Below are 55,591 nucleotides of genomic sequence, written 5' to 3'. Positions count from 1 at the left end.
AACTGCCCGCGGCGATGATCGCCGTGGCGACGTTGGCCGCCGTGGGCTCCAGCCCGACGGTTCTGTGCATGGCCTCTCGCACCACAAGGATAATCGGCAAGTGGCACAGGTAGATCGAGTAGGACCGCTCGCCAAGCCAGATCAGCGGCTTGGCAGCAGCCGACCTCGAGAACGCGTCGCCGCGCAGCGACGCGAGCAGGCAGAGCAACGCGCCGATAGCAATGGCCGGAAGGACAAACGGCTGAGGAAGGTTAACCGGTGCGGTGATGCAGATGAGAACGCCTGCTGCAAGTCCACTGAGTGCAACCCACCGGGGTATGGATAGACGGGGCAACGACCCGGACCTCGGTGCGAATGCGAGATACACCAACGCCCCGAGCGCAAAGGCTTGTACTCGAAACGCCCAAGGGTATGAGAAGCTGGGGGCATCAAAGAACGACATCGCCACACCAGCGGAAAGCATCAGAACGACGGCGCCACGCTTCCCGATGATGAGGATTGATGTCGTCAGTGCTGCGTAGAGTTGCCACTCGAGCGACAGTGACCACGTGACCCCGTTGAAGTCGGCGCTTCCGCAGGCCGCCGCGCCGGCCTGCACGCAATTGACCCAGTACAGGTTGGACAGGCCGATCATTGCCATTCCGGCGCTGACAGCAACTTTCATGGGCTCCGCGCCGGGGTAGGAACTGACCAGCGCAGCTGCGCCGATTGACAGTGCGGCCCAAAAGGCGACGGCAGGAAACAGCCTAGCGACCCGCCGGCACCAGAAGGAAGTTACGGCCTCGCGGCGTGTCGGCGACCGGTCGAGGTCCCGCAAGAATGTCTGGCAGATCAGCAGGCCAGAAATAGCGAAGAACACGTCCACGCCAGACCAGAATCCGAGGTACTCGAACACGCGGTAGTAGGCGTCCGGAGTTGGCAGGCGGCTGCGGTAATGCTGCAGGAGCACCATCAGAATGGCGATCGCGCGCAGGCACTGGATGTCGTTGTTCTTCGTTTGAGCCATTGCAAGCACATGCCTAACAATTGAGCTGGTGATTCTAGCAGCCGCCTCTCGGTGGCTTTTTCCATGCCCGCCTCGCGCGGGCATTTTTCATTTGTGGAGCCCGCAATGCCATTCACCCATCCCGACCAACTGGTCGGCGGCCGGAACATGGCCGCCTTCCTCGACATGCTGGCGTACAGCGAAGGCACGTCGACGGTGGCCGGCAGCGACGACGGCTACAACGTGAACGTCGGCGGCAAGCTCTTCACCGGCTACGACCGGCACCCGCGCATCGTGGTGCTGACGCGCTGGGGCCTGAGCGACGCGGCCGGCCGCTACCAGATCATGGCCGCGGTGCCGGGGAAGATCCGGACCGACACGTGGGACTGGGCGAGCCGCGCTTGCGGCGTGACCGACTTCAGCCCGCGATCGCAGGACATCGTCGCCGCCTACCTGATCAAGCGCCGCGGCGCGCTGCCGGACCTGCTGGCCGGACGCTTTGCCGACGCCGTGCGGAAGTGCCGGCAGGAGTGGGCCAGCCTGCCCGGCGCGGGCTACGGCCAGCGTGAGCACCGGCTGGAGACGTTGCGGGACGTCTACCTGGCGCACGGCGGTACCGATATCGAGGCGTAAGCCCAATGGGAAAGACGATGGATCTGAACGAACTGGGGGGCGTGCCGGGCGGCCCGAGCGGGGCACTGGGCGCGATCGTGGCGGCCATCGGCGGGGCGATCTGGCTGGTGCGCAAGGTCTGGCGGTCCGACCGCGTGGAAGGGGCGCAGAGCCAGGCCGAGATCGACATCATCGCGCGCTTGTCCGAGCAGCTCGACAAGGCCAACGCGCGCGCCGACCTGGCCGAGCAGCGCGCTGACACCGCCTACAAGGAGCGGAACGAGCTGCTGCGCGAGATCGGCGAGTTGAAGGGCACGATCGCCGCGCTGACAGCTGAAGTGCGGCTGCTGAAGGAGAGACTCGATGGGCAAGCTACGTGACTGGGCCGGCCGGCACCGGGCGACGTTTCGCCGGGTGGCACACGCGACCGAGGCAGTGACTCTGGTGCTGGTCATCGCGACGGGCGGTGCAGTCGGCGGCTATGCGCTGGCGCAATGGCAGGCGCGGGACGTGATCGTGCAGATGCGGACCGACCACGCAGCGGAGATTGAGCGACTGCAGGGCACGTTCTCGTCGACGCTGCAGGCCTTGGCGCCGCAGCTCGGCGACATCGCGGAGACGGCGTCGGCGGCGGCCGGCGCGGCCGCTCAGGCGGCGGAGACATCAGCGGAGGCCGCGCGGACCGTAAAGCAGGCCGCCCGCGCGGCGCCGGCTCCGCTGTCCGAGGCGGAGCGATCGCGCGTGAACGGCGCCATCGAAGCGGCGAATCGGAAGCTGAAGGAGGGCGGCCGATGAAGGCATTCGTGTTCTGTCTGCTGCTGGCCGGCTGCGCTGCGCCGATTGATCCGGCGGTGCCCGAGGCGTCGACGCCGGCCGCGCGCGCGAGCTGCCCGCCATTGCCGACGCTCCAACGAGGGGCAGGGCGCCAGGCGCTGCTCGCTCACATCGACACGACGGCGAGGATGTACGCCGACTGCGCGACGAGGGAACGATGATCCAGATGGCTGCCATTCGGGCTGCTGCGGCCGCTGTGCCGTGGCGCGCGGTCGCTGTCGTGGCGCTGGCCGGCGTCGCATTCGGTGCCGGTTGGGCCGCGCAAGGCTGGCGCAAGGACGCCGAACTCGACCGGCTGCGCCGCGGCTACGCCGAGGAACGACTCGTCCAGGAAGCGGCCAAGGTGGGTGCAATAGGGAATGCCCGTCGTGAGGAGCAGCGCCGCTTATTCGAACAATCGGAGATTGCCAATGCTGCGAAACACGAAGCCGACCGGGCGCGCGCTGATGCTCGCGCCGCTGATGCTGTTGCTGGCCGGCTGCGCCAGCGCGTTGCCGACCTGGTCGCCGCCAGTCGAGCCGGCAGCAATCCCGCCCCTACCAGCGGAGGCGCGCCAGCCGGCGATCCCCTCGGAGTGCTGGCCGACATGCTCGAAAGGGCTGACCGTCGAGCGGGAATCCTGGCTGAATATGCTGACGCCGCCCGGATCGCAGGGCAAGCATGCGAGCGGGCCTATGGCGCGCTAGTTGAAGATCCTTGAACGCCGTCTGAGGGGCTGGTGTGCTTAGTGTTGCCGCAAGCGGCTAATTGCCACCATATTGGCTAACTTTTGCCATGTATAGACGAATCAGATCCTCTCTCCTGGCCAAGTCTATTAGTTGGCCCGCCGCGATAAGACCGAGGCTTCCAGCGACGCTAAGGGCTCGCTTCAAGTCTTGTTCCGAGTAGTTGCTCTGGACGCGGCCACGCATATGCCTGCGAGAGACCTGGCGAATTCCCGTATGAGTGAAGTCGTTCATTTGTTTGTAGGTCGAGAGCTTGAACCCGGATAAAACTCCATTCGGTGTTCCGATCGCATTCTCGTACTCGCTTACAAAGTCTTCAAATTTCCTTCTCAGGGTCCCATTTTTGAATTTCGCCAGATCACCTTCGGATGCGCACGAGGAGAACCAAAGTCCGCGTACCAGCGACTCCGATAGGACGCGGAGCAGCGCAAGCATCGACCCATAGAGTTCGGCGCCGTGGAGTACTGCAATTGCCGCCTGATGCTCTATGGCTACGTCAAAGCATCCGATGGCTATCAGGGATCGATCGTCTGCTGGCAGCTCAAGTCCTCGGGTGTGCTGGTCTATCCAACTGATTACGTCCAAAAGTTCCGCGTGTTCTGGTGTTTCCTGCATTTCGGTCGACACGTTTCCCCGTACAAAGTCATACGTCCAGTTGCGCCGCATTGATGCCAAGCGCGGCCGCGATCTTCTCGCGCGACGACTTTCGGAGGCGACCGCTTTTTTCCTGTTCGGCATAGGCGGGCTGGCTCACGCCAAGCCGCGCGGCCACTTCCTTCTGCGTCAGGCCCAAGTGCTCGCGCCATGCGCGCACCGGCGTCATGTCATCAAGCAGAATGCGGCGTGCGACCGCGTCCGGAATTAAGTCCTTCTCCCGTTCCCGCTGCGCAATGTAGTCGGCGTAAGGGATGACCACGAAGGCCGGGTTGCCATTCTGATCATTGATGACCTGAACATTATGTCGTGCGTCCATCTTGCTACCTCAATAGTTGTCCGAAGGGGAGAGGGGCCGGTCTCCCGCCGGCCCTTCGTTCTCAGTAGGTGTCCTCGTTTCGGATTCGCACCTCTTGCACATCCACGACCCTGATTCCGCCATCCCAATCGAACAAGACCCTGTAGTTTCCGACTCGGAGGCGGTACCCGTACTTGTGATCCACCAGCGCTTTGACATTCCTTACGTTCGGCATCTCCTTCAGCTCTTGTACCGCTTCGTAGATTTTTCTTTGAGTCGGCCGGTCTAGCTTCCTCGCCTGCTTCAGCGCTTTGGGCGCCCACTGGATCGCGTTGTCCATGTGAAGCAGTATAGGATAAATATAGGTTTAAGGCAAGAGAAATCGGGAAAATATAGGCAGGCTTATGGCGCGCCCGAAGGGTAGCGCTGCGGTCTTGACTGCGGTGAGTGGAGTCCGGTTACCGTCGGCGCCGGCGCTTCCGGTCATTGATCCGAGCACGCGCCTCGCGGTGCATCGCTTCGAACTGCTGCAGCTCTCCGTCGGTTGGGATCTCGCCGCGCCATTTGCGGGAACCAGGCGTGCCGTCGCTGTAGTCCGCCTCGATGTCCTCGAGCACGCACGGCTCGGCGCCGAAGTTGGCCAGGTAGGTGTGCGCCATCATCTGGGCGCCGGGCTGGCCGGCCTCAACCAGCGCTATGAAGTAGTGTGCCGAGGCGACCCGCTGGCGCAGGCGCGCAATTTCCCACAGCAAGTCGCGCACGTCAGGCAGCCGATTCCGCTCCCAGATGTCGCGCAGCTCTTCGGCAGTCAGGGCCGGAAGGTCGGAGGGACAGTACCGCTTGGGCATGCGTCATGTCGCCGCGGCGCCTCAGAGAAGGGGGAACTGGGCAACATCCCGCTCCAGCACGATCGGCCGGCCCACTGGGAAGCGGTGGTGGCGGTCGTAGGCTTGGAAGGACAGGGCGTCGGGGATCCAGCAGATGGCGTTCAGGTGCCGAGCCTCGATGCCACGCACCAGGATCGTGTCCGGGTGGACAGTCACGGCATCGCAAGACAGGCGCAACTCCTCGTGATCGTAGGCGAAGAAATGTGCCTCAAGAAACACGGACGCGGTAGGGTAGGTGGCCGGCATGGTCTGCATCGATTACTGTACGAATATACAGTATAGCGCGCGGCCAACGGCATGGCGCGCATGGCGTTCGTAGGCACCGTAGTGTCGCGCCTTCCCTTTGGGATCACGCCACAATCCCGCCATGCGCAGGTAAGTCTTTGAAATATATGTGTCTAGGATTCCTGTCGGCGGGACCACTCCCCTTATTCGTTTTCGCATCGCCTGCGACTCGCAGCTGGGGACTCGCAGCTTCCAGTTCGCGGTTCGCGGTCCGCGGCGCCGGACGCCGCTCGCGCAGGGTCGAGCGCCCGCGTCCGGCACGACAGGAATGACCTGCGACGGTCAGGCGCCGTCGAGGAAAGGACTGCGCTGGCCCAGGCGCGTGCCGAGCGCATCGGGCGGCAGGCTCATGCTGGCCGGGTCGATCGACGGGTCGGTGCTGCGCACCAGGGTCGGATCGGCGGGCGCCATGCCCGCTTGCGCAACGGGCGCAGCGGCTTGCGCGTACGGATCGCCGGCGACCGGCGCGGCGGCCTGGGTCGGCGACGTTGCTGCGGGCATGGCCTGCATCGGCTGAGCCGACGGCATTGCCTGCGCGGAAGGCGCGGACTGGGTGGGTTGCATCGGCTGCATCGTCTGCGCGGCCGGCATCGGCTGAGTCGACTGCATCGGCTGGGACTGCTGCGCGAGCAGCGGGTACGACGCGATCATCGCGCCAGCCATCAACAGGGATTTCGCCAGATGTTGCTTCATTCGTGTACCTCCATAAAACGCCTACAGGCATGGGAAGGCTCACTGTAGCGGCGAGGCGTCTGACATTCTGTTCGATTTTGCAACGGTGATTAACGAGCCTTGTCAGCAAGGGCCCGGCGCGTTAACTGCGCGCGGACATCGTGCGAACAAGCAAGTTCATGCGCTGCGTGCGCTCGCGATTTGCGCTCGGGTACCATCGCTGCTTCCCGCATCCATCGATCGGCCTTTTCCTGGTTCGCAGCCCGTCGAATTGCCCATGCACACACGACTCGATCAAGCCCGCCGCCTGCTGGCGTTGGCGCAGACCGGCCTGCATTACAGCCGCGACCCGTTCGACGCCGAGCGCTACCGCGAGATCGCCGCCATCGCGCACGCGCAGATCGCTGCGCTGGCCGAAGGCGATGCGCAGGACGTCGCGCGGCTGTTCATGCCCGAGTCCGGCTATGCCAACCCCAAGCTCGACGTGCGCTGCGCGGTGTTCGATGAAGCCGGCCGCGTGCTGCTGGTGCGCGAGGCGGCCGAGGGCCTGTGGTCCCTGCCCGGCGGCTGGGCCGATGTCGGCGCCACGCCGGCGGAGAACGCGGCGCGCGAGGTCAGGGAGGAGAGCGGCTATACGGTCCGCATCGGCCGTCTGCTTGCGCTGTGGGACATGCGCAAGCACCCGCATCCCGCCTCGCCGTTCCATATCTGGAAGCTGGTGTTCGAAGGCGAGATTGTCGCGGCGGGTGCCCCTACCGATGGAGAAACCGATCAGGTCGGCTTCTTCGATCTCGATGCGCTGCCGCCGTTGTCGGTGGCCCGCATCCTGCCCGAGCAGCTGCGCCGACTGGCGCAACTGCATCGCGGCGGCGGCATGGATTTCGATTAGGGCGGATCGCCGCGCATGGAGCTCGGCGTTACTCGGCGTTAGCGCGCGTCCCGCGGCCGCAGCACCCACAACGCCACGATCCCGCCGACCACGCCCCAGAACGCCGAGCCGATGCCCACCAGCGTCATGCCGGACGCGGTGATCATGAAGGTCAGCAGCGCGGCCTCGCGCTCGCCGGGGTTCTGCATCGCCGTGGTCAGGCCGCTGGCGATCGAGCCCAGCAGCGCGAACGCCGCCACGGCGATCACCAGCGCCTGCGGAAAGGCGGCGAACAGCGCCGCGATGCTGGCGGCCAGCGTGCCGGCGACCAGGTAGCCGAGGCCGCAGACCACCGCCGCGGTGTAGCGGCGTGTCGGGTCCGGATGCGCCTCGGCGCCGGTGCAGATGGCTGCCGTGATCGCGGCCAGATTGATGCCGTGCGAGCCGAACGGCGCCAGCACCGCGGAGGCGAGGCCGGTCACGGTGATCAGCGGCGACGCCTTGACGTGATAGCCGTCGGCGCGCAGCACAGCCAGGCCCGGGATGTTCTGCGATGCCAGTGCGACGATGAACAGCGGAATCGCGATGCTGACGAAGGCCTGCAGCGAGAACGCCGGCGTCGTCCACACCGGCGCCGCCACCGCGAAATGGAATTGCTCGAAATGCAGCTGTCCGAGTACGCCGGCCAGCGCCACGCCGATCACCAGCACGCCCGGCACCGCATAGCGGGGCCACCAGCGCTTGCCCAGCAGATAGGCCGCGAACATCGGCAACAGCAGCAGCGTCTGGTGCTGCGCCTGCACGAACACGTCGATGCTGATGCGGAACAGGATGCCGGCGAGCAGTGCGGCGGCGATGCTGGCCGGCAACGCGCGCATCAGCCGGTCGAACCAGCCGGTCAGGCCCGCGGCGGTCATCAGCAGCGCCGCCAGCAGGAACGCGCCGATCGCTTCGGCGTACGGCACGCCCGGCAGGCTCGCGATCAGCAGCGCCGCGCCCGGCGTGGACCATGCGATCACGATCGGCACGCGCGTGAGCAGCGACAGCCCGATGGTGGTCACCCCCATGCCGATCGACAGCGCCCAGATCCACGAGGCGATCTGGGCATCGCTCAGGTGCGCGGCCTGTCCGGCCTGGATCATCAGCACCAGCGAACTGGTGTAGCCGGTCAGCATGGCGACCAGTCCGGCGACGATGGCCGAAATGGAAAAATCGGTGGCTTTGAGCGTGGCGGAGGGCATGGCGATTCGATTCGGTCGGTGCGCCTGGTCGCATACCGTCGTAGGGCGCCGGCATGCGCGCAATGGCAAGCGGCAATCGATACGGCGGGATCGACCAGGCGGGGCAGGGCAGACGGGCCGAACAGACGGGCCGGGATACGCAAGCCGGCGCGCATCCCGGCGCGGCGCTTCGCTGGACGGCCGCAGCCGACGGCTTGCAGTGCGTCGAAGGCGACATCTTCGCACGAGAGCGCGGCACCGTCGACGCGCCGCCTGCCATGCCGACGATGCCGCGGTCACGCTGCCGCTGCCCTACAGGCGTTTTCCCTTACGGATTTGTCCGACTGGAGCGGCCGCCGCGAGGCCGATACAGTGAGGTCGTGCCTTGGGAGCAGGGCACCGAGGAGAGACTCTTCAGCCCGCCTATGTCGCGGGCTGTTCTTTTTTGTGGGCCGGTCATCGCAGAACACGTCAGTCTCGACGCGCCGAACGCGATGGGGGACACAGGTCTCGGGTACCGCGGCAACGTCGCGGCGCCATGCTCTACAATGCCGGCTCGCCGCCGATCCGGCCGTGCGCGCGCCGTGCCACGCTCACGCCGTGTCCTTCGTGTCCGCCCCGGCGTTCGCGACCTTCATCCTGCGCATCCTTTCCTCGCTGTCATGGCCCTGTTCTCCATTTCCGACGCCCAGCTGGCCTTTGGCCACGTGGCGCTGCTCGACCACGCCGACTTTTCGCTGGAGGCCGGCGAACGGGTCGGCCTGATCGGCCGCAACGGCTCGGGCAAGTCCTCGCTGCTGAAGATCGTGGCCGGACTCGCTGCGCCCGATGACGGGCTGATCGCCCGGCAGCAGGGCATCACCACCGCCTATGTGCCGCAGGAACCGGAGTTCGCAGCGGAGATCACGGTATTCGATGCCGTCGCGCAGGGCATGGGCGCCGCGCACGATCTGCTGGTGGCCTACGAACATGCCGCCAACCGGCTCGCCGAGCATCACGACGAGGCGACGCTGGCCGAACTGCATCGGCTGCAGTCGGAGCTCGACGCGGCCGACGCCTGGCAGCTGCGCACGCGCGTGGAGACGACGCTGGCGCGTCTGGGGCTCGATCCGGCCGCACGCGTCGACGCGCTGTCCGGCGGCACGCGCAAACGCGTGGCGCTGGCGCAGGCGCTGGTGGCCGAGCCGGACATCCTGCTGCTCGACGAGCCGACCAACCACCTCGACGTCGAAGCGATCCGCTGGCTCGAGGATCTGCTGCTGGGCTTTCGCGGCAGCGTGCTGCTGATCACCCACGATCGCGCCTTCCTCGATCGCGTCGCCACGCGCATCGTCGAGCTCGACCGCGGCAAGCTGGTGTCCTTCCCCGGCAATTTCGCCGCCTACCAGACGCGCAAGGCCGAGATGCTGGCCGCTGAACAGGTCGAGCAGGCCAAGTTCGACAAGCTGCTGGCGCAGGAAGAGGTCTGGATTCGCAAGGGCGTCGAGGCGCGCCGCACGCGCAGCGTCGCGCGCATTCAGCGGCTGGTGGCGATGCGCAACGAGCGCGCCGCCCGGCGCGAGGTGCAGGGCAACGTCAAGCTGGAAGTCTCGCAGGCCGACCGCTCGGGCAAGATCGTCGCCGAGCTGATCGACGTGACCAAGTCCTTCGGCGAGCGCACCGTGGTGCGCGACTTTACCGCGACCATCATGCGCGGCGACAAGGTCGGCGTGATCGGCCCGAACGGCGCGGGCAAGACCACGCTGCTGCGGCTGATCCTCGGCGAACTGGCGCCTGACGCCGGCACGGTCAAGAACGGCAGCAATCTGCAGGTCGCGTATTTCGATCAGATGCGTACGCAGCTGGACCTGGAGACGTCGCTGGCCGACACCATCAGCCCGGGCAGCGACTGGGTCGAGGTCAACGGCCAGCGCAAGCACGTGATGAGCTATCTGGGCGATTTCCTGTTCGCGCCCGAGCGCGCGCGTTCGCCGGTCAAGTCGCTGTCGGGCGGCGAGCGCAACCGTCTGCTGCTGGCGCGGCTGTTCGCGCGCCCGGCCAATGTGCTGGTGCTGGACGAGCCGACCAACGATCTCGATATCGAAACGCTGGAACTGCTGGAGGAACTGCTGCAGGACTACGGCGGTACCGTGTTCCTGGTATCGCACGACCGCGCCTTCCTCGACAACGTGGTGACCTCGACGATCGCCTGGGAAGGAGAAGGACGCTGGCGCGAGTATGTCGGCGGGTATTCGGACTGGGTCCAGCAGTCGGAGCGCAGCGCGGCCGCGCAGGCGCAGAAGGGCGCGGAACGCAAGGCCACCGAGGCCGGCAAGCCCGCTGCCGCGGACGAAGCGGCCAAGGCGGCGGGGCGCGATGCGCGCGGCGCCAACCGGACCGTCAAGCTGTCGTACAAGGAGCAGCGCGAACTCGACGCACTGCCCGAGCGCATCGCCGCACTGGAGGCCGAGCAGAAGACCATCGGCGGCCAGCTCGAGGACGGCTCGCTGTACGCCAGCGATCCGCCGCGCGCCGCACAGCTGGCGGCACGCTTCGACGAGATCGAGATGGAACTGCTGGAGGCGCTGGAGCGCTGGGAAGTGCTGGAGGCGAAGCGCCGCGGGGAAGGCTAGGGCGCGGGCGCTTTCGGTACGCTGCCCTCTCCCCCGGCCCCTCTCCCGCCAGCGGGAGAGGGGAGTGTCGGCGCATCAAGCGCTACTGGTGTTCGGCCTCTCCCCAAGCGGGAGAGGCCGCGTCGGCTCATCAAATGCCGCCGGTTTTCTCCCCTCTCCCGCGCGCGGGAGAGGGGCGGGGGAGAGGGCATCCGGCGCCCAGATTCCCTACCCGCACCAGGCCAGCACCATATTGGTCAGATCGACCATGAACCCCGGCTGCAGATAGCCGATAAAGCCCAGCACGAGCGCCGCCGCCAGCGTGGCGAAGCCCATCACCCGCAGCACGCGCGTTGTCATGATCAGGCGGCCGCCGCCTGCGGGCGCACCAGCGCCTGCTCGCGGATCGGCAGATTGACCAGCGCCGCGACCACGCCGAGCGCGATCGCGATGCCCCACACGATGTCGTAGGCGCCGGTGCGGTCGTACAGATAGCCGCCCAGCCACGCCCCGAGGAAGCTGCCGATCTGGTGCGAGAAGAACACCACGCCCGACAGCATCGACAGATACTGCACGCCGAACACCTGCGCGATGATGCCGTTGGTCAACGGCACCGTCGACAGCCACAGCGCGCCCATCACCGCGGCGAACACCCAGGTGCTGAACGCCGACAGCGGCAGCAGCAGATAGGCGGCGATCACGATCGAGCGGCTCAGATAGATGAACGACAGCAGATAGCGCTTGGGCATGCGCTGCCCCAGCGCCCCGGCGGTATAGGTGCCGAACACATTGAACAGGCCGATCAGCGCCAGTGCCACCGTGGCGACCTTGGGATCGGTGAAGCCGCGGTCCTTCAAGTACGGCGCCAGGTGCACGCCGATAAAGACCACCTGGAAGCCGCAGACGAAATAGCCGAGCGTCAGCAGCTGGAAATTGCGGTTGCCGAACGCTTCCTTCACCGCCTGGCCGATGGTCTGGCGATGGCCGTGCACGACGCCGCTCTGGTCGGGCTCGCGCAGTGCGATCGCCAGCGGCAGCATCATGCAGGCCATCACCGCCAGCACGAACAGCGCGTTCTGCCAGCCCACGCCGGAGATCAGGCTCTGCTCGACCGGAATCATCAGGAACTGGCCGAACGAGCCGGCCGCGGCGGCGATGCCCATCGCCCAGACCCGCTTCTCGGGGCTGGCGACGCGGCCGATCACGCCATAGACCACGCTGTAGGTGGTGCCCGCCTGCGCGATGCCGATCATGATGCCGGCTCCCGACGCGAAGGCGGTGCCGCTGCTGGCCATCGCCATCACCACCAGCCCGGCCACGTACAGCGCCACGCCGACCAGCATCACCTTGAGCGCGCCGAACTTGTCGGCCAGCGCGCCGGCGAAGGGCTGCGCCGCGCCCCACATCAGGTTCTGCAGCGCCAGCGCGAAGGCGAAGGTTTCGCGGCTCCAGCCGTGCGCCTGCGTGATCGGCAGGTTGAACAGGCCGAAGCCGTGCCGGATGCCCATCGACAGCGTGACGAGCAGGCCGCCGCAGATCAGCACGGTGGTCAGGGAGAGTTCTTTTCTTGGCATGTGTGGCTCGATTCGGAGGGTCGTTGGCTGTTGTCGTTGTTGTATTGATTCTTGGGACTCGATCGTGCTGGCGAGTGTACTCCGCATCGAAAACGCGCGTGGGCGGCCCCTGAATTCACCCAGCCGGCCAGGGTTTTATGCCGGCGGCGCGCCGTCCGGGCGCCGACGAGGTGCCGCCGGGCACGCGCCGCCACGGCCTTTTGCGCCGGAAATGACGGGATTGGCGGCCCCGGCGTTCCATTACAATGCAGGCTGCCCGGCCTGGCCGGCCCTCCGAAGCGGATGTCCGGCGGCCGCGATTCCCACTTTCGTAACGACTCCATGGCGAGCAAACCCAGTCAGTACAGCGAATCTTCCATCCGCGTCCTGAAAGGACTGGAGCCGGTCAAACAACGACCCGGCATGTACACCCGCACCGATAACCCGCTGCATATCGTGCAGGAGGTCATCGACAACGCCTCGGACGAGGCGCTGGGCGGCTTCGGCAGCGAGATCGTCGTCACCCTGCATCGCGACGGCAGCGTCAGCGTCGAGGACGACGGCCGCGGCATTCCGGTCGGCATCCACCCCGAAGAAAAGGTGCCGGTGGTCGAGATCGTCTTCACCCGGTTGCACGCGGGCGGCAAGTTCGACAAGGGCAAGGGCGGTGCCTATGCGTTTTCCGGCGGCCTGCACGGCGTCGGCGTGTCGGTGACCAATGCGCTGTCGACCCGGCTCGACGTGTCGGTCTGGCGCGACGGCAATTTCTCCACGCTGACCTTCTCCGGCGGCGACGTGACCACGCCGCTGGCTACGCGCAAGATCGAGCGCGGCGAGAAGAAAAACGGCACCCGCGTCCAGGTCTGGCCGGACCCGAAGTATTTCGATTCGGCGACGATTCCGCTGGCCGAGCTGCAGCGCCTGCTGCGCAGCAAGGCGGTGCTGCTGCCCGGTGTCAAGGTCACGCTGATCATCGAGAAGAGCGGCGGCCAGGAGCCGACCGTGCAGACCTGGCAGTACGACCAGGGCCTGAAGGGCTATCTGGTCGAGGCGCTGGCGCAAGGCAGCGGCGCCGAGCTGGTGATCCCGATGTTCGAGGGCGAGCATTTCGCCGATCCCGATGCCAATGCCGGCGAGGAAGGCTTCGCCGAGGGCGAGGGCGCGTCGTGGGTGGTGGCCTGGACCGAGGAAGGCGCGCCGGTGCGCGAGTCCTATGTGAACCTGATCCCGACGCCGGCCGGCGGCACGCACGAGTCGGGCCTGCGCGAGGGGCTGTTCCAGGCGGTCAAGAGCTTTATCGAGATGCACGCGCTGCTGCCCAAGGGCGTCAAGCTGATGTCCGAGGACGTGTTCGCGCGCGCCTCCTTCGTGCTGTCGGCGAAGGTGCTGGACCCGCAGTTCCAGGGCCAGATCAAGGAACGGCTGAACAGCCGCGACGCGGTGCGGCTGGTCTCGACCTTCAGCCGCCCGGCGCTGGAGCTGTGGCTGAACCACCATGTCGACTACGGCAAGAAGCTGGCCGAACTGGTGATTCGCCAGGCCCAGGCGCGCACGCGCGCCGCGCAGAAGGTCGAGAAGAAGAAGGGCTCCGGCGTGGCCGTGCTGCCCGGCAAGCTGACCGATTGCGAATCGACCGACGTGTCGCGCAACGAGCTGTTCCTGGTCGAGGGCGACTCGGCCGGCGGCTCGGCCAAGATGGGCCGCGACAAGGAATTCCAGGCGATCCTGCCGCTGCGCGGCAAGGTGCTGAACACCTGGGAGACCGAGCGCGATCGCCTGTTCGCCAACAACGAGGTGCATGACATCGCGGTGGCGATCGGCGTGGACCCGCACGGCCCGGACGACGAGCCGGACCTGTCGAACCTGCGCTACGGCAAGATCTGCATCCTGTCCGATGCCGACGTCGACGGCGCGCATATCCAGGTGCTGCTGCTGACGCTGTTCTTCCGCCATTTCCCCAAGCTGATCGAGCAGGGCAACGTCTATGTCGCGCGCCCGCCGCTGTATCGCGTCGACGCGCCCGCGCGCGGCAAGAAGCCCGCGCAGAAGCTGTATGCGCTGGACGACGGCGAGCTGGTGGCGATCCAGGACAAGCTGATCAAGGACGGCGTCAAGGAAGGCGCGTGGCAGATCTCGCGCTTCAAGGGCCTGGGCGAGATGAGCGCCGAGCAGCTGTGGGAGACCACGATGAACCCCGACACGCGCCGGCTGCTGCCGGTGGCGCTGGGCGAATACGACCTGCCGAAGACGGTCGGCGTGATGAACATGCTGATGGGCAAGGGCGAGGCCGCGCAGCGGCGCAATTGGCTCGAGGAACGCGGCAACGAAGTCGTGGCCGACATCTGACGGCCGGTATTGAGCATCCATGGAACAACAAGACATTACGTTTCAACCCGACGAGCCGGCCGATTCGCTGACGCTGGCCCATTACGCCGAACGCGCCTATCTCGACTATGCGATCAGCGTGGTCAAGGGCCGCGCGCTGCCGGAAGTGGCCGACGGCCAGAAGCCGGTGCAGCGCCGCATCCTGTTCGCGATGCACGAGATGGGCCTGCGCGCCGACGCCAAGCCGGTCAAGTCGGCGCGCGTGGTCGGCGACGTGCTGGGCAAATTCCACCCGCACGGTGACCAGTCGGCCTACGACGCGCTGGTGCGGCTGGCGCAGGACTTCTCGCTGCGCTATCCGCTGATCGACGGCCAGGGCAACTTCGGCTCGCGCGACGGCGATGGCGCGGCGGCGATGCGCTACACCGAAGCGCGGCTGACGCCGATCGCGCGGCTGCTGCTCGACGAGATCGACCAGGGCACCGTCGACTTCACGCCGAACTACGACGGCTCGATGGAAGAGCCGAAGCTGCTGCCGGCGCGGCTGCCGTTCGTGCTGCTCAACGGCGCGTCGGGCATCGCGGTCGGCATGGCCACCGAAATCCCGCCGCACAATCTGCGCGAGGTCGCGGCCGCCACGGTGGCGATGATCCGCAATCCGAACATCACGCTGGCCGAGCTGCTGGCGCTGATGCCGGGGCCGGACTATCCCGGCGGCGGCCAGATCATCTCTTCGGCGGCGGAGATCGCGCAGATCTACGAGAACGGCCGCGGCAGCCTGAAGGTGCGCGCGCGCTGGGTGATCGAGGACATGGCGCGCGGCCAGTGGCAGCTGGTCGTCAACGAGCTGCCGCCCGGCACCTCGGCGCAGAAGGTGCTCGAGGAAATCGAGGAGCTGACCAATCCGAAGGTGCGCGCGGGCAAGAAGTCGCTGACGCCCGAGCAGCTGCAGCTGAAGCAGACCATGCTGGGCGTGCTCGACGCGGTGCGCGACGAGTCCGGCAAGGATGCGCCGGTGCGGCTGGTGTTCGAGCCCAAGAGCAAGAACATCGACCAGCAGGAATTTGCGCAGACGCTGCTCGCGCATACCAGCCTGGAGTCGGGCGCGCCGATCAACCTGGTGATGATCGGTACCGACGGCCGTCCGCGGCAGAAGGGCCTGATCGAAATCCTGCGCGAATGGATCGCCTTCCGCTTCGAGACGGTGACCCGCCGCAGCCGGCATCGGCTGGCCAAGGTCGAGGACCGCATCCATATCCTCGAAGGCCGGATGCTGGTGCTGCTCAATATCGACGAGGTGATCCGCATCATCCGCGAGGGCGACGAGCCCAAGCCGGCGCTGATGCAGGCCTTCGGCCTGTCCGAGCGCCAGGCCGAGGACATCCTCGAAATCCGGCTGCGCCAGTTGGCGCGGCTCGAATCGATCCGCATCGAGCAGGAGCTGAAGGACCTGCGCGAAGAGCAGGCCGACCTGGACGTGCTGCTCAAGTCCGAGACCATGATGCGCCGTCGCATCGTCAAGGAGATCGAGGCCGACGCCAGGCAGTACAGCCCCGCCGACAAGGACCCGCGCCGCACGCTGATCCAGGAAGAGCGCCGCGCCGCCGCCGAGGTGCGCGTGATCGACGAACCGGTCACCGTGGTGGTGTCGCAGAAGGGCTGGGTGCGCACGCGCCAGGGCCATGGTCACGAACCGCAGCAGTTCACGTTCAAGGCCGGCGACGCGCTGTACGGCACCTTCGAATGCCGCACCATCGACGTGCTGCTGGCCTTCGGCACCAATGGCCGCGTCTATTCGGTGCCGGTGGCAGGGCTGCCGGGCGGGCGCGGCGACGGCGTGCCGCTGACCACGCTGGTCGAGCTGCAGGCCGGCACGCAGATCGCGCACACCTTCGCCGGCACGGCCGACCAGCGCATGCTGATCGCCACGCGCAACGGCAACGGCTTCCAGAGCAAGATCGGCGACATGATCAGCCGGCAGAAGGGCGGCAAGTCGTTCCTGACGCTCGACGATGGCGACGCGCCGCTGGCGCCCGCGCCGATCGGCGACGAGGCGACGCACGCGGCCTGCCTGTCGGGCAACGGCCGTCTGCTGCTGATCGCGCTCGACGAGATCAAGGTGCTGTCCGGCGGCGGGCGCGGCGTGATCCTGATGGAGCTCGAGCCGAAGGAGACGCTGCAGCAGGTCGCCGCGGTAGGCGCGCCCGGACTGATGGTGTCCGGGCAGGGCCGCGGCGGCAAGGCGTCGTCGCAGAAGCTGGCCGGCGCCAATCTGCTGCCCTATGTCGGCAAGCGCGCGCGCAAGGGCAAGCCGGTCGAGCTCAAGCTCAAGGAGATGGCGATCGAGCCGATCAAGGCTGTCTGATCGCCGGCCGCGCGCCCATTCGCTGGGCGGGCGGCTGCTACGAGCCGGCGGCAGCCAATGCCGCCGGCAAGCGCGACGCCGGCCCCGGCGTGCGCAGCGTGACGTCGATGTCCGCGACGCGCGCCGCCCGCTGGAAGTCGGTCAGGGTTTCCTCGATATCGTGGTCGATGCGCTCGCAACGGGTCGCATCGATGATCAGCTTGCCGCCCGGTTCGACCTTCGCCAGATGGCGCCGCAACTGCGCCTTGTGGAAGAAGGACACGTCCTTGTGCAGGCGAAGCAGATAGCAGTCCTCGTAGCGCGTCAGCGAGATCGCGCTTTGTGCGTGATGGCGCAGCGTGAAGGCAATCCCCACCGCCATGCCGATGGCGATGCCGAACAGCAGATCGGTAGCGAGGATGGCCGCGATCGTCACGACAAACGGCAGCGCCTGTGCCGGGCCCTTGCGCCAGGCCTCGACGAACAGCGCGGGTTTGGCGAGCTTGTAGCCCACGTGCAGCAGGATGGCCGACAAGGCCGCGAGCGGAATCCAGCGCAGCAGATCGGACAGGAACAGCACGCTGGCCAGCAGCAGCACGCCATGCACGACCGCCGACACCTTGGTCCGGCCGCCCGCGCTGATATTGGCCGAGCTGCGCACGATCACCGCCGTCAACGGCAGCGCACCGAGCAGGCCGGCCATCATGTTGCCGACGCCCTGCGCGTAGAGCTCGCGATTGGGTGGCGCCACGCGGCGCATCGGGTCGAGCTTGTCCACCGCCTCCAGACTCAACAGCGTCTCCAGGCTGGCAACGATCGCGAGCGTCAGCGCGACCACGTACAGATCGGGATTGGCCAGCGCCGAAAAGTCCGGCCGCGCCAGTTCGGTCAGCAGCGAGGCGGGACCGTCGATCGCCGGCAGCTGCACCAGATGATCGGGCGCCAGCGCGGCATCCGGGCTCGCATGCATCGCGAAGCGCTGGTAGAGCACGCCCCACAGCACCGCCAGCAGCGGCGCGGGCAGCGCGCGCAGCGAGCGGCGCTGGCGCACGAAATCGGTATCCCATAGCACCAGGATCGCCAGCGCCACCGCGGCGACCGTCAGATTGCTGCCCGATACCATGCCGAGCGCCTGCTGTGCGGCCTCGGCCAGGCCCGCCTCGTCGACGAGCCGGCTGTCCAGCGGCGCGGACGAGGGCAGGCCCAGTGCGACCGGCAGTTGCTTGAGGATCAGCAGCAGGCCGATCGCGGCCAGCATGCCCTTGATCACGGCCGACGGCACCAGCGCGGCGATATCGCCGGCGCGCAGCCACGCGAAGACGATCTGCAGCGCGCCGGCCAGCATCACCGCGACCAGAAAGGCCGAGAAGCTGCCGAGCGTGGAGATTGCACCGACGACGATCACGACGAGGCCGGCCGCCGGGCCGCTGACGCTCAACTGCGAGCCGCTCAGCATGGCGACCACCACGCCGCCGATCACGCCGGCCAGCAGGCCGGACAACAACGGTGCGCCGGAGGCCAGCGCGATGCCCAGGCACAGCGGCAGGGCAACGAGGAAGACCACCACGCCGGCCGGGATGTCGCGGCCGAGGTGGCGGAGATAGGCGTCGCGCAAGGGCGCGTTGGAGACAGTCGGGGTAGGGGGCGCGGAGTTCATGGGCTCGATGCAATCGGTGGGTTCACGCGGTGGGCTCATGCGGTGGGCTCATACGGTGGGCTCATGCGGTGCCGGTTCAGGCGGCCAGCGGTTCGAGGCCGGCCATCGCCTCCGTGCCGTCCAGGCACAGCCGCTCCTCCAGCAGGCCGGTTTCCAGCGAGTAGATCCACGCATGCAGGCGCAGCGTTCGGCCGCTGTCCCACACCTGCCGTACCAGCGGCATCTCGGCCAGCTTGCGCACCTGCGCGATTGCATTCAGTTCGACCAGGCGGGCGGTGCGTGCGTCGTCGCCATCGAGGCCGTCGAGCTCGCGGCAATGCGTGCGATAGACCTGCCGGATCTCGTCGAGCCGCGCATCGACGTGGGGCAGCTCGGGCACGCGCGCCAGTGATGCGCGCACGCCGCCGCAGCCCTGATGCCCGCAGACGATGACGTTGCCCACGCGCAGCACCTCGAGCGCGTACTGCAGCACGCTCATCAGATTGGGATCGTCTTCGCACACCAGATTGGCGATGTTCCGGTGCACGAACAGATCGCCCGGCTCGGCATTGGTGATCAGCTCCGCCGGCACGCGGCTGTCCGAGCAGCCGATCCACAGCACGTCGGGAGTCTGTCGCACCGACAGCCGCTTGAAACGGTCGGGATCGCGTGACAACACTTCGGTGGCCCAGGCGCGGTTCTCGAGCATCAGGCGTTTGGCGACTTCCATGGTGGCTCCCTGCTATGCGGACGGTTGGGGACGACGGCCACAGGCACCACGTGCGCTGATGCGTTAGTGCACTGCATCAGTGCATCGTCGTAGCGGTGCCGTGCGGCGGAACAATTCTTCGGCCGGCCGCAGCGAAAGTCAGTTCCGTGTTACATCGCACAAATTTGTGCAATGCAGAATTCGGTCGCATTGAAGCCATCGTATTGAAGCCGTCTGCGATGCGTTGCTAGCGCAGCACCAGCGTCAGCGCCAGGCCGATCATCACCGCGGCGATGGCCCCATCGAGACAGCGCCATGCAAGCGGTCGCCGAAACAGCGGCGCGAGCAGGCCGGCCCCATACGCCAGCGCAAGAAACCACGACAGACTGGCCAGCGCCGCGCCGATGCCGAAGGTCCAGCGGCCATCGCTGCCGTGCTGACTGGCCAGCGCGCCGAGCAGCACCACGGTATCGAGATAGACGTGCGGGTTCAGGAAGGTGAAGGCGAGGCAGGTGACCAGCGCGGTCGCCAGCGGCAGCGGCGCCGAGGCCTGCAGTTCCACCTTGCCTGCATCGAACGCGCGCCGCGCGGCCATCAGACCATAGATCGCGAGGAACGCCGCGCCGCCATAGCGCGTCAGCGTCAGCCAGCCAGGATGCGCATGCAGCAGCGCGCCAAGCCCTGCGATGCCGACGCCGATCAGCAACGCATCGCAGGTCGCGCACAGCAGCGCCACCGGCAGGCGATGCTGACGCCGGATGCCGAGCCGCAGCACGAAGGCGTTCTGCGCGCCGATCGGCACGATCAGCGCAAGGCTGGAAAGGAAGCCGGCCATCAGGGGCATGTCGATCTTCATCGGGGCAGCAAGTCGTAGTCGGAAGGCCGTCAGCCTAGCTTTGCCGATGGAAAAAGAAAAACTAAACTTCCTTGTCCTGAATTAGGAAATCTAACGAGAGCTGACGATGAAGATCGACAACGGCCAACTGGCCGCCTTCGCCGCCGTGCTGCAGGAGGGAAGCTTCGAGGCCGCGGCCCGGAGGCTGCATGTCACGCCATCGGCGATCAGCCAGCGCATTCGCCAGCTCGAGGAGCGGCTCGGCCAGGTGCTGCTGCAACGGGGCAGTCCGTGCCTGCCGACCGCGGCGGGCCGCACGCTGGCGCGCTACACCGAGCAACTGGCGCTGCTCGAAGCGGAGACGCTGGCCGAGCTCGGCGATGCCGATGGCAACGGCTTGGGCGGACGGAGTGGAATGCCGCTGCGCGTGCCGCTGGCCGTCAACGCCGATTCGCTCGACAGCTGGTTTCCGGCCAGCTTCGATGCCTTGCCGGCCGAGCCCGCGATGTCGTTCGATCTGCGCGTCGAGGACCAGGACCATTCGGCGACGCTGCTGCGCGAGGGCGTGGTGATGGCGGCGGTCAGCGCCAGCGCGGAGCCGGTGCAGGGCTGCACGGTCGAACCGCTAGGCATCATGCGCTATCTGGGCGTGGCGTCGCCGGCGTTGATCGCCCTGGCGTTTGCCGACGGCGTCGACGGCGCCAGCCTGGCGCACACGCCAATGCTGGCCTTCAATCGCAAGGACGCGTTGCAGGCACGCTTTATCGGGCTGCTGATCGGCTTCGATGCCGAGCAGCCGCTGCCGCCGACGCACTATGTGCCGTCGACCGCCGGCTTTGTCGCCTTCGCGCAGCGCGGGCTTGGCTGGGGCATGATGCCCGAGCCCTTCGTGCGGGAGCCGCTGGCGCGCGGGACGCTGGCGGAATTCGCGCCGGGCCGCCATCTGGACGTGCCCTTGTACTGGCACCGGTGGCGGCTGCGCTCGCCGGCGCTGGACGCCGTCACGGACGCCGTGCGGCAGGCGGCGTCGAAGTCGTTGCTGCCGTTGCGCACCGGGACAGGGCGCTGAGCAGGGCGCCGGCGCTCAGACGATCGGCTTGGCGGAAACGGTCGACGACGAACGCACGAAATTGCCGCCGCCGAGATGATGGATCGTGTGCAGCGCCTCGTTGCCCGCATCGAACTTCCAGCGGCCATTGGCAAACACGCGCGGGTCCGCGGCGGCGGCCACTACCTCGCCGAAGCAGGTGTCGTAGGCATCCTCGGTATGCGGCTCGGAAATCAGCCGGCATTCCATCCAGGCGCTGCATCCCGCTTCGATCAGCGGCAGCCCGAGCTCGGGACCGCTGATCGCGTCGATGCCGAACTGCGCGAACTTGTCCACGTCGCGGCCGGTGGCGCTGCCGACCGCATAGGTCAGGTCGATCGCCGCGGCGCCGGGGATGCAGATGCCGAAGGTGCCGCTGGCCGCCACCAGTTCGCGCGTGAAGGTGCGCTTGTCGATCACGATCGCAATGCGCGGCGGCGTGAACTCGACCGGCATCGACCAGGCGGCCGCCATTACGTTGCGGCGAGCGCCGTCGCGGCTGGTGATCAGCACGGTCGGGCCATGGTTGATCAGGCGGCTGGCGTATTGCAGGGGGACGGGCTGGAAGGACGTCATGGGCATGCTCCGCAAGCAAACGTTGAAAAACGGGTTGCCGCGATGATGCCACCGGTCGAGCCAGGACGTTGGAGGCCCGCGCAATGCGTGGGTAACGTCCGCAACGAAAACGCCGCAAGACCTCGCTGGGACGAGGGCTTGCGGCCCAGGTGCGGGCGCACGGGGAAGGGGGATGTCCGACGGTGGCGTCGATCCGCCGATGCGGATTTCAGGTCGCGAATGCTGGCGGGCGCGGCTTACCGGGACTGGCTCCTGGCATACGAAGCCATCAGATTGCGATAGTCGGGGATGTGTTCGGAGAACAGCTGGCCCAGCCCTTCGATGTCGTTGCGCCAGTCGCGATGCAACTCGGCCGCAACGCCGAACCAGTTCATCAATTGCGCGCCGGCCGCCGACATGCGGTCCCAGGCGGCGTAGCGCGTCACCTCGTTGAAGGTGCCCGAGGCGTCGGTCACCACGAAGACATCGAAGCCTTCCTCCAGCGCCGACAGCACGGGAAAGGCGACGCAGACCTCGGTCACGACGCCGGCGACGATCAGCTGCTTTCTGCCGGTCGCCTTCACCGCCTTGACGAAGTCCTCGTTGTCCCAGGCGTTGATGTTGCCGGGGCGCGCGATATAGGGCGCGTCGGGGAATCGGTCCTTGAGCTCCTGCACCAGGGGGCCGTTCGGACCGTCCTCGAAACTGGTGGTCAGGATGGTGGGCAGCTTGAAGTAGTTCGCGAGGTCCGCCAGGGCCAGCACATTGTTCTTGAACTGGTCCGGCTGGAAATCCCGCACCAGCGACAGCAGACCGGTCTGATGGTCGACCAGCAGCACGGCTGCCTGGCTCTTGTCGAGGCGGGTGTACGGTTTCGTCATGGCAATCTCCTGGGTTGGGGGGCGTCGCAAGTCTTGTCGGAACCGGCGGCGGATGATCTCACCGGCGCGGATCATGGCGGCACCGTTTGGCATCCGCCCCGGATGAAGACAGAATATGGCGGATTCGGACGCGGTGGAAAGGGAAGTCGGTTGGGTGCCCGCGAACCTCGCGTTCGGTGCAAATGAACAATGTAGCGGGCCGCTCGCGCCCGCGCGCCGCTTTGGGGGAATGGGGATCGATGCCGTGGCGATACGATGATATGGAGACGTTCGTTCGCGTCATGCAGGCCGGCGGCATCACCGGCGCGGCGCGGCGGCTCAACGTGACGAAGTCCGTCGTCAGCAAGCGCATTCGCGACCTGGAGGTTGCGCTGGCCGTACAGCTCTTCCATCGCACGCCCGGACAGCTGCAGCCCACCGAGGCCGGCGAGGCCTTCTATGAGCGCATCGCGCCATTGCTCAACGAGATTCACGAAACCGCCGAAGGCATGGCGTCGCACACCGACGTCGCGCTGCGCGGCAGACTGCGGATCGCCACGCCGATGTCGTTCGGCATCCTGTACCTGGGGCCGGTGGTTGCCGCCTTCGCGCGGCAGCATCCCGATCTGGAGATCGCCGTCGACTACGACGACCGGCCGATGGCGCTGTCCCATGGCGGCTACGACGTCGCCATCCGGATCGGCTATCTGCAGGACTCCAGTCTCAGAATGCGTACGCTGGGCGAATGCCCGCGGGTGCTGTGTTGCAGCCCGGACTATGCGCAGCGCCGGGGCTTGCCCAGCCGCGCCGCCGAGCTGGCCGAGCACGATGCCATCGACTACGCGCTGGTCCACGCCAGGCGCTTCTGGCAGTTCGAGGACGAGCAGGGCGCACCGGTTTCCGTCGCCATGCGTTCGCGCATCGTCGCCAACAACGGCGAGGCGATCCGCGACATGGCGATCGCCGGATTGGGCATTGCTTCCCTGCCGATCTTCCTGGCCGCCGACGCGCTGAAGCGCGGCCAGCTGATGGCGATTCCGCTGGAGCTGACGCAGCGGCCCTATGTCATCTCGGCGCTATATCCGAACACCAGCCATGTGCCGGCAAAGGTGCGGACCTTTATCGACCATCTGGTGGGGATATTTTCGCCGTCGATGCCGTGGGAGCATTGATATCCGCCGGCGCAAAAACAAAAACCCGCGACGCTGGCGCTGTCGCGGGTTTCAGGACATCTACCGGATGTCGTCGGGTGGAATACTGGTGGAGCCGGCGGGAATCGAACCCGCGTCCGCAGATCCTCCACAGAGAGTTCTACATACTTAGTTCTGTCATTTGATTTAACCGCCGCATCGCGGACGAACACGCTCTACGACGGCGAGTCACTTGGTTTTCGTCCCTGAGGTCGTGACACCCGCAGGGCTTATCTGACGTAAATGACCTCGCTTGGTCTTGCGACCCTAGCCCGTCAGCGAGCCAGTGCGAGGACGGCGGCCCTTAGGCTGCCAGTGCGTAACGTTCGTCGTTAGCAGTTATTGCGTTCCCATTGATTTACGAGGTGACGGGTCCTCGGTATGCCCTCTACTGCTTTGCAACCCACGTCGAAACCAGGTCGGCCCCAGTAAGGAAAACGGATTGTACTCGCTTTCGACGCCGGGCGTGCGCGCCGGTTCCCTAGGGTGCGGCAACGCCGGCGGTGAGCAGCGGAATCAACTCGCCTGGATGCCGGACCAGATGGTCGCCGCCCCAGCGCTCGGGCGGTTCGCCCTCGCCGCAGTAGCCGTAGGCCGCCGTGATCGTGGCCATGCCGGCCGCCTTGCCGGCCTGAATGTCGCGCAGGTCGTCGCCCACGTAGGCGCAGCGTGACGGGTCGACGCCGCTGATCTGCGCCGCGTGCAGCAGCGGGGCGGGGTGGGGCTTCGGATACGGCGTGGTGTCGCCGCTGACCACTGCGGCGGCGCGCGGTGCCAGGCCGATGGCATCGACCAGCGGCGTGGTGAAGCGGGCGATCTTGTTGGTGACGATGCCCCACGGGATGCCGGCGGACTCGAGTGCAGCGAGAACCTCTTCCATGCCGTCGAACAGGCGGGTCTGCACCGCGATATCGGCTTCGTAGTAGTTCAGGAAGGCGTCGCGCAGTGCCGGAAAGTCGGGGTCGTCGGGCGTCTTGCCGAAGGCGGCGCCGATCAGCCCGCGGGCCCCGTGCGAGGCGACAGGGCGCAGCAGCGCGTAGTCGACCGGCGGGCGGCCATGCTCGACCACCAGGCGGTTCGCGGCGGCGGCCAGATCGGGCGCGGTGTCGGCCAGCGTGCCGTCCAGATCGAAGAAAACAGCGTCGAAGGTCGGCATGCTCAGGCGGCGCGGCGCAAGGCCATCAAGTAGTTGACGTCGGTATCGCTGCTCAGTTCGTAGACCTGCGACAGCGGCCGGTAGACCATGCCGCGCATCTCCACCAGATCGAGACCGGCCTGTCGCGCGTAGCGGGCCAGTTCGGCGGGTTTGATGAACTTGTCATAGTCGTGCGTGCCGCGCGGCAGCATATTCATCACGTACTCGGCGCCGATCACCGCGAGCAGATAGGCTTTCAGGTTTCGGTTGATGGTCGAGAAGAAGACATGGCCGCCGGGGCGGACCAGCGTGGCGCAGGCCCGTACGATTGACGCCGGGTCGGGCACGTGCTCCAGCATTTCCATGCAGGTGACCACATCGAAGCTGGCCGGCATCCGCGCCGCGAGCGCTTCCGCGGCGATCTCCTCGTAGGTCACCGCAACGCCGGACTCCAGGCTGTGCAGGTCGGCGACCTTCAGTGCCTTGGTCGACAGGTCGATGCCGCGCACGGTCGCGCCGGCGCGCGCCATACTTTCGGACAGGATGCCGCCGCCGCAGCCGATATCGACCACCTGCTTGCCGCGCAGGTCGGCGATGCTGTCGATCCAGCCCAGCCGCAGCGGGTTGATCTGGTGCAGCGGCTTGAATTCGCTGTTCGGATCCCACCAGCGGTGGGCCATTTCGCTGAACTTGTCGATTTCCTTCAGATCGGCATTACGCGCAATCTGGTGGGTCTCGACGGTGGGGTGAATCACGGGGGAAGTCGGCGTCATGAATCTGGCGCGCGCGTCGGAGCGCGGGACATTAGGAATTGGGGCAACTCTAACAAAATGCGCCCCGCGAGGCGAGCCGACGGCGGTGTGTCCAATGGACAGAGGGCGGAGCAAGGGCGCCAAACCCAAACGCAGGACGAAAAAAAGCCCAGCTTGCGCTGGGCTTTTTCGCCGTGGAGCGGGACCGATCAGCGAGCGCTGCGGGTACCGACCACTTCGACTTCCACGCGGCGGTTCGGCTGCTGGCAGGCGATCTGAGCGGTGCGGTTGCCCTTGCACGACTTCGGATCGACCTTCAGCTGACGCTCGCCCTTGCCTTCGGTGTAGACGCGGTTGGCTTCCACGCCCTTGCTCACCAGATAGGCCTTGACGGCTTCGGCGCGGCGGATCGACAGGCGATCGTTGTAACGATCGGTGCCGAACGAGTCGGTGTGGCCGACGGCGATGATCACTTCCAGGGTGATGCCCGACAGCTTCGACACCAGGTCGTCCAGCTTGGCGCGGCCTTCCGGCTTCAGCACAGCCTTGTCGAAGTCGAACAGCGTGTCAGCGGCGAAGGTGACCTTCTCGCTCGAGACCACCGGGGGAGCGACCGGAGCCGGAGCCGGAGCCGGGGCAGCAGCCGGAGCCAGCGCGCCATCGCACTGAGCATTGGCCGTGGCCGGGGTCCAGGAGCTATCGCGCCAGCAGAGCTCGTTCGTGCCATTCTTCCACACGTACTCGCTCGTACCGTTACCCCAGTTGTCGTTCACCGCCTTCTTTTCGTAGGGGACCGACGCGGTCTGGGCTTGAGCGGATGCGGCCATTACTGCGGTAGCTGCAACGAGCGCGAGCTTGGCAAATTTTTTCATATTTCTCCTCTCAGGATGAGATCACCGCAGGGTTACTGCGAGCAAATGGACGAAAACAAGTCATACATTCTTCGGAGTATAACCTTCTCGCTCGAGGTGACGAATGCTCCACTTCGAACAATGTCTGGCTCTTCGCTGGGGAATTGTGCCACAAGGCTCGTTTCCTAAGAAGTAAATATATGCGATTCAATCCATGGCTTCGGGGCCTGTGGTGTTTGTGCAACATGGCCTCTTGCGATGCCCGCAAACCCTTGTCCCGCTTGGGTTTCGAGACATCGAGGCAGATCGGCAGGGCCTGCATCGAGGGTGGTCCCGGGGGCGCGGGGAGCCGGTGCGGCGCATGTTAGAATGCCATGTTACCCGCCGCGCTGGCAGCGCCGGATCATCCGGTGCCGACCGCCGCTTGCGGGCGTTTCAACCGCATAAGCCACGCCGCAATGGATCAATTCGCCAAAGAAACCCTTCCGGTCTCCCTCGAAGAGGAAATGCGTCGCTCGTACCTGGATTACGCCATGAGCGTGATCGTCGGGCGCGCGCTTCCCGATGTACGGGACGGCCTGAAGCCTGTCCATCGGCGAGTGCTGTTTGCGATGCACGAGCTGAACAACGACTGGAACCGCCCTTACAAGAAGTCGGCGCGTATTGTCGGCGATGTGATTGGTAAATATCACCCGCACGGCGATACCGCGGTCTACGACACCATCGTCCGCATGGCGCAGGATTTTTCGCTGCGTTATATGCTGGTCGACGGCCAGGGCAATTTCGGTTCGGTCGACGGCGACAATGCCGCGGCCATGCGTTATACGGAAATCCGGCTGTCGAAGATAGCGCATGAAATGCTGCTGGACATCGACAAGGAAACCGTCGATTTCGTCCCGAACTACGACGGCTCCGAAAACGAGCCGCAAATCCTCCCGGCCCGTATTCCGAATCTGCTGATCAACGGTTCGTCGGGGATTGCGGTCGGCATGGCCACCAATATCCCGCCGCACAATCTGAACGAGGTGGTCGACGGCTGTCTGCACCTGCTGCGCAACCCGCAGGCGACGGTCGACGAGCTGATCGAACTGATTCCGGCGCCCGATTTTCCGACCGCCGGCATCATCTACGGCATCCAGGGCGTGCGCGAAGGCTACCGCACCGGCCGTGGCCGGGTGGTGATGCGAGCACGTACCCACTTCGAGGATATCGATCGCGGCCAGCGCCAGGCGATCATCATCGACGAGCTGCCCTACCAGGTGAACAAGCGCACCCTGCTGGAGCGCATCGCCGAACTGGTCACCGAGAAGAAGATCGAGGGCATCTCCGACATCCGCGACGAATCGGACAAGTCCGGCATGCGCGTCGTGATCGAGCTCAAGCGCAACGAGGTGCCTGAGGTCGTTCTGAACAACCTATATAAGAACACCCAGCTGCAGGACACCTTCGGCATGAACATGGTGGCGCTGGTCGACGGCCAGCCGCGCCTGCTGAACCTGCGCCAGATGCTCGAGTGCTTCCTGTCGCACCGGCGCGAGGTGGTCACCCGCCGCACCGTGTTCGAACTGCGCAAGGCGCGCGAGCGCGGCCATGTGCTGGAAGGCCTGGCGGTGGCGCTGGCCAATATCGACGAGTTCATCGCGATCATCAAGGCCGCGCCGACCCCGCCGGTCGCCAAGCAGGAACTGATGGCCAAGTCCTGGGATTCGCAGCTGGTGCGCGAGATGCTGGCGCGCGCCGAGACCGATACGCCGGGCGGCCGCGCGGCCTACCGCCCGGACGGCCTGCCGCCGGTGTTCGGCATGCAGGACGACGGTCTGTATCGCCTGTCCGACTCGCAGGCTCAGGAAATCCTGCAGATGCGTCTGCAGCGCCTGACCGGGCTGGAGCAGGACAAGATCGTGCAGGAGTACCGCGACGTGATGGACGCGATCACGGACCTGCTCGACATCCTGGCCCGCCCCGAGCGCATTACCACCATCATCACCGACGAACTGACCGCGATCCGCGCAGAATTCGGCGACGACCGTCGTTCGCAGATCGAGCTGAACGCCACCGAGCTCGATACCGAGGATCTGATCACCCCGCAGGACATGGTGGTCACGCTGTCGCACAGCGGCTATATGAAGAGCCAGCCGATCTCGGAGTACCGCGCGCAGAAGCGCGGCGGCCGCGGCAAGCAGGCGATGGCGACCAAGGAAGACGACTGGATCGACACGCTGTTCGTCGCCAACACGCACGACTACATCCTGTGCTTCTCGAACCGCGGCCGGCTCTATTGGCTGAAGGTCTATGAGGTTCCGCAGGGCTCGCGGACCTCGCGCGGCCGGCCGATCGTCAACATGTTCCCGCTGCAGGAAGGCGAGAAGATCACGGTGATCCTGCCGGTGCGCCAGTTCGACGCCGAGCACTTCATCTTCATGGCGACCGCGCGCGGCACCGTCAAGAAGACCGCGCTGACCGAATTCTCGAATCCGCGCAAGGCCGGCATCATCGCGGTCGACCTCGACGAGGGCGACTACCTGATCGGCGCCGCGATCACCGACGGCCAGCACGACGTGATGCTGTTCTCGGACGCCGGCAAGGCGGTGCGCTTCGACGAGAACGACGTGCGCCCGATGGGCCGGCAGGCCCGCGGCGTGCGCGGCATGAACCTGGACGACGGCCAGACCGTGATCGCAATGCTGGTCGCGCCGGCCGAGAACGCCGAGGACGCCGGCTCGGTCGGCAGCGTGCTGACCGCGACGGAGAATGGCTACGGCAAGCGCACGCCGATCACGGAATACACTCGCCACGGCCGCGGCACCAAGGGCATGATCGCGATCCAGACCAGCGAGCGCAACGGCCGCGTGGTCGCCGCCGCACTGGTCGCGCCGGAGCACGAGATCATGCTGATCACGACCGGCGGCGTGCTGATCCGCACCCGCGTGGCCGAAATCCGCGAGATGGGCCGTGCGACCCAGGGCGTCACGCTGATCAACGTCGACGAGGGCACCAAGCTGTCTGGCCTGCAGCGCATCGTGGAGAGCGATGCCGATAATGGCGATAACGGCGACGGCAACGATGCCGACACCAATGGCGACGACAATGGTGCCGGCAATGGCGCCGATGATGTCGCAAATGGTGACAATGGCGCTCAATCGTAATCAGATGCAACAATGGCGCGGCCGCTGGAACTAGGCCAGTCGCTACCGGACTAAACCGGACGAATTCATCAGGGAGTCATAATGCTCAACACCACTCGACGTATTGCTGTGCTGGCTGCTTTTGTTCCGGCCTTGATGGTCGCGCAGCATGCGCGCGCGCAGGACGCGGACAAGACCGCGGCGATCAAGGAACTGCTGTCCGTGATGCAGGCCGACCAGGCCGTCAAGGGACAGGCCGAGAACTGGCAGGCTGGCGCCAAGCAGGAAGCGCCGCTGGTGCTCGAACAGGTGCTGGTCGAGAACAAGACGCTGAGCGACGCGCAGAAGCAGGCCGCGGTCGAGAAGCTCAAGAAGAACGGCGCGGTGCAGCGCATGGTCGATGGCGCCGGCAAGCAGTTCGGCACCGACGCGTTCCGCAACGATGCCATCAAGGCGCACTATGACGCCTTCGGCAAGTACTACACCGCGCAGGAAATCCGCGACCTGACCACCTTCCTGAAGTCGCCGACCGGCCAGAAGTTCATGGCCAATCAGGGCAAGGCGACCCAGGAGATCTGGGGCTCGATGATGCAGAAGTACGGCCCGCAGGTCGGCAAGTCGATGCGCGATGCCGCCGAGAAGGAAGTCACCGCGGCATCGAAGTAAGCCGGGCGCCGGCGTCCGGTGCGCCGCCCCGGCGACGCCGGGACGCCAATGAAATGCGTCTTTAGGTAATAATGGCTGCTTGGGCTTCCCAAGCAGCCATTTTTCTTTCCGTTCATGAACGATCCCCAGAATCCCGCCCTTGCCGCCATGATGCAGCGCGCCATGGCCGAACGTGTCTACAACTTCTCCCCGGGTCCGGCGACCCTGCCGGCCGAGGTGCTGCAACAGGCAGCCGAAGAAATGCTGTCGTGGCACGGCACCGGTGTCTCGGTGATGGAGATGAGCCACCGCAGCAAGGAGTTCGAGGGGATCCACAACGAGGCCCTGGCCGATCTGCGCGAACTGCTGCAGGTCCCCAAGGAATTCCGCATCCTGTTCCTGCAGGGCGGCGCCATCGGCGAAAACGCGATCGTCCCGCTGAACCTGATCCAGCGCCTGAACCCCGAGCGGCCCAAGGCCGATTTCGTCGTGACGGGCACGTGGTCGGTCAAGACGGAACAGGAAACGCGCCGCTATGGCGCCACCCATATCGCCGCCAGCAGCGTGGACCAGCGCTTCGCGCGCATTCCGGATCCGGCGACCTGGCAGCTGTCCGACGATGCCGCCTACGTGCATCTGTGCACCAATGAAACGGTGGTCGGTGTCGAATTCCAGCAGATTCCGGATATCGGCCAGAACCACGGCCGCGTGGTGGTCGCCGATGCCTCGAGCCATATCCTGTCGCGGCCGATCGACTGGTCGCGCGTACAGGTGGTTTATGGCGGCGCGCAGAAGAACATCGGCCCGGCCGGCGTGACGATCGTGATCGTGCGCGAAGACCTGCTCGGCCACGCGCATCCGCTGTGCCCGTCCGCGTTCAACTGGCGCATCGTCAACGACAACAATTCGATGTACAACACGCCGCCGACCTACGCGATCTATATCGCCGGGCTGGTGTTCAAATGGCTGAAGCGGCAGGGCGGCGTGGCTGGCATCGAGCAGCGCAATATCGCCAAGGCGCGCGCGCTCTACGACTTCCTCGATCAGAGCGACTTCTATCGCAACGAGATCGATCCGAGCTGCCGCTCGCGCATGAACGTGCCGTTCTTCCTGGCCGACGAGTCGCGCAACGAGGCCTTTCTGGCCGGGGCGCGCGCCAACGGGCTGCTCCAGCTCAAGGGCCACAAGTCGGTGGGCGGCATGCGCGCGAGTCTGTATAACGCGATGCCGCTGGAGGGCGTTACCGCGCTGGTCGACTATATGCGCGAGTTCGAGCGCAGCGCCGCCTGAGAGGCGGCAATCGCGCCATCGTCGGGGACGCGGTCCTGTGTGGACGGGCGCGCCGTGCGGTGACGAATCGGGATTTCCATCATGACGAACCAAGATAAAAACGCTGCGGCCCCTGCCCAGGGCCAGCAGCCGACCATGCCGACCGAGGAGCAGGAGCGCGCGCTGTCCGTGGAACTGGCGCCGCTGCGCGAGCAGATCGATGCGGTCGATCGTGAGCTGCTGGCGATGCTGAACCGCCGCGCGCAGCTGGCGCTCGATGTCGGCGAGGTGAAGAAGAAATTCGGCGCGCCGGTGTTCCGGCCGGAGCGCGAGCTGCAGGTCATCCGCAAGGTCCAGGGCAACAACCCGGGGCCGCTGCGCGGCGACAGCGTCGCGGCGATCTGGCGCGAGGTGATGTCCGCCTGCCGCGGCCTGGAGAAGCCGCTGGAAGTGGCCTTCCTCGGCCCGGCCGGCACCTTCTCCGAGCAGGCGCTGTACGCGCACTTCGGCCATGAGGTTGCCGGTGTGCCGTGCCCGAGCATCGACGAGGTATTCCGCGCGGTCGAGGCCGGCACCGTCGAGTACGGCGTGGTGCCGGTCGAGAATTCCACCGAGGGCGCGGTGTCGCGCACGCTGGATCTGTTCCTGCAAACGTCGCTGAAGATCAGCGGCGAGATCGCGCTGAAGGTCCATCACAACCTGATGGCGTCGTCGCCCGACATGAAGGGCGTGACCGTGGTGCGCGCCCATCCGCAGGCCCTGGCCCAGTGCCAGCACTGGCTGACCGCCAACTATCCGCATCTGGAGCGCCAGGCGGTGTCGAGCAACGGCGAGGCGGCGCGGATGGCCAGCGAAGACCCGACCGTGGCGGCGATCGCCGCCGAGACCGCGGCCAATCGCTATCACCTGCACATCATCCGCTCGCATATCCAGGACGATCCGCACAATCGCACGCGTTTCGCCGTGATCGGCCGCTACGAGACCGAGCCCTCGGGCAGCGACCAGACCTCGCTGATCCTGTCGGTGCCGAACAAGGCCGGCGCGGTCTACCAGCTGCTGGCACCGCTGGCCGACAACGGCGTGTCGATGTGCCGCTTCGAATCGCGGCCGGCGCGCAGCGGGGCCTGGGAGTACTACTTCTACGTCGATATCGAGGGCCACCAGCGCGATGCCGCGGTCGAGCGCGCGCTGCAGCAGCTGCGCGCCAATGCGGCGTACTTCAAGGTGCTGGGCTCGTATCCGTCGAGCAAGTAGGCACACAGGCAGGGAAGCGCGAATATCAGGGCCCCGGGGCGGGCCGCAAGCAAGGCAATCAGGAGTCGATATGGCAGAGCAGGGCAGGCAGTTCGGTCCGGAATATGTGCGGGCGATTTCCCCTTACGTGGCCGGCAGGCCGATCTCCGAGGTCGCGCGCGAATTCGGCCTCGACGAGGCCAGCATCGTCAAGCTGGCCTCCAACGAGAATCCGCTCGGCATGCCGGAGTCGGCCAGAACGGCGATGGCGGCCGCGGTGGCCGAGCTCGGACGCTATCCCGACTCCAATGGCTTCGAACTGAAGGCCGCGCTGTCTGCGCGCTACGACGTGCCGGCCGACTGGCTGACGCTTGGCAACGGCAGCAACGACATTCTCGAACTGGCCGCGCACGCGCTGGTCAAGCCGGGCGAGTCGATCATCTATGCGCAGTATTCGTTCGCGGTCTACGCGCTGGCAACGCAGGAAATCGGTGCGCGCGCGATCGAGGTGACGGCGCGCGACTATGGCCACGATCTCGACGCGATGGCCGCGGCGATCGCGCCCGATACCCGCCTGATCTTTATCGCCAACCCGAACAACCCGACCGGCACCTTCCTGCCCGCCGCGCAGATCGAGGCCTTCCTCGCCCGCGTGCCCGCCGATGTGGTGGTGGTGCTGGACGAAGCCTACAACGAGTATCTCGATCCCGAGGACCAGTACGAGTCGGTACAGTGGGTGCGCAAGTATCCGAACCTGATGGTCTCGCGTACCTTCTCGAAGGCGTATGGCTTGGCCGGGCTGCGGGTTGGCTATGCGGTCGCGCAACCGGCGCTGACCGATCTGCTCAATCGGATCCGTCAGCCGTTCAACGTCAACAGCCTGGCCCAGGCGGCGGCGGTCGCCGCGCTCGGCGACGAGGCCTTCCTGCGCAAGAGCGCGACGCTCAATCGCGAGGGCAAGGCGCAGCTGGTAGCGGCCTTCGAGCGGCTCGGCCTGCAATATGTGCCTTCGTACGGCAACTTCGTGCTGGTCCGTGTCGGCGACGACAACGAGGCGGGCGCGCGCGTCAATCTGGCGTTGCTCAAGCAGGGCGTGATCGTGCGGCCGGTCGGCAACTACGGGCTGCCGCAGTGGCTGCGCGTGACGATCGGCCTGCCGCAGGAGAACGCGGCCTTTATCGCCGCGCTCGAGCGCGCGCTGCAGTAGGTCTTGCGCGGGGCGCAGCAGCGCCGCCGCCGTTCACCTGCCGACAGGGCGCCGCTGGCGCCCTGTTTGCCATATCGGGTCCGCAGGTGCCCGCCGCGGCGCGGCGAGCGGCTACAATGCCGGTTTTCCTCCTTTCCGCCGCCGATCTCGGCGTACTGTCGTGAGTGCCCTGCATTTTTCCCGTGTCGTGATCGTCGGCGTCGGCCTGATCGGCGGTTCCCTGGCCCGAGCCCTGAAGCGTGCCGGCGTCGTCGGCGAAGTGGTCGGTGTCGGCCGTTCGCCCGCCTCGCTGGAACGTGCACTGGCGCTCGGCGTGATCGACCGCGCCGCGTCGCTCGAGCAAGCCGCGCAGGGTGCCAGCATGATCGTGCTGTGCGCGCCGGTGGCGCAGACCTTCGCGCTGTTGCATGCGCTGGAGCCCCATCTGCAGCCCGGTACCATCGTCACCGATGCGGGCAGCACGAAGTCGGACGTGATCATGGCGGCCAAGACCGCGCTGGGCGACAAGGTCGCGCAGTTCGTGCCGGCCCATCCGATCGCGGGGCGCGAACTGAACGGCGTGGAAGCCGCGCTCGACGATCTCTACGACGGCAAGAAGGTCGTGCTGTGCCCGTTGCAGGAGAACAGCCGGGCCGATGTCGCCGCGGTGCGCGCGATGTGGGAGACCGCCGGCGGCGTCTGCGAGATCATGTCCGCGGTGCAGCACGACGCGGTGTTCGCCGCGGTCAGCCACCTGCCGCATCTGCTGTCCTATGCGCTGGTCGCGCAGGTGGCCAATGCCGAGGACGCGGCGCTCAAGCTGGCCTGCGCCGGCGGCGGCTTTCGCGACTTCACACGGATCGCCGCGTCGTCGCCGGAGATGTGGCGCGACATCTGCCTGGCCAATCGCGAGGCGCTGCTGCGCGAACTCAATACCTATCAGTCGGTGCTGGCGCATCTGAAGGCGCAGATCGAGGCCGGCAACGGCGAGGCGCTCGAACGCGTTTTCGCCCGTGCCAGCCAGGCCCGGCTGCAGTGGGGCGCCGAACGTGCCGCGGCGGCCGACGTGGAGTCGTGATTCCCGCCCAGCCGGCGCTGGTTCGCCGCCTCGCCGCCCCTCGCATGCCGTACCCGACCGTAGCCCGAGTAGCCCGACCATGGAACATCTGACGCTTGGCCCCTTCACCCGTGCCGCCGGCACGGTCCGTCTTCCCGGCTCCAAAAGCATCTCCAACCGCGTGCTGCTGCTGGCGGCGCTGAGCGAGGGCGAGACCCGGGTGCGCGATCTGCTCGATTCGGACGACACGCGCGTGATGCTCGGCGCATTGAAGACGCTGGGCGTGGCGTGGCGCAAGGACGGCGAGGATCATCTGGTGACCGGCGTCGGCGGCAAGTTTCCGGTCAAGGCGGCCGAGCTGTTCATGGGCAATGCCGGCACCGCGATCCGTCCGCTGACCGCGGCGCTCGCGCTGCAGGGCGGCGACTATCGGCTCTCCGGCGTGCCGCGCATGCACGAGCGCCCGATCGGCGATCTGGTCGACGGCCTGCGCCAGGTCGGCGCGCGCATCGACTACCTCGGCAACGAGGGCTATCCGCCGCTGCATCTGCAGCCGTCCGGGATTCGCATCGACGGTCCGATCCAGGTACGCGGCGATGTGTCGAGCCAGTTCCTGACCGCGCTGCTGATGGCGCTGCCGCTGGCCGATGCGCCGGGCGGGCGCATCGAGATCGAGGTAGTGGGCGAGCTTATTTCGAAGCCCTATATCGAGATCACGCTGAATCTGCTGGCGCGCTTCGGCATCGAGGTGCACCGCGACGGCTGGTCGCGCTTCGTGCTGCCGGCTCGGGCGCGCTATCGCTCGCCCGGCGAGATCTTCGTCGAGGGCGACGCCTCGTCGGCCTCTTACTTCCTGGCGGCGGGCGCCATCGGTGGCGGTCCGGTGCGAGTCGAAGGGGTGGGACTGGCCAGCATCCAGGGCGACGTGCAGTTCGCCGATGCGCTGAACCGGATGGGCGCCAACGTGATGGCGGGCGCCAACTGGATCGAGGTGCGCGGCGTCGACCGCGACGACGGCCGGCTGCAGGGCATCACGCTCGACTGCAACCACATTCCCGACGCGGCGATGACACTGGCCGTGGCCGCGCTGTTCGCCGACGGTCCGACCACGTTGACCAATATCGGCAGCTGGCGCGTCAAGGAGACCGATCGGATCGACGCGATGGCGGCCGAGCTGCGCAAGCTCGGTGCCGACGTCGAGGCAGGGCAGGACTATCTGCGTATCGCACCGCCGGCGCAGTGGCGCACGCCCGCCGATGGCATCGATACCTATGATGACCACCGGATGGCGATGTGCTTCTCGCTGGCGACCTTCGGGCCGCTGCCGATCCGCATCAACGATCCGCGCTGTGTGGCGAAGACGTTTCCCGATTATTTCGAGGTGTTCGGACAGGTGGTGCGCTGAGCGTGCGCCTGCGCCGCTGTCGGCTCAATGTGCCGGCGCCACCGCCATCGCGGCGTCCTGCTGGGCGTGAGCGGGCGTTCCGGCCTGTGCTGCCTTGCGCCGCTCGCGCTTTTCCCAGTACCGGTCGAAGAAGTAGTGGGCGACCGTGTTGACGGCCGGTTCGATGAAGGTGACGGCACCGCTGATGGCAAGGCTGCCCGTCAGCGCATAGGTCACGCTGAACGCGATGCCAAGGTGCATGATGCCGAACGACAGGGTTTTTGCCATGGTAGATTGCCTCGTTGGTCTGCGGGAGCCGCCGATCGACGCTCCCTACCGATGGAAGAATGATAATGGTTCTCAATTAGATCGAGAAATTGATCGTTGCTTTCGTTTTGATAAGAAATGACTATCGCTGAAGTCGTCACCATCGACGGGCCAACGGCCTCCGGCAAGGGAACCGTGGCGCACAAGGTCGCCGACGCGCTGGGCTTCCATCTGCTCGACAGCGGGGCGCTGTACCGTCTGGTGGCGCTGGCCAGCGAACGCGCCGGCATCGACGAGGCCGACGTGGCGGCTCTTGCAAACCTGGCGGGCCGCCTCGATGTCAAGTTCGGCCCGGACCGGGTCTGGCTGTCCGGCGAGGAGGTCAGTCTGGCCATCCGCGCCGAGGCGATCGGCAACCGGGCATCGGCCCTGGCGGTCCATCAACCCGTTCGTGATGCGTTGACGGCACTGCAGCGCGGCTTTCGCAAGCTGCCCGGGCTGGTGGCCGACGGCCGCGACATGGGCACCGTGATCTTCCCGGACGCGCGGCTGAAGGTGTTCCTGACCGCCAGCGTCGAGGCACGCGCGCGCAGGCGCTATAAACAATTGATTGATAAGGGAATTTCTGCTAGTATCGAAAACCTTTTGCGTGATTTGGAAGCACGCGACGCGCGGGACCGTTCCCGTGCCGCCGCGCCGCTCCGTCCCGCGGAAGATGCGCGGCTGCTCGACACCTCCGACATGACGGTGGATCAGGCAGTGGCGCAGGTGCTGGCGTGGCACGCCGAACTGGGTCCGCTGACCCAGGGGTGACCGCGCCGCAGCATGGGGCGCCGGCAGCCGGCCGCAGCGAACGCGACAACGATCGCGCTTGCGGGCGGAACGGGCCGCCGGCATGGTTCAACCTGACCCCGCTACCCTGGCAGACTGAGCGTGATCGTCGCGCCGGCCACGGTATTGCGGATTGCTAACTTACGTTTATGTCCGACCTGCAAAACAACGAATCCTTTGCCGCACTGTTCGAGGAATCCGTCGCCCGCTCCAATATGAAGGCTGGCGAAGTGATTTCCGCCGAAGTGGTGCGGATCGACCACAATTTCGTGGTCGTCAACGCCGGCCTGAAGTCTGAAGCCTTCGTGCCGGTGGAGGAGTTCCTGAACGACCAGGGCGAACTCGAAGTGCAGGCCGGCGACTACGTTTCCGTGGCCATCGACGCGCTCGAGAACGGCTATGGCGACACCATTCTGTCCCGCGACAAGGCCAAGCGCCTGGCATCGTGGCTGAACCTCGAGAAGGCGCTGGAAGACGGCGAAATCATCTCGGGTACCGTGACCGGCAAGGTCAAGGGCGGCCTGACCGTGATGGTCAACGGCATCCGCGCGTTCCTGCCGGGTTCGCTGGTCGATGTCCGTCCGATCAAGGACACCACGCCGTACGAAGGCAAGACCCTGGAATTCAAGGTCATCAAGCTGGATCGCAAGCGCAACAACGTGGTGCTGTCGCGCCGCGCGGTGGTCGAGGCGACCCTGGGCGAAGAGCGCCAGAAGCTGATGGAAACCCTGAAGGAAGGCGCCATCGTCAACGGCATCGTCAAGAACATCACCGACTACGGTGCGTTCGTCGACCTGGGCGGCATCGACGGTCTGCTGCACATCACCGACCTGGCATGGCGCCGCGTTCGCCATCCGAGCGAAGTGCTGTCGGTTGGCCAGGAAATCACCGCCAAGATCCTCAAGTTCGACCAGGAGAAGAACCGCGTCTCGCTGGGCGTCAAGCAGCTGGGCGAAGATCCGTGGGTCGGCATCTCGCGCCGCTACCCGCAAGGCACCCGCCTGTTCGGCAAGGTCACCAACCTGACCGACTACGGCGCGTTCGTCGAGATCGAAGCCGGCATCGAAGGCCTGGTGCACGTGTCGGAAATGGACTGGACCAACAAGAACGTGGCCCCGTCCAAGGTCGTCCAGCTGGGCGACGAAGTCGAAGTCATGGTGCTGGATATCGACGAAGACAAGCGTCGTATCAGCCTGGGCATGAAGCAGTGCAAGGCCAATCCGTGGGACGACTTCAGCCGCAACCACAAGAAGGGCGACAAGCTGACCGGCCAGATCAAGTCGATCACCGACTTCGGCGTGTTCATCGGTCTGCCGGGCGGCATCGACGGCCTGGTGCACCTGTCGGACCTGTCGTGGCAGGAGTCCGGCGAAGAGGCCGTGCGCAAGTACAAGAAGGGCGACGAAGTCGAGGCCGTGGTGCTGGGCATCGATGTGGACAAGGAACGCATCTCGCTGGGTATCAAGCAGCTGTCGGGCGATCCGTTCAACAACTTCATCTCGGCCAATGACAAGGGCTCGATCGTCACCGCGACGATCAAGACCGTCGATCCGAAGGGTGCCGTGGTCCAGCTGGCCGACGACGTCGAAGGCTATCTGCGCGCCTCGGAAATCTCGGCCGACCGTGTCGAGGACGCCCGCAACGTGCTGAAGGAAGGCGAGCAGGTGACCGCGGTGATCGTCAACATCGATCGCAAGTCGCGCAACATCAACGTGTCGATCAAGGCCAAGGACTCGGCTGAGCAGCAGGAAGCCATGCAGAAGTTCCAGGCCGACACCGGCACGGCTGGCACGACCAACCTGGGCGCGCTGCTGAAGGCCAAGCTGGGCCAGGACAACCAGTAATCGCGTCGATCGCGACCGTCCAACTCACGCGCGGATGCCATGACCAAGTCCGAGCTCGTCGAAAAGCTGGCTGCCCGCTTTCCGCAGTTGCTGCTGCGGGATGCGGACATCTCGGTCAAAACGATCCTCGACGCGATGTCCGATGCGCTGGCCGATGGCCATCGCATCGAGATCCGCGGGTTCGGCAGCTTCGGTCTGAATCGCAGGCCGCCGCGTGTGGGGCGCAATCCCAAGTCCGGTGAGCGGGTGCTGGTGCCCGAAAAACGGGTGCCGCACTTCAAGGCGGGCAAGGAATTGCGCGAGCGGGTCGACCGCAATCCGGCGACCGGCAACGGCAGCGGTAACGGCGAACACGGTGTCAATGGCAATGGCAACGGCGGCCACGGTGTCGATGGCACCGCGCTGAGCCTGAACGGCAACGGCAACGGCAGCGCCGCCGCCAACGGGCATGTCCCGCTCGGCGGCGAACGCGGTCCGTTGCATGGCACCGCGATGCCTGGCGTCCAGCAGGAAGGCTCCGGCCTGAATCTGGCGCAGTCCTGAGTTCCAGCCGGCTTCGGCAACGAAGCCGGCCACGGAAATCGAAAAGCGCTCCGCAAGGAGCGCTTTTTTTATGCGCGCCGTGTTCGACAACGCGGAACCGCGGTGCCGATGGACGAGTCTGAGTGACCTGTCCGTATCCCGAAGGAGCGGACCAAGCGCCCGCAGCGGGGGCCTCGATCGCGCCGTGTGCGCCAATCGATTCCGCTACAATGCCGGGGAGCCGCCGCCCGCGGCCGGCCTGCCGGTTCGACATCCCGAAGCGGCAACCGGACCTGCGCACGGACTCACCGTCGCCGCCTCGTCGCCACCTCGCCGCCACACCGCAGACACCTCGTCAATCGCATGAAACTTGTCGCCTGGATTATCCGTATCGTCCTGTTCGCGCTGCTGTTCGTGCTCGCCCTGCGCAATACCGCCGATGTGTCGCTGCAGCTGTTCTTCGATGCGGTCTGGCGCGCGCCCCTGATCCTGATCCTGCTCGCCGCCTTCGTGCTCGGCGCGCTGGCCGCGCTGATCTCGGTGGCGCCGAGCCTGATGCGCCAGCGCCTGGAGATTGCCCGCCTGCGCCGTGCGGTCGGCAATGCGCGCACGCCGGCCGGCGACGGCGCCGGCGCGTCTTCCCCCAAGGCCGTGGCGCCTTACAACGTAATCGGCCCGAAAGTCTAAGCAATGAATTTTGAAACCTGGTGGCTGCTCGCCCTTCCGCTCGTCTTCGGGCTCGGCTGGATGGCGGCCCGCCTCGACCTGCGGCAGGCGATCAGCGAGCAGGGCGCGTTGCCGCGCTCGTATTTCAAGGGCCTGAACTTCCTGCTCAACGAGCAGCCGGACAAGGCCATCGACGCCTTTATCGAAGTTGCGCGGCTCGATCCGGAAACGACAGAACTGCATTTCGCGCTGGGCGCGCTGTTCCGCCGCCGCGGCGAGACCGAGCGCGCGATCCGCGTGCATCAGAACCTGGCCACGCGTCCCGATCTGCCCGACACCGAGCGCGAGCACGCGCTGTATGAACTGGGACAGGACTATCTGCGCGCCGGCCTGCTGGACCGCGCCGAGGACGCGCTGCGTGCGCTGATGTCCGGCCCCTATGCGGCCTCGGCCAAGCGCGTGCTGCTGGAGCTGTACGAGGTCGAGAAGGAGTGGCGCAAGGCGATCGACGCCGCGCGCGAGCTGCAGAGCGCGACCCAGCAGGACTACAGCGTGCAGATCGCGCAGTTCTGCTGCGAGCTGGCGCAGGACGCGCTGCAGCGCAAGCAGCCCGACGAGGCGATCGGCTGGCTCGAGCAGGCGCTGCGTGAGAATCCGAAGAACGTGCGCGCGCCGATCCTGCTCGGCGACGTCGCGATGGCGTCGGGCGATCTCGGCGCGGCGCTGGGCCACTGGCTCGGCATCGAACGCCAGGACGCCAGCTATCTGCCGCTGGTCGCCGATCGCGTGGTCAAGGCGTATCGCGACCTGGGCGAACAGGGCAAGGCGCTCGAATGGCTGCGCGGCCTGCTCAAGACCGGCCTTGCCGCCGAACTGCTCGATACCGCCTATCGCACCGAACTCGAACTCGCCGGCCCGGCCGCCGCCGCGACGCTGATGCGCGAACAGCTGCGCCGCCAGCCGTCGCTGCAGGCGCTGACGCGCTACTTCGATGCGCGCGCCGCCCTGGCCGCGCCCGAGCCGGCGACGGCGGACGTCGGCGAAGGCAATGGCGCGCCGGCTGCCGAAGCGCCCGCCGGCGACGCGACGACGGCCAACGCCACCGCGACCGCGCAGGAGGATGCCGCGATCCGCGACCTGCTGCAGCTGCGCACCCGCAATCTCGCGCGCTACACCTGCCGCGAATGCGGCTTCCGCGCGCGCCTGTTCTATTGGCAATGTCCCGGCTGCAACCGCTGGGAATCCTACGCGCCGCGGCGCACCGAAGCGCTCGGCTGAGCCCCGTCCAGCCTGATCCGCCCCGTCTCACGGAGTCGTCCTCATGAAAGTCACCATCATCGGCAGCGGTTATGTCGGCCTGGTCACCGGTGCCTGTCTCGCCGAGCTCGGCAACGATGTGTTCTGCCTCGACGTCGATGAAGAAAAGATCGCGCTGCTCAACGACGGCGGCGTGCCGATTTACGAGCCCGGACTGAAGGACCTGATCCAGCGCAACCGCGAGGCGGGACGGCTGGTGTTTTCCACCGACGTCGCCGCCGCGGTCGACCATGCCGATGTGCAGTTCATCGCGGTCGGCACGCCGGCCGACGAGGACGGCTCGGCCGATCTGCAATATGTGCTGGCCGCCGCGCGCAACATCGGCCGGCATATGACCGGCTTCAAGATCGTGGTCGACAAGTCGACCGTGCCGGTCGGCACCGGCGACCGCGTCGCCGCGGCGATCCGCGAGGAACTGGCCACGCGCGGGCTGGAAGACCTGCAGTTCTCGGTGGTCTCCAATCCCGAATTCCTGAAGGAAGGGGCCGCGGTCGAAGACTTCATGCGTCCGGACCGCATCGTGCTGGGCTGCAACAACGACGCGGCCGGCCGCCATGCGAAGGCGATCATGCGGCAGCTGTACGCGCCGTTCAACCGCAATCACGAGCGGACCTTTTACATGGACGTGCGCTCGGCCGAATTCACCAAGTACGCGGCCAACTCGATGCTGGCGACGCGGATCTCGTTCATGAACGAGCTGGCCAACCTGGCCGACGAGGTCGGCGCCGATATCGAGCTGGTGCGGCTCGGAATCGGCTCGGATCCGCGGATCGGCTACAGTTTCCTCTATGCCGGTGCCGGCTACGGCGGCTCGTGCTTTCCGAAGGACGTGCAGGCGCTGATGCGCACCGCGGCGGCCAGCGGCAAGCCGATGCGCGTGCTGGAGGCGGTCGAGGCGGTCAACGACGCGCAGAAGCGCGTGCTCGGCGACAAGGTCGTGCGGCGCTTCGGCGAGGACCTGAGCGGGCGCACCTTCGCGATCTGGGGCCTGGCGTTCAAGCCCAATACCGACGACATGCGCGAGGCGCCGTCGCGGGTGCTGGCGCGCGATCTGGTGTCGCGCGGCGCGTCGCTGCGGGTGCACGATCCGGTCGCGATGCAGGAAGCGCGGCGCGCGCTGGCGCACGATCTGGCCGAGATCGAGGGCGGTTTCGAGCGCGTGACGTTCTGCGACGCGCAGATGGAGACGCTCGATGGCGCCGACGCGCTGGCGATCGTCACCGAATGGAAGGTGTTCCGCAGCCCGGATTTCGCGCAGATCCGGCGGCGCCTGAAGACGCCGGTCGTGTTCGACGGGCGCAATCTGTATGAGCCGGCCGCGATGCAGGAGGCCGGCATCGAATATCACGCGATCGGCCGGCCCGCGGCGGCGGCCTGACGCAACATGCCGGTGCGGCCGCCAGGCGGCGTGCCGGCCAGAAAGGAAGCTCATGAACAGGAACCCGATCTCTCGCGAACAGATCCAGCAATCGCGCATCCTGGTGGTGGGCGACATGATGCTGGACCGCTACTGGTTCGGCGATGTCGACCGGATTTCGCCGGAAGCCCCGGTCCCGGTGGTGCAGGTCAAGCGCAGCGAGGAGCGCCTGGGCGGCGCCGCCAACGTGGCGCGCAACGCGGCCGCGCTGGGCGCGTCGGTCGGCATGCTGGGCGTGGTCGGCGACGACGAGCCCGGCAGCATGCTGGAGAACCTGCTGACCGCGGAACACGTCCAGCCGTATCTGTACCGCGACCGCACCGTCAATACGACGATCAAGCTGCGCGTGGTCGCGCACCAGCAGCAGCTGCTGCGCGTCGACTTCGAGAACCCGCCGGCGCACGAGGTGCTGCTGTCGGTGCAGGACCGTTTCCAGGCGCTGATCGGCGACTACCAGGTGCTGGTGCTGTCCGACTACGGCAAGGGCGGGCTGACCCATGTCTCGCGCATGGTCGAAGGCGGCCGCGCCGCCGGCAAGATGGTGCTGGTCGACCCGAAGGGCGACGACTATTCGCGCTACCGCGGCGCCACGCTGATCACGCCGAACCGCGCCGAGATGCGCCATGTGGTCGGTGCCTGGAAGACCGAGGCCGACCTGACCATCCGCGCGCAGAACCTGCGCCGCGCGCTGCAACTGGAAGCGCTGCTGCTGACGCGCTCCGAGGAAGGCATGACGCTGTACACCGAGGCCGAAGTGCTGCACGTCTCCGCGCAGGCGCGCGAGGTCTACGATGTGTCGGGCGCCGGCGATACCGTGATCGCGACGCTGGCCACGATGCTGGGCGCCGGCATTCCGCTGAAGGAAGCGGTGCAGCACGCCAATCGCGCCGGCGGCATCGTGGTCGGCAAGCTGGGCACGGCCGTGGTCAGCTATCCCGAACTGTTCGGCGCGGCGCAAGGCTGACGCGCGCGCCCTTATCACTGGCTGGATTCACCATGACCATCATCGTCACCGGCGCCGCCGGTTTCATCGGCAGCAACCTCGTCAAGGGGCTGAACGAGCGCGGCGAGAACAACGTCATCGCGGTCGACAACCTGACCCGCGCCGACAAGTTCCATAACCTGGTCGATTGCGAGATCGCCGACTATCTGGACAAGACCGACTTCCTGGACCGCTTCGCGCGCGGCGAATTCGGCAAGGTCCGCGCGATCTTTCATGAGGGCGCCTGCTCGGACACGATGGAGACCGACGGCCGCTACATGATGGAGAACAACTACCGCTACACCAAGGCGCTGATGCAGGCGTGCCTGGAACAAGGCGTGCAGTTTCTCTATGCCTCGTCGGCCGCCACCTACGGCGCCTCGCAGACCTTCAAGGAAGACCGCGAATACGAGAAGCCGCTGAACGTCTACGGCTACTCGAAGTTCCTGTTCGACCAGCTGGTGCGGCGCACGCTGCCGAACGCGCACTCGCAGATCGTGGGCTTTCGCTACTTCAACGTCTACGGTCCGCGCGAGGGCCACAAGGGCCGCATGGCCTCGGTGGCCTTCCACAACTTCAACCAGTTCCGCGCCGACGGCACCGTCAAGCTGTTCGGCGAATACGGCGGCTATGGCCCCGGTGGGCACAGCCGCGATTTCGTCTCGGTCGAGGACGTGGTCAAGGTCAATCTGTTCTTCCTGGACCATCCCGAGAAGTCCGGCATCTTCAATCTCGGCACCGGACGCGCGCAGCCGTTCAACGACATCGCCACCACCGTGGTCAACACGCTGCGCGGCGCGGAAGGCAAGCCGCCGCTGACGCTGGACGAGATGGAGCAGGAAGGGCTGATCGAATACATCAAGTTCCCCGATGCGCTGCGCGGCAAATACCAGTGCTTCACGCAGTCGGATGTGTCGCGGCTGCGCGGTGCGGGCTATACCGCGCCGTTCTATACGGTGGAAGAAGGCGTGGCGCGTTATTGCCGCTGGCTGCTCGAGCGCGGCGGCTGAAGCCCGGGCGACCGCCCGGTGCTTACCCGTGGTCGCTTCTCCACTGTCGTTTCCCCACCAAATCGCCTCAGCTCGCGTCAACATTTGTTGCATGGCGCGCCGCGAGTCCCCTTGGCTCTTATTCTCGGCCTACCCCGTCGCGACGGCGGGGCGGCATGCCCGTCCGGGCATCGCCAACCAAGCCGAACTCCGGTCACCGGAGAAGGAGCCTGTTCATGATCAAGCAAACCTTGCTGGCGCTGGCATGTAGCCTGGGCCTGTCGATGGCGCTCGCCGGCGGTGCGCTGGCCGCTGTCGATGTCAACAGTGCGGACGAGGCGGCGCTGACCACGGTCAAGGGTATCGGACCGGCGATGGCGCGCCGGATCGTCGAGGAGCGCGGCAAGCAGGGCGCGTTCAAGGACGCCAACGATCTGGCCGAGCGGGTCAAGGGGCTGGGGCCGAAGTCCGTCGTGCGTCTGCAGGGCGAGGGGCTGAACATCGGCAAGGGTGCGACGCTGCCTGGCGTCAAGGGCGGCAAGACGACCGCTGCCGCGCCGACGGCGGCGGCAGTCGCGCCGGCCGGCAAGGGCTCAGGCAAGGCCGCCAGGACCGCGCACTGAGCGGCACGGCGCCCATCGCCACACCCTGTGCGGGCATGGCTCGTGCTAACGCCTGAGCGGCACGGCAATGTCGCGGTGCCGCCAATCGGTGCCGCCAATCGGACGCCGTGGCGCTTCGCAGGCCCTGGACCAGGGAGTATGATGCGGGCGCTGCGGCAGGGCGCCTCGTTCGTCTCTCGATGGAGAGGGAAGCGTCGAGAGCGAAGCGAGCCGGCGGCGCCAGGCGCGATCCGGGAGCCACCGGGGACGCATGCCGGGCCCTGCGGACCACAACACATGACCAATAACGGCCGGGCGCGGCGCGCCAGCGGCCACCTCAGAACGGGAGCTGAACGATGGCGAATGGCGACGAGGCGGGATTCCTGCCGCGCTGGACACTGAAGACCGAGGGCGTGATCGCGCCGGATGAGCGGCTGCCGGCTGGGCAGACGGTGCTGGCAGGCATCCAGCACGTGGTGGCGATGTTCGGCTCGACCGCGATCGCGCCGATCCTGATGGGCTTCAATCCCAATATCGCGATCCTGTTCTCGGGCATCGGCACGCTGATCTTCTTCCTGTGCGTACGTGGCCGCGTGCCCAGCTACCTCGGTTCCAGCTTCGCCTTCATCGCGGTCGTGATCGCGGCCACCGGCTATGCCGGCAGCGGCCCCAATCCCAACATCCCGCTGGCGCTGGGCGGCATCATCGCCGCCGGTCTGCTTTATACGGTCATCGGTCTGGTGGTGCAGGCCGCCGGCTATGGCTGGGTGGAGCGGCTGATGCCGCCGGTCGTGACCGGCGCGATCGTCGCCGCGATCGGGCTCAATCTCGCGCCGGTCGCGGTCAAGGCCGTCAGCGCCGCGGCGCTCGATACCTGGATCGGTCTGCTGACCGTGGTCGCGGTCGGGCTGGTCGCGGTGCGCGCGCCCGGCATGATCGGCCGGCTGCCGGTGCTGATCGGCGGCCTGATCGGCTATCTGGCCTACTGGGTGTGCGCCAATGCGTTCGGCCTGGGCAAGCCGATCGACTTCTCCGGCGTCGCCAGCGCCAGCTGGTTCGGCCTGCCGGCCTTCACCACGCCGGTGTTCGAACTGAATGCGATGCTGCTGATCGCGCCGGTGGCGATCGTGCTGGTGGCGGAGAACCTGGGCCATATCAAGGCGATCGGCGTGATGACGGGCCGCAATCTGGACCCGTACATCGGCCGCGCCTTCATCGGCGACGGCGTGGCGACGATGCTGTCGGCCGCTGGCGGCGGTACCGGCGTGACCACCTACGCCGAGAACATGGGCGTGATGGCGGTGACGCGGATCTATTCGACGCTGATCTTCGTGGTGGCGGCGCTGGTCGCCATCCTGCTCGGCTTTTCGCCCAAGTTCGGTGCGCTGATCCTGACGATTCCCGGCCCGGTGATCGGCGGCCTGACCATCGTGGTGTTCGGTCTGATCGCCGCCACCGCCGGCCGGATCTGGGTCGAGAACCGAGTCGACTTCTCGGATTCGCGCAACCTGATCACGGTCGGCGCCACGCTGACGGTCGCCGCCGGCGATCTGACGCTGCGCTTCGGCGGCATGACGCTGGGCGGGATCGGCACCGCTACCTTCGGCGCGATCCTGCTGTACCACCTGCTCGGCAAGGGCCGCGCGCGCGTCTGATGCAAACTGGCGCCGGGGCAGCACCATCGCGGATCGCTGCCCCGCCGGCGCCTGCCGCCCCGGCCGACGGCAGGGTCATGACGACTGCATTACAATGGGCGCCGACATTTGGACTCGCCCCATCATGGCCTACAAGACGATCGAAGACACCATCGGCAACACGCCGCTGGTGCAATTGCAGCGTATTCCCGGAGCCGCCACCGCCGAGCGTGGCAATGTGATTCTGGGCAAGCTCGAAGGCAACAACCCCGCGGGCTCGGTCAAGGACCGTCCGGCGCTGTCGATGATTGCGCGCGCCGAAGCGCGCGGCCGCATCAAGCCCGGCGACACGCTGATCGAGGCGACGTCCGGCAATACCGGCATCGCGCTGGCAATGGCAGCCGCGATCCGTGGCTACAAGATGGTGCTGATCATGCCGGAGGATCTGAGCATGGAGCGCCGCCAGAGCATGGCCGCCTACGGCGCCGAGATCATCCTGACCCCGGTCAAGGGCGGCATGGAATACGCGCGCGATCTGGCCGATTCGATGGAGCGCGACGGCAAGGGCATCATCCTCGACCAGTTCGCCAATCCCGATAATCCGCAGTCCCACTACGAGACCACCGGTCCGGAAATCTGGCGCGACACCGAAGGCCGCGTCACGCATTTCGTCTCGGCGATGGGCACCACCGGCACCATCACCGGCGTGTCGCGCTATCTGAAGGAACAGAATCCGGCGATCCAGATCGTCGGCGCGCAACCGGCCGAAGGCTCGCGCATTCCGGGCATCCGCAAATGGCCGGAAGCCTATATGCCGAAGATCTACGATCCACGCCATATCGATCGCACCGAGCCGGTCAGCCAGGCCGATGCCGAACATATGGCTCGCCGCATGGCGCGCGAGGAAGGCATCTTCTGCGGTATCTCGGCCGCCGGCGCGCTGTGCGTGGCGCTGCGGATCGCCGAGGAGGTGCGCGACGCGACCATCGTGTTCGTCGTCTGCGATCGCGGCGACCGCTATCTGTCGACCGGCGTCTTCCCCGCTTGAGCCTGGGTCAATGAACCTGGGTCAATGAACCTGGGCCAATGCGCCCCGGATCGATGAACGCCGGCGCTGCCCGCTGAAGCAGCGTAACGCGCCGGCCGGTCTTTACACCATCGCGGCCTTGACGGCCTCGCCCAGCTGATACACCGCCAGCGCGTAGAAGAAGCTGCGGTTGTAGCGCGTCAGCACATAGAAGTTGCGCAGCCCGATCATGTAGTCGGTCGGCGCATCGGGCGTCGGCAGGTCCACCACCAGTACCCCGGTTTCGCCTTCGCGCGCCACGTCGATCGGCTCGTCGAGCCGCAGGCCCGCGCGCGTCAGCTGATTCAGTGTGCGCGTCGGCCACGGTTCGCCATCGGCCGCGGCCGCCGCGATGCCGCGGCTGCCTTCGTCCTGCGCCATCCGCCATACCACCGGCCGGCCCGGCTCCCATCCGTGCAGCTGCAGAAAGCGGCCGACGCTGCCGATCGCATCGACCGGGCTGTTGCGCAGGTCGACATGGCCATCGCGGTCGAAGTCGGTCGCGTATTCGCGCAGGCTGGTCGGCATGAACTGCGGAATGCCGATCGCGCCCGCGTACGAGCCGAGCACCGAGAACACATCGGTGCGGGTATCGCGGCACCACAGCAGGTAGTCCTGCAGCTGCGCACGGAACATGGCCGAGCGGCTGGCGCGATTGGGCGTATCGGGATAGTCGAAGGCCAGCGTCGACAGCGAGTCGAGCACGCGGAAGTTGCCCATGTCGCGTCCGTAGATCGTCTCGACGCCGATGATGCCGACGATCACCGAGGCCGGCACACCGAACTCGCTTTCGGCCCGCCGCAGCGTGTCGCGGTGCTGCTGCCAGAAGCGCACGCCCGCGTTGATGCGGATCGGTTCGATGAAGCGGGAACGGTAGGCGCGCCAGCTTTTGCGGCCCGGCGTGGCCGGCGGCATGATCAGGCGCGCCACCGTGGCCGAGTAGACGGCCTGGCCGAACCAGTCGTTCAGGGTCGCGCGCGAGAAGCTGTGCTTCGCGACCATCTCGTCGATGAAGGCGGCCGCCTGCGGGTTGTTGCCGTTGCGATAGCGGCCGGGATCGATTTCTTCTTCCTGGAAGCTGACACGGCGCTTGCCGGCGGCCAGCAGCGAGGGGGTGGCGCCGCACAGGCCAAGCGCCACGGAGCAGAGCGCGGCGCCCAGCAGAGGGCGGCGCAGGGTACGCGTGTGTTCGGTCATGGTGTCCTTTGCAAGTCGGACCGAGTATAGCGGAGGCGTCTGGCACGAAACATCACGGTGCGATACGAGCCGGCGACCAAGGCGGCCGCCGCGTTGCCCCGGCATCCGCTGTGCTAACGTACGGGGATGGAGACAGCGGCGCACCGCGACAGGTGCCCGCCACGCGCCCAACAACGCCTCGATAAACGCGCTGAAATCCCATGCCGACCGGCTACTACACGCATCCCGAATTCCTGCTGCACGAGATGGGGCAGTTCCATCCCGAGTGCCCGGAACGTCTGACCGCCATCGAAGACCATCTGATCTCGCACGGCATCGACGGCCTGCTGGACCGCCGCGAGGCGCCCGCGGCCAGCCGCGAACAGATCGAACGCGTGCACCTGCCCGGCTATGTCGACGGACTGCACGAAGCCAGTCCCGCCAGCGGCTACCATGCGATCGATCCCGATACGGCGATGAACGCGCATACGCTGGCCGCGGCCACGCACGCGGCCGGTGCCGCGGTGGCCGCCACCGATGCGGTGATCGCCGGCGAGCTCGAAAACGCGTTCTGCTGCGTGCGGCCGCCGGGCCATCACGCCGAGCCCGACCGTGCGATGGGCTTCTGCTTCTACAACAACGTCGCCATCGCCGCCCGCCATGCGCTCGACGCGCACGGGCTCGAGCGCGTGGCCATCATCGACTTCGACGTGCATCACGGCAACGGCACCGAGGCGGCCTTCCGCGGCGACGAGCGTGTGCTGATGTGCAGCTTCTTCCAGCATCCGTTCTACCCGTACAGCGGCACCGAACACGTCGCCAACAACATGGCCAATATTCCGCTGCCGGCCTATACCAACGGCATGGCGGTGCGCGAGGTGGTCGAGACGATCTGGATGCCGCGCCTGCAGGCCTTCCGTCCGCAGATGCTGTTCATTTCCGCCGGCTTCGATGCGCATCGCGAGGACGACCTCGGACAGATGGGGCTGGTGGAACAGGACTATGCGTGGATCACGACGGAGCTGATGACGCTGGCGCGGCAGCATGCGCAGGGGCGCATCGTCAGCTGCCTGGAAGGCGGTTACAACCTCAGCGCGCTGGGACGCAGCGTGCTGGCGCATCTGAAGGTGCTGCTGGAGCGGTAGGGCAAACGCACTCCTTCCACCGCAGCACGACAACAGGAGACCATCATGGCCGAATCGGAACACGTGCAAGCCGCCGAGGCGCCGCTGCTGCAAGGCGAAGATGCCCCCGGCGTGGTTCGCCTGACGCTGCAGCGCCCCGACGCCTTCAACGCGCTGTCCGAGGCGCTGATCGATGCCGTGACCGAGGCGCTGACCCGCATCGCCGCCGATCCCGCCGTGCGCGTGGTGGTGCTGGCCGGGGCCGGCCGGGCGTTCTGCGCCGGCCACGATCTGCGCGAGATGCGCGCCCAGCCATCGCACGATTACTACCGCCGCCTGTTCGACCGTTGCACGCGCATGATGCTGGCGATCCAGCGCATGCCCCAGCCGGTCATCGCGCGCGTGCACGGCATCGCCACTGCGGCCGGCTGCCAGCTGGTGGCGATGTGCGATCTGGCGGTGGCCGCCGACGATGCGCGCTTTGCCGTGTCGGGCGTCAACCTGGGCTTGTTCTGCTCGACGCCGGGTGTGGCGCTGTCGCGCAATCTGCATCGCAAGCACGCGATGGAGATGCTGCTGACCGGCGAGATGATGGGCGCACAGGAGGCGCAGGCGCGCGGCCTGGTCAACCGGGTGGTGCCGGCCGCCGAACTCGATGACGAAGTGGCGAAGCTGGCCGCCAGCATCTGCGCCAAACCGGCGGCGGCGATCGCGGCCGGCAAGGGGCTGTTCTACCGCCAGCTGGAGATGGGCGTGGAAGCCGCGTATCAGCTGGCCGGGCAGACCATGGCGTGCAACATGATGGACGAATCGGCGCTGGAAGGGGTGCAGGCGTTCATCGACAAGCGGCCGCCGGCCTGGCGCGCGGGTTGACATCCCGGCACTCGAACCGCGTCCCTTATTCCCTTTCCATCTAAAGACATCGGCAAAAAGTCGTTTCTGGTAAGAAGCGGATCGCTTAAAATACCCCGTTACATTCAAAAAACGATAAATGCGGCAGCAGCGCTGGAGACCCCGTCCCGGCTGTTGCCGTTTTCTTTTCGCTCTGTCTCATGATCGAACTGCAAGGTCTCTCGCAGCGATTCCCCGGTGCGACCGGGGATGTGCACGCATTGCGGGATGTCAGCCTGTCCATCGCGCCAGGCGAAGTCTTCGGCATCATCGGCCGCAGCGGCGCCGGCAAGAGTACGCTGGTGCGCGCCATCAATCTGCTGAACCGTCCGACCGCCGGCCGCGTGATCGTCGCCGGGCAGGATCTGACCGCGCTCGACGCCTCGGCGCTGCGGCAGGCGCGCCGCGAGATCGGCATGATTTTCCAGCATTTCAACCTGCTGTCCTCGCGCACGGTCTATGACAACGTGGCGCTGCCGCTGGAGCTGGCCGGCAAGGGCCGCGACGAGATCGCGGCGACCGTGCTGCCGCTGCTGGACCTGGTCGGACTGTCGGCGCTGAAGGACCGCTACCCGGCGCAGATCAGCGGCGGGCAGAAGCAGCGCGTCGGCATCGCACGGGCGCTGGCCAGCAAGCCCAAGGTGCTGCTGTCGGACGAGGCCACCTCCGCGCTCGACCCAGAGACCACGCGCTCCATCCTCGATCTGCTCAAGCAGATCAACCGCGATCTGGGGCTGACCATCGTGATGATCACGCACCAGATGGAGGTCATCAAACAGGTGTGCGACCGCGTCGCGGTGCTCGATGCGGGCTGCGTGGTCGAGCAGGGTCAGGTCATCGACGTGTTCCTGCGTCCGCAGCATGCGGTCACGCGCGCGATGATCGGCGACGTGATCTCGCAGGAGCTGCCGGCCAGCGTGCTCAAGCGCGTCGAAAGCCGGCTCGGCAACGGGCGCGATCACGTCTATCGCCTCGCCTTTACCGGCGAGGGCGTCGACCAGCCGGTGCTGGCGCAGGCGATCCGCCGCTACGGGCTGGACTTCAACATCCTGCACGGACATATCGACGAGATCCAGGGACAGGCCTTCGGCTCGCTGGCCATCATGGCTACCGGCGAGACCGACAACGTCAAGGCGGCAATGGCATTCCTGCAGGAGCAGGGCGTGGTGGTGGAGGAGTACGAGCATGTGGTCTGAGCTGTTCGACCTGTTTGTGACCTCGCTGGGCGAGACCCTGGTGATGGTCGGCATCTCGGGCGTCATTGGCGCGCTGCTCGGTGTGCCGCTCGGCGTGGTGCTGCATCTGACCGACCGCGGCGGTCCGCTGGCGCACCCCTTGTTCAACCGCCTGATCGGCGTGGTCGTCAATGCGGTGCGCTCGATCCCGTTCATCATCCTGCTGGTGGTGGTGATTCCGTTCACGCGCTTCCTGGCCGGCTCGTCGATCGGCACCGCGGCGGCCGTGGTGCCGCTGACGATCGCGGCGATCCCGTTCATCGCGCGGCTGGTCGAGAGCGCGCTGCGCGAGGTCGACAAGGGCCTGGTCGAGGCCGCGCAATCGATGGGCGCGAGCACCGGGCAGATCGTCTGGAAGGTGCTGCTGCCCGAAGCCATGCCCGGCATCGTCGCCGGCCTGACCATCACGTTCGTCAGCCTGGTCGGCTATTCGGCCATGGCCGGCGCGATCGGCGGCGGCGGCCTGGGCGACCTCGGCATCCGCTATGGCTATCAGCGCTACATCACCGAGGTGATGGTGGCGGTGGTACTGATCCTGATCGTGCTGGTACAGGCGGTGCAGAGCTTCGGCGACTGGCTGGTTCGCCGGATCAGCCATCGCTGAGCGCCACGCCGGCCGCCGTTTTCGTATCGTTTTTGCCTTACCCCGAATTCAACCCAGAACGCATCGCAAAGGAAGTCAGACATGCAACGTCGTAGCCTGCTGCAATGGATCATCGGCGCCGCGCTCGGTGCCAGCCTCGCCACCGCCGCGGTGGCGCAGGACAAGCCGATCAAGATCGGCGTCACCGGTGGTCCGCACGCCCAGATCATGGAACAGGTCAAGAAGGTCGCCGCCAAGGATGGCCTCAATATCCAGGTGGTCGAGTTCAGCGACTACATTCAGCCCAACGCCGCGCTGGCCGCCGGCGACCTCGACGCCAACAGCTATCAGCATCTGCCGTATCTCGAGGCGCAGATGAAGGACCGCGGCTACAAGTTCGCCAACGTCGGCTACACCGTGACGTTCCCGATGGGCGTCTACTCGAAGAAGATCAAGTCGCTCGACCAGCTCAAGCAGGGCGCCCGCGTCGGCGTGCCGAACGACCCCACCAATGGCGGCCGCGGCCTGCTGCTGCTGCAGAGCAAGGGCGTGATCAAGCTGCGTGCCGATGCCGGCCTGAAGGCCACGCCGCTGGACATCGTCGTGAATCCGAAGAAGCTGCGCATCGTCGAACTGGATGCCGCGCAACTGCCGCGCTCGCTGGACGATCTGGACGCCGCCGCCATCAACGGCAACTACGCGGAATCGGCCGGCCTGTCGCCGACCAAGGACGCGATCGCGATGGAAGGTCCGAAGGGTCCGTATGCGAACCTGATCGCCGTGCGCGAGGCCGACAAGAACAAGCCTTGGGTCGCCAAGCTGATCAAGGCCTACCACTCGCCGGAGATCAAGCAGTACGTCACCAAGACGTTCAAGGATTCGGTGATCACGGCCTGGTAAGCCACGGATCGACCACGTAGCGGCCGGGTATCGAACAAAACCTCGAAACCGGCCGTCACGTCTGTGCCGCGATGGGGTTTCTGCGGCACAATACGGTTCACCAAATCGGTTGCCGGGCTATGCCCGGCAATTCTTTGCCGATAAAATAGTACGGTCGTTCGAAAATTCCGGGGGCCGCCGACCCGATGGTTATAATGGCGAGCGAACCAAATTTCTGACAATCAGTGGAGTGAGCGCATGAAAGTACTCGTCGCAGTCAAGCGCGTGGTTGACTACAACGTCAAGGTCCGTGTGAAGTCCGATGGCTCGGGCGTCGACCTGGCCAACGTGAAGATGAGCATGAACCCGTTCGACGAGATCGCCGTGGAAGAGGCGGTCCGCCTGAAGGAAGCGGGCGTGGCCACCGAGGTGGTGGCGGTCTCCTGCGGCGTGGCGCAATGCCAGGAAACGCTGCGTACCGCGATGGCGATCGGCGCTGACCGCGGCATCCTGGTCGAAAGCAACGAAGAGCTGCAGCCGCTGGCCGTGGCCAAGCTGCTGAAGGCGCTGATCGACAAGGAGCAGCCGCAGCTGGTGATCCTGGGCAAGCAGGCGATCGACGACGACTCCAACCAGACCGGCCAGATGGTGGCCGCGCTGGCCGGCTTGCCGCAAGCCACCTTCGCCTCGAAGGTCGTGATCGCGGATGGCAAGGCGTCCGTCACGCGCGAAGTCGACGGCGGCCTGGAAACGCTGTCGGTCAAGCTGCCGGCGGTGGTGACCACCGACCTGCGCCTGAACGAGCCGCGCTACGTCACGCTGCCGAACATCATGAAGGCCAAGAAGAAGCCGCTGGAAACCGTGAAGCCGGAAGACCTGGGCGTCGACGTGGCGCCGCGTCTGCAGACGCTGAAGGTCGTCGAGCCGCCCAAGCGCAGCGCGGGTGTGATGGTGCCGGACGTTGCGACGCTGGTGCAGAAGCTCAAGAACGAAGCCAAGGTCATCTAAGCGCGCCAGGAGATACGAACATGACTGCACTCGTCATTGCTGAACACGACAACCAATCGATCAAGGGCGCGACCCTGAACACCGTGGCCGCCGCGGCCCAGTGCGGCGGCGACGTCCACGTGCTGGTGGCCGGCGCCAACGCCCAGGCCGCCGCCGAGGCCGCCGCGAAGATCGCCGGCGTCTCCAAGGTGCTGCT

Annotated in this window: 56 protein-coding genes and 1 other RNA gene (2 of these 57 only partly in view); 36 read left to right on the top strand and 21 right to left on the bottom strand. The window is 66.5% G+C overall.

The window, feature by feature from the left end; translation table 11 throughout:
- Positions 1-1,006: the 5' portion of an acyltransferase family protein gene (locus J5T34_RS03610; protein ID WP_208578636.1), read on the bottom strand. It extends 110 nt beyond the left edge of the window; the window shows 1,006 of its 1,116 coding nt (coding positions 1-1,006); it begins with the start codon at positions 1,004-1,006; its stop codon lies beyond the left edge, outside the window.
- 105 nt (positions 1,007-1,111) lie between these two features.
- Between J5T34_RS03610 and J5T34_RS03605 the strand changes: the two genes are divergently transcribed.
- Genes J5T34_RS03605 through J5T34_RS03585 form a run of 5 tightly spaced genes read left to right on the top strand, consistent with a single transcriptional unit; the run spans position 1,112 to position 3,131 of the window.
- Complete coding sequence (locus J5T34_RS03605; RefSeq protein ID WP_208578635.1) at positions 1,112-1,618, top strand: glycoside hydrolase family 24 protein; 507 nt, start codon at positions 1,112-1,114, stop codon at positions 1,616-1,618.
- Between the two features lie 17 nt (positions 1,619-1,635).
- The gene (locus tag J5T34_RS03600) at positions 1,636-1,977 is read left to right on the top strand and encodes a hypothetical protein (protein WP_208578634.1); all 342 of its coding nucleotides are present in this window, start codon (positions 1,636-1,638) and stop codon (positions 1,975-1,977) included.
- Positions 1,961-2,392, top strand: coding sequence for a hypothetical protein (locus J5T34_RS03595; RefSeq protein ID WP_208578633.1), 432 nt, complete (start codon positions 1,961-1,963; stop codon positions 2,390-2,392). The genes J5T34_RS03600 and J5T34_RS03595 overlap by 17 nt, the downstream gene beginning before the upstream one ends.
- Positions 2,389-2,592: a hypothetical protein gene (locus J5T34_RS03590; protein WP_208578632.1), complete on the top strand. Its 204-nt coding sequence runs from the start codon at positions 2,389-2,391 to the stop codon at positions 2,590-2,592. The genes J5T34_RS03595 and J5T34_RS03590 overlap by 4 nt, the downstream gene beginning before the upstream one ends.
- A complete protein-coding gene (locus tag J5T34_RS03585) occupies positions 2,589-3,131 on the top strand; it encodes a DUF2514 family protein (protein WP_244258679.1) in 543 nt (180 codons plus the stop codon). The genes J5T34_RS03590 and J5T34_RS03585 overlap by 4 nt, the downstream gene beginning before the upstream one ends.
- Positions 3,132-3,174: 43 nt before the next feature.
- Here J5T34_RS03585 and J5T34_RS03580 read toward each other — a convergent pair whose 3' ends face one another.
- From J5T34_RS03580 to J5T34_RS03555, 6 genes are all read right to left on the bottom strand, one after another.
- A complete protein-coding gene (locus J5T34_RS03580) occupies positions 3,175-3,771 on the bottom strand; it encodes a DUF6988 family protein (RefSeq protein WP_208578631.1) in 597 nt (198 codons plus the stop codon).
- A gap of 28 nt (positions 3,772-3,799) precedes the next feature.
- Positions 3,800-4,129 (bottom strand): helix-turn-helix domain-containing protein, encoded by a 330-nt coding sequence (locus J5T34_RS03575; RefSeq protein ID WP_208578630.1) that lies wholly within the window; start codon positions 4,127-4,129, stop codon positions 3,800-3,802.
- 61 nt (positions 4,130-4,190) lie between these two features.
- Complete coding sequence (locus J5T34_RS03570; RefSeq protein WP_208578629.1) at positions 4,191-4,448, bottom strand: type II toxin-antitoxin system RelE family toxin; 258 nt, start codon at positions 4,446-4,448, stop codon at positions 4,191-4,193.
- A 118-nt stretch (positions 4,449-4,566) separates the two neighbouring features.
- Entirely contained in the window at positions 4,567-4,956 is a 390-nt protein-coding gene (locus J5T34_RS03565) for a hypothetical protein (RefSeq protein ID WP_208578628.1), read from the bottom strand.
- Between the two features lie 21 nt (positions 4,957-4,977).
- Positions 4,978-5,241 (bottom strand): hypothetical protein, encoded by a 264-nt coding sequence (locus J5T34_RS03560; protein ID WP_208578627.1) that lies wholly within the window; start codon positions 5,239-5,241, stop codon positions 4,978-4,980.
- Between the two features lie 321 nt (positions 5,242-5,562).
- Positions 5,563-5,973 (bottom strand): hypothetical protein, encoded by a 411-nt coding sequence (locus J5T34_RS03555; RefSeq protein WP_208578626.1) that lies wholly within the window; start codon positions 5,971-5,973, stop codon positions 5,563-5,565.
- A gap of 256 nt (positions 5,974-6,229) precedes the next feature.
- Here J5T34_RS03555 and J5T34_RS03550 point away from each other — a divergent pair, with 256 nt between their 5' ends.
- The gene (locus tag J5T34_RS03550) at positions 6,230-6,841 is read left to right on the top strand and encodes an NUDIX hydrolase (protein WP_208578625.1); all 612 of its coding nucleotides are present in this window, start codon (positions 6,230-6,232) and stop codon (positions 6,839-6,841) included.
- Positions 6,842-6,879: 38 nt separating this feature from the next.
- Here J5T34_RS03550 and J5T34_RS03545 read toward each other — a convergent pair whose 3' ends face one another.
- Positions 6,880-8,061, bottom strand: coding sequence for a benzoate/H(+) symporter BenE family transporter (locus tag J5T34_RS03545; protein ID WP_208578624.1), 1,182 nt, complete (start codon positions 8,059-8,061; stop codon positions 6,880-6,882).
- A 641-nt stretch (positions 8,062-8,702) separates the two neighbouring features.
- On the opposite strand from J5T34_RS03545, the gene J5T34_RS03540 reads away from it, so the two are divergent.
- On the top strand, positions 8,703-10,652 hold the full coding sequence (locus J5T34_RS03540) for an ATP-binding cassette domain-containing protein (protein ID WP_208578623.1): 1,950 nt from the start codon (positions 8,703-8,705) through the stop codon (positions 10,650-10,652).
- A gap of 207 nt (positions 10,653-10,859) precedes the next feature.
- Here the strand turns inward: J5T34_RS03540 and J5T34_RS24040 are convergent, their stop codons facing one another.
- Both J5T34_RS24040 and J5T34_RS03535 read right to left on the bottom strand, forming a co-directional pair.
- Complete coding sequence (locus tag J5T34_RS24040; RefSeq protein WP_279633725.1) at positions 10,860-10,991, bottom strand: hypothetical protein; 132 nt, start codon at positions 10,989-10,991, stop codon at positions 10,860-10,862.
- 2 nt (positions 10,992-10,993) lie between these two features.
- Positions 10,994-12,205 carry an MFS transporter gene (locus tag J5T34_RS03535; RefSeq protein ID WP_208578622.1) on the bottom strand — a complete coding sequence of 404 codons (1,212 nt, stop codon included), beginning with the start codon at positions 12,203-12,205 and terminating at the stop codon, positions 10,994-10,996.
- A 321-nt stretch (positions 12,206-12,526) separates the two neighbouring features.
- On the opposite strand from J5T34_RS03535, the gene J5T34_RS03530 reads away from it, so the two are divergent.
- Both J5T34_RS03530 and parC read left to right on the top strand, forming a co-directional pair.
- Positions 12,527-14,530 carry a DNA topoisomerase IV subunit B gene (locus J5T34_RS03530; RefSeq protein ID WP_208578621.1) on the top strand — a complete coding sequence of 668 codons (2,004 nt, stop codon included), beginning with the start codon at positions 12,527-12,529 and terminating at the stop codon, positions 14,528-14,530.
- A gap of 19 nt (positions 14,531-14,549) precedes the next feature.
- The gene (gene parC, locus J5T34_RS03525) at positions 14,550-16,874 is read left to right on the top strand and encodes a DNA topoisomerase IV subunit A (protein WP_208578620.1); all 2,325 of its coding nucleotides are present in this window, start codon (positions 14,550-14,552) and stop codon (positions 16,872-16,874) included.
- 37 nt (positions 16,875-16,911) lie between these two features.
- Here the strand turns inward: parC and J5T34_RS03520 are convergent, their stop codons facing one another.
- The 3 genes from J5T34_RS03520 to J5T34_RS03510 all read right to left on the bottom strand — a co-directional run bounded on the left by J5T34_RS03520 (position 16,912) and on the right by J5T34_RS03510 (position 20,054).
- Positions 16,912-18,510, bottom strand: a complete 1,599-nt coding sequence (locus tag J5T34_RS03520) for a SulP family inorganic anion transporter (RefSeq protein WP_432207626.1) — start codon at positions 18,508-18,510, stop codon at positions 16,912-16,914.
- 76 nt (positions 18,511-18,586) lie between these two features.
- A complete protein-coding gene (locus J5T34_RS03515) occupies positions 18,587-19,219 on the bottom strand; it encodes a carbonic anhydrase (RefSeq protein ID WP_208578618.1) in 633 nt (210 codons plus the stop codon).
- Positions 19,220-19,445: 226 nt separating this feature from the next.
- Positions 19,446-20,054: a LysE/ArgO family amino acid transporter gene (locus J5T34_RS03510; protein ID WP_208578617.1), complete on the bottom strand. Its 609-nt coding sequence runs from the start codon at positions 20,052-20,054 to the stop codon at positions 19,446-19,448.
- A gap of 106 nt (positions 20,055-20,160) precedes the next feature.
- Between J5T34_RS03510 and J5T34_RS03505 the strand changes: the two genes are divergently transcribed.
- Entirely contained in the window at positions 20,161-21,102 is a 942-nt protein-coding gene (locus tag J5T34_RS03505) for a LysR family transcriptional regulator ArgP (protein WP_208578616.1), read from the top strand.
- A 15-nt stretch (positions 21,103-21,117) separates the two neighbouring features.
- Here J5T34_RS03505 and J5T34_RS03500 read toward each other — a convergent pair whose 3' ends face one another.
- Positions 21,118-21,696 (bottom strand): flavin reductase family protein, encoded by a 579-nt coding sequence (locus J5T34_RS03500; protein WP_208578615.1) that lies wholly within the window; start codon positions 21,694-21,696, stop codon positions 21,118-21,120.
- Between the two features lie 236 nt (positions 21,697-21,932).
- Positions 21,933-22,556 carry an isochorismate family cysteine hydrolase YcaC gene (gene ycaC / locus J5T34_RS03495; RefSeq protein ID WP_208578614.1) on the bottom strand — a complete coding sequence of 208 codons (624 nt, stop codon included), beginning with the start codon at positions 22,554-22,556 and terminating at the stop codon, positions 21,933-21,935.
- 260 nt (positions 22,557-22,816) lie between these two features.
- Between ycaC and J5T34_RS03490 the strand changes: the two genes are divergently transcribed.
- A complete protein-coding gene (locus tag J5T34_RS03490) occupies positions 22,817-23,707 on the top strand; it encodes a LysR family transcriptional regulator (RefSeq protein WP_208578613.1) in 891 nt (296 codons plus the stop codon).
- A gap of 86 nt (positions 23,708-23,793) precedes the next feature.
- On the opposite strand, the gene ssrA is transcribed toward J5T34_RS03490, so the two are convergent.
- The 4 genes from ssrA to ompA form a co-directional block, all read right to left on the bottom strand.
- Positions 23,794-24,152, bottom strand: a transfer-messenger RNA (tmRNA) gene (ssrA, locus tag J5T34_RS03485).
- A gap of 54 nt (positions 24,153-24,206) precedes the next feature.
- On the bottom strand, positions 24,207-24,881 hold the full coding sequence (gph, locus tag J5T34_RS03480) for a phosphoglycolate phosphatase (RefSeq protein ID WP_208578612.1): 675 nt from the start codon (positions 24,879-24,881) through the stop codon (positions 24,207-24,209).
- A 2-nt stretch (positions 24,882-24,883) separates the two neighbouring features.
- Positions 24,884-25,633, bottom strand: coding sequence for a bifunctional 2-polyprenyl-6-hydroxyphenol methylase/3-demethylubiquinol 3-O-methyltransferase UbiG (gene ubiG, locus J5T34_RS03475; RefSeq protein ID WP_208578611.1), 750 nt, complete (start codon positions 25,631-25,633; stop codon positions 24,884-24,886).
- A 188-nt stretch (positions 25,634-25,821) separates the two neighbouring features.
- Positions 25,822-26,484 (bottom strand): outer membrane protein OmpA, encoded by a 663-nt coding sequence (gene ompA, locus J5T34_RS03470; RefSeq protein WP_023265125.1) that lies wholly within the window; start codon positions 26,482-26,484, stop codon positions 25,822-25,824.
- Between the two features lie 437 nt (positions 26,485-26,921).
- Here ompA and gyrA point away from each other — a divergent pair, with 437 nt between their 5' ends.
- From gyrA to aroA, 7 genes are all read left to right on the top strand, one after another.
- Complete coding sequence (gene gyrA, locus J5T34_RS03465; protein ID WP_208578610.1) at positions 26,922-29,609, top strand: DNA gyrase subunit A; 2,688 nt, start codon at positions 26,922-26,924, stop codon at positions 29,607-29,609.
- A gap of 81 nt (positions 29,610-29,690) precedes the next feature.
- Positions 29,691-30,254 (top strand): DUF2059 domain-containing protein, encoded by a 564-nt coding sequence (locus J5T34_RS03460; protein WP_208578609.1) that lies wholly within the window; start codon positions 29,691-29,693, stop codon positions 30,252-30,254.
- 114 nt (positions 30,255-30,368) lie between these two features.
- Positions 30,369-31,523: a 3-phosphoserine/phosphohydroxythreonine transaminase gene (gene serC, locus J5T34_RS03455; RefSeq protein WP_208578608.1), complete on the top strand. Its 1,155-nt coding sequence runs from the start codon at positions 30,369-30,371 to the stop codon at positions 31,521-31,523.
- Positions 31,524-31,604: 81 nt separating this feature from the next.
- Positions 31,605-32,756: a prephenate dehydratase gene (pheA, locus tag J5T34_RS03450; RefSeq protein WP_432207624.1), complete on the top strand. Its 1,152-nt coding sequence runs from the start codon at positions 31,605-31,607 to the stop codon at positions 32,754-32,756.
- A gap of 70 nt (positions 32,757-32,826) precedes the next feature.
- On the top strand, positions 32,827-33,942 hold the full coding sequence (gene hisC, locus J5T34_RS03445; protein WP_208578607.1) for a histidinol-phosphate transaminase: 1,116 nt from the start codon (positions 32,827-32,829) through the stop codon (positions 33,940-33,942).
- Positions 33,943-34,102: 160 nt separating this feature from the next.
- Complete coding sequence (locus J5T34_RS03440) at positions 34,103-34,999, top strand: prephenate dehydrogenase (RefSeq protein WP_208578606.1); 897 nt, start codon at positions 34,103-34,105, stop codon at positions 34,997-34,999.
- Positions 35,000-35,078: 79 nt separating this feature from the next.
- A complete protein-coding gene (gene aroA, locus J5T34_RS03435) occupies positions 35,079-36,383 on the top strand; it encodes a 3-phosphoshikimate 1-carboxyvinyltransferase (protein ID WP_208578605.1) in 1,305 nt (434 codons plus the stop codon).
- 24 nt (positions 36,384-36,407) lie between these two features.
- On the opposite strand, the gene J5T34_RS03430 is transcribed toward aroA, so the two are convergent.
- Complete coding sequence (locus J5T34_RS03430) at positions 36,408-36,650, bottom strand: DUF2061 domain-containing protein (RefSeq protein WP_208578604.1); 243 nt, start codon at positions 36,648-36,650, stop codon at positions 36,408-36,410.
- A 117-nt stretch (positions 36,651-36,767) separates the two neighbouring features.
- Here J5T34_RS03430 and cmk point away from each other — a divergent pair, with 117 nt between their 5' ends.
- From cmk to cysM, 11 genes are all read left to right on the top strand, one after another.
- Entirely contained in the window at positions 36,768-37,442 is a 675-nt protein-coding gene (gene cmk / locus J5T34_RS03425) for a (d)CMP kinase (RefSeq protein ID WP_208578603.1), read from the top strand.
- A 167-nt stretch (positions 37,443-37,609) separates the two neighbouring features.
- On the top strand, positions 37,610-39,304 hold the full coding sequence (gene rpsA / locus J5T34_RS03420; protein WP_174107434.1) for a 30S ribosomal protein S1: 1,695 nt from the start codon (positions 37,610-37,612) through the stop codon (positions 39,302-39,304).
- A 39-nt stretch (positions 39,305-39,343) separates the two neighbouring features.
- The gene (locus tag J5T34_RS03415) at positions 39,344-39,847 is read left to right on the top strand and encodes an integration host factor subunit beta (RefSeq protein ID WP_208578602.1); all 504 of its coding nucleotides are present in this window, start codon (positions 39,344-39,346) and stop codon (positions 39,845-39,847) included.
- 342 nt (positions 39,848-40,189) lie between these two features.
- Positions 40,190-40,513 carry a LapA family protein gene (locus J5T34_RS03410; protein WP_208578601.1) on the top strand — a complete coding sequence of 108 codons (324 nt, stop codon included), beginning with the start codon at positions 40,190-40,192 and terminating at the stop codon, positions 40,511-40,513.
- Between the two features lie 3 nt (positions 40,514-40,516).
- Positions 40,517-41,770: a lipopolysaccharide assembly protein LapB gene (gene lapB, locus J5T34_RS03405; RefSeq protein ID WP_208578600.1), complete on the top strand. Its 1,254-nt coding sequence runs from the start codon at positions 40,517-40,519 to the stop codon at positions 41,768-41,770.
- Positions 41,771-41,813: 43 nt separating this feature from the next.
- Complete coding sequence (locus J5T34_RS03400) at positions 41,814-43,187, top strand: UDP-glucose dehydrogenase family protein (RefSeq protein ID WP_208578599.1); 1,374 nt, start codon at positions 41,814-41,816, stop codon at positions 43,185-43,187.
- 52 nt (positions 43,188-43,239) lie between these two features.
- Positions 43,240-44,190: a D-glycero-beta-D-manno-heptose-7-phosphate kinase gene (gene rfaE1 / locus J5T34_RS03395; RefSeq protein WP_208578598.1), complete on the top strand. Its 951-nt coding sequence runs from the start codon at positions 43,240-43,242 to the stop codon at positions 44,188-44,190.
- Positions 44,191-44,222: 32 nt separating this feature from the next.
- Positions 44,223-45,218, top strand: coding sequence for an ADP-glyceromanno-heptose 6-epimerase (gene rfaD / locus J5T34_RS03390; protein ID WP_208578597.1), 996 nt, complete (start codon positions 44,223-44,225; stop codon positions 45,216-45,218).
- Positions 45,219-45,433: 215 nt separating this feature from the next.
- A complete protein-coding gene (locus J5T34_RS03385; protein ID WP_208578596.1) occupies positions 45,434-45,820 on the top strand; it encodes a ComEA family DNA-binding protein in 387 nt (128 codons plus the stop codon).
- 335 nt (positions 45,821-46,155) lie between these two features.
- Positions 46,156-47,454 carry a solute carrier family 23 protein gene (locus J5T34_RS03380; protein ID WP_208578595.1) on the top strand — a complete coding sequence of 433 codons (1,299 nt, stop codon included), beginning with the start codon at positions 46,156-46,158 and terminating at the stop codon, positions 47,452-47,454.
- Positions 47,455-47,578: 124 nt separating this feature from the next.
- Complete coding sequence (gene cysM, locus J5T34_RS03375) at positions 47,579-48,481, top strand: cysteine synthase CysM (protein WP_208578594.1); 903 nt, start codon at positions 47,579-47,581, stop codon at positions 48,479-48,481.
- A gap of 102 nt (positions 48,482-48,583) precedes the next feature.
- On the opposite strand, the gene mltB is transcribed toward cysM, so the two are convergent.
- Positions 48,584-49,696 carry a lytic murein transglycosylase B gene (gene mltB / locus J5T34_RS03370; RefSeq protein ID WP_208578593.1) on the bottom strand — a complete coding sequence of 371 codons (1,113 nt, stop codon included), beginning with the start codon at positions 49,694-49,696 and terminating at the stop codon, positions 48,584-48,586.
- 200 nt (positions 49,697-49,896) lie between these two features.
- Here mltB and J5T34_RS03365 point away from each other — a divergent pair, with 200 nt between their 5' ends.
- From J5T34_RS03365 to J5T34_RS03335, 7 genes are all read left to right on the top strand, one after another.
- The gene (locus J5T34_RS03365) at positions 49,897-50,820 is read left to right on the top strand and encodes a histone deacetylase family protein (RefSeq protein WP_208578592.1); all 924 of its coding nucleotides are present in this window, start codon (positions 49,897-49,899) and stop codon (positions 50,818-50,820) included.
- Between the two features lie 45 nt (positions 50,821-50,865).
- Positions 50,866-51,672 (top strand): enoyl-CoA hydratase, encoded by an 807-nt coding sequence (locus J5T34_RS03360; RefSeq protein ID WP_208578591.1) that lies wholly within the window; start codon positions 50,866-50,868, stop codon positions 51,670-51,672.
- 179 nt (positions 51,673-51,851) lie between these two features.
- A complete protein-coding gene (locus J5T34_RS03355; RefSeq protein WP_208578590.1) occupies positions 51,852-52,886 on the top strand; it encodes a methionine ABC transporter ATP-binding protein in 1,035 nt (344 codons plus the stop codon).
- Positions 52,876-53,529 (top strand): methionine ABC transporter permease, encoded by a 654-nt coding sequence (locus tag J5T34_RS03350; protein ID WP_053821324.1) that lies wholly within the window; start codon positions 52,876-52,878, stop codon positions 53,527-53,529. The genes J5T34_RS03355 and J5T34_RS03350 overlap by 11 nt, the downstream gene beginning before the upstream one ends.
- 81 nt (positions 53,530-53,610) lie before the next feature.
- The gene (locus J5T34_RS03345; RefSeq protein ID WP_208578589.1) at positions 53,611-54,408 is read left to right on the top strand and encodes a MetQ/NlpA family ABC transporter substrate-binding protein; all 798 of its coding nucleotides are present in this window, start codon (positions 53,611-53,613) and stop codon (positions 54,406-54,408) included.
- 237 nt (positions 54,409-54,645) lie between these two features.
- Positions 54,646-55,395: an electron transfer flavoprotein subunit beta/FixA family protein gene (locus J5T34_RS03340; RefSeq protein WP_174107449.1), complete on the top strand. Its 750-nt coding sequence runs from the start codon at positions 54,646-54,648 to the stop codon at positions 55,393-55,395.
- A gap of 20 nt (positions 55,396-55,415) precedes the next feature.
- On the top strand, positions 55,416-55,591 hold the 5' end (the start) of the coding sequence (locus tag J5T34_RS03335; protein ID WP_208578588.1) for an electron transfer flavoprotein subunit alpha/FixB family protein. It continues 760 nt past the right edge of the window; 176 of the gene's 936 nt are visible here — the first part of the coding sequence; the start codon lies at positions 55,416-55,418; its stop codon lies off the right edge, out of view.

It is taken from the genome of Cupriavidus gilardii (assembly GCF_017598945.1).
Lineage (GTDB): Bacteria > Pseudomonadota > Gammaproteobacteria > Burkholderiales > Burkholderiaceae > Cupriavidus > Cupriavidus gilardii_E.
Note: the sequence above shows the minus strand (reverse complement) of the source record. Positions and strands in the feature narration are given on the sequence as shown.

Bases quoted from the DNA above. Each gene is read 5' to 3' on its own strand.
- J5T34_RS03585 (WP_244258679.1), top strand. From the start codon at position 2,589: ATGATCCAGATGGCTGCCATTCGGGCTGCTGCGGCCGCTGTGCCGTGG.
- cmk (WP_208578603.1), top strand. From the start codon at position 36,768: ATGACTATCGCTGAAGTCGTCACCATCGACGGGCCAACGGCCTCCGGC.
- J5T34_RS03555 (WP_208578626.1), bottom strand. From the start codon at position 5,973: ATGAAGCAACATCTGGCGAAATCCCTGTTGATGGCTGGCGCGATGATC.
- hisC (WP_208578607.1), top strand. From the start codon at position 32,827: ATGGCAGAGCAGGGCAGGCAGTTCGGTCCGGAATATGTGCGGGCGATT.
- lapB (WP_208578600.1), top strand. From the start codon at position 40,517: ATGAATTTTGAAACCTGGTGGCTGCTCGCCCTTCCGCTCGTCTTCGGG.
- J5T34_RS03505 (WP_208578616.1), top strand. From the start codon at position 20,161: ATGAAGATCGACAACGGCCAACTGGCCGCCTTCGCCGCCGTGCTGCAG.
- rfaD (WP_208578597.1), top strand. From the start codon at position 44,223: ATGACCATCATCGTCACCGGCGCCGCCGGTTTCATCGGCAGCAACCTC.
- J5T34_RS03410 (WP_208578601.1), top strand. From the start codon at position 40,190: ATGAAACTTGTCGCCTGGATTATCCGTATCGTCCTGTTCGCGCTGCTG.
- gph (WP_208578612.1), bottom strand. From the start codon at position 24,881: ATGCCGACCTTCGACGCTGTTTTCTTCGATCTGGACGGCACGCTGGCC.
- J5T34_RS03570 (WP_208578629.1), bottom strand. From the start codon at position 4,448: ATGGACAACGCGATCCAGTGGGCGCCCAAAGCGCTGAAGCAGGCGAGG.
- J5T34_RS03510 (WP_208578617.1), bottom strand. From the start codon at position 20,054: ATGAAGATCGACATGCCCCTGATGGCCGGCTTCCTTTCCAGCCTTGCG.
- J5T34_RS03500 (WP_208578615.1), bottom strand. From the start codon at position 21,696: ATGACGTCCTTCCAGCCCGTCCCCCTGCAATACGCCAGCCGCCTGATC.
- cysM (WP_208578594.1), top strand. From the start codon at position 47,579: ATGGCCTACAAGACGATCGAAGACACCATCGGCAACACGCCGCTGGTG.
- J5T34_RS03515 (WP_208578618.1), bottom strand. From the start codon at position 19,219: ATGGAAGTCGCCAAACGCCTGATGCTCGAGAACCGCGCCTGGGCCACC.
- J5T34_RS03380 (WP_208578595.1), top strand. From the start codon at position 46,156: ATGGCGAATGGCGACGAGGCGGGATTCCTGCCGCGCTGGACACTGAAG.
- aroA (WP_208578605.1), top strand. From the start codon at position 35,079: ATGGAACATCTGACGCTTGGCCCCTTCACCCGTGCCGCCGGCACGGTC.
- J5T34_RS03600 (WP_208578634.1), top strand. From the start codon at position 1,636: ATGGATCTGAACGAACTGGGGGGCGTGCCGGGCGGCCCGAGCGGGGCA.
- J5T34_RS03490 (WP_208578613.1), top strand. From the start codon at position 22,817: ATGGAGACGTTCGTTCGCGTCATGCAGGCCGGCGGCATCACCGGCGCG.
- J5T34_RS03605 (WP_208578635.1), top strand. From the start codon at position 1,112: ATGCCATTCACCCATCCCGACCAACTGGTCGGCGGCCGGAACATGGCC.
- J5T34_RS03560 (WP_208578627.1), bottom strand. From the start codon at position 5,241: ATGCCGGCCACCTACCCTACCGCGTCCGTGTTTCTTGAGGCACATTTC.
- J5T34_RS03355 (WP_208578590.1), top strand. From the start codon at position 51,852: ATGATCGAACTGCAAGGTCTCTCGCAGCGATTCCCCGGTGCGACCGGG.
- J5T34_RS03530 (WP_208578621.1), top strand. From the start codon at position 12,527: ATGGCGAGCAAACCCAGTCAGTACAGCGAATCTTCCATCCGCGTCCTG.
- J5T34_RS03565 (WP_208578628.1), bottom strand. From the start codon at position 4,956: ATGCCCAAGCGGTACTGTCCCTCCGACCTTCCGGCCCTGACTGCCGAA.
- J5T34_RS03430 (WP_208578604.1), bottom strand. From the start codon at position 36,650: ATGGCAAAAACCCTGTCGTTCGGCATCATGCACCTTGGCATCGCGTTC.
- J5T34_RS03580 (WP_208578631.1), bottom strand. From the start codon at position 3,771: ATGCAGGAAACACCAGAACACGCGGAACTTTTGGACGTAATCAGTTGG.
- J5T34_RS24040 (WP_279633725.1), bottom strand. From the start codon at position 10,991: ATGACAACGCGCGTGCTGCGGGTGATGGGCTTCGCCACGCTGGCGGCG.
- J5T34_RS03520 (WP_432207626.1), bottom strand. From the start codon at position 18,510: ATGAACTCCGCGCCCCCTACCCCGACTGTCTCCAACGCGCCCTTGCGC.
- ompA (WP_023265125.1), bottom strand. From the start codon at position 26,484: ATGAAAAAATTTGCCAAGCTCGCGCTCGTTGCAGCTACCGCAGTAATG.
- gyrA (WP_208578610.1), top strand. From the start codon at position 26,922: ATGGATCAATTCGCCAAAGAAACCCTTCCGGTCTCCCTCGAAGAGGAA.
- J5T34_RS03575 (WP_208578630.1), bottom strand. From the start codon at position 4,129: ATGGACGCACGACATAATGTTCAGGTCATCAATGATCAGAATGGCAAC.
- J5T34_RS03360 (WP_208578591.1), top strand. From the start codon at position 50,866: ATGGCCGAATCGGAACACGTGCAAGCCGCCGAGGCGCCGCTGCTGCAA.
- serC (WP_208578608.1), top strand. From the start codon at position 30,369: ATGAACGATCCCCAGAATCCCGCCCTTGCCGCCATGATGCAGCGCGCC.
- J5T34_RS03400 (WP_208578599.1), top strand. From the start codon at position 41,814: ATGAAAGTCACCATCATCGGCAGCGGTTATGTCGGCCTGGTCACCGGT.
- pheA (WP_432207624.1), top strand. From the start codon at position 31,605: ATGACGAACCAAGATAAAAACGCTGCGGCCCCTGCCCAGGGCCAGCAG.
- parC (WP_208578620.1), top strand. From the start codon at position 14,550: ATGGAACAACAAGACATTACGTTTCAACCCGACGAGCCGGCCGATTCG.
- J5T34_RS03550 (WP_208578625.1), top strand. From the start codon at position 6,230: ATGCACACACGACTCGATCAAGCCCGCCGCCTGCTGGCGTTGGCGCAG.
- rpsA (WP_174107434.1), top strand. From the start codon at position 37,610: ATGTCCGACCTGCAAAACAACGAATCCTTTGCCGCACTGTTCGAGGAA.
- J5T34_RS03365 (WP_208578592.1), top strand. From the start codon at position 49,897: ATGCCGACCGGCTACTACACGCATCCCGAATTCCTGCTGCACGAGATG.
- ycaC (WP_208578614.1), bottom strand. From the start codon at position 22,556: ATGACGAAACCGTACACCCGCCTCGACAAGAGCCAGGCAGCCGTGCTG.
- J5T34_RS03535 (WP_208578622.1), bottom strand. From the start codon at position 12,205: ATGCCAAGAAAAGAACTCTCCCTGACCACCGTGCTGATCTGCGGCGGC.
- J5T34_RS03540 (WP_208578623.1), top strand. From the start codon at position 8,703: ATGGCCCTGTTCTCCATTTCCGACGCCCAGCTGGCCTTTGGCCACGTG.
- mltB (WP_208578593.1), bottom strand. From the start codon at position 49,696: ATGACCGAACACACGCGTACCCTGCGCCGCCCTCTGCTGGGCGCCGCG.
- J5T34_RS03460 (WP_208578609.1), top strand. From the start codon at position 29,691: ATGCTCAACACCACTCGACGTATTGCTGTGCTGGCTGCTTTTGTTCCG.
- J5T34_RS03350 (WP_053821324.1), top strand. From the start codon at position 52,876: ATGTGGTCTGAGCTGTTCGACCTGTTTGTGACCTCGCTGGGCGAGACC.
- J5T34_RS03590 (WP_208578632.1), top strand. From the start codon at position 2,389: ATGAAGGCATTCGTGTTCTGTCTGCTGCTGGCCGGCTGCGCTGCGCCG.
- J5T34_RS03545 (WP_208578624.1), bottom strand. From the start codon at position 8,061: ATGCCCTCCGCCACGCTCAAAGCCACCGATTTTTCCATTTCGGCCATC.
- J5T34_RS03340 (WP_174107449.1), top strand. From the start codon at position 54,646: ATGAAAGTACTCGTCGCAGTCAAGCGCGTGGTTGACTACAACGTCAAG.
- J5T34_RS03345 (WP_208578589.1), top strand. From the start codon at position 53,611: ATGCAACGTCGTAGCCTGCTGCAATGGATCATCGGCGCCGCGCTCGGT.
- rfaE1 (WP_208578598.1), top strand. From the start codon at position 43,240: ATGAACAGGAACCCGATCTCTCGCGAACAGATCCAGCAATCGCGCATC.
- ubiG (WP_208578611.1), bottom strand. From the start codon at position 25,633: ATGACGCCGACTTCCCCCGTGATTCACCCCACCGTCGAGACCCACCAG.
- J5T34_RS03385 (WP_208578596.1), top strand. From the start codon at position 45,434: ATGATCAAGCAAACCTTGCTGGCGCTGGCATGTAGCCTGGGCCTGTCG.
- J5T34_RS03415 (WP_208578602.1), top strand. From the start codon at position 39,344: ATGACCAAGTCCGAGCTCGTCGAAAAGCTGGCTGCCCGCTTTCCGCAG.
- J5T34_RS03595 (WP_208578633.1), top strand. From the start codon at position 1,961: ATGGGCAAGCTACGTGACTGGGCCGGCCGGCACCGGGCGACGTTTCGC.